Raw genomic sequence first — 57,671 nt, forward strand, 5'->3', positions numbered from 1 at the left:
CGTTTGCTTCCTTCAGATCCCACCTCACGGTGGACACCCTTGCATAGGCTAACGGTTCTCGCTCGACTGAGCCCGTAGAGGACTTTCACCTCCTAGAACAACGCCATGCTCGGCGCACCATAAAAAATCCCCGACATCATGTCGAGGATTTTCTTATCTATGGAGTCAACAGACTCCATAGAACCATAGGGCCGCTTTAACCCCACAGAACCATTATCTTACTCGCTGAAACGCTCGATCTTCATACCAAGGGCGCTGAACTTATCTTCAATGTGCTCGTAACCACGATCGATGTGGTAGATACGATCAACGATAGTTTCGCCTTTGGCAATGCTGCCGGCAATCACCAGGCTGGCAGACGCACGCAGATCGGTTGCCATCACCTGGGCACCACTCAGGCCGTCGGTGTCACCACAGATCACAGTATTGCCTTCGATTTCAGCATGAGCGCCCATACGGATCAGCTCAGGAATGTGCATGAAACGGTTTTCGAAAATCGTCTCGGTGATGATACCTGTGCCCTTGGCAACTAGGTTGAGCAACGAGAACTGGGCCTGCATATCTGTCGGGAAGCCCGGGTGCGGAGCCGTGCGAATATTCACCGCCTTCAATTCACGGCCGGTCATATCCAGGCTGATCCAGTCTTCACCGGTTTCAATCTTGGCTCCGGCTTCTTCCAGCTTGGCCAACGCCGCTTCCAGCAAAGACGGGCGGGTGTGACGACACATGATCTTACCGCCAGAAACCGCAGCCGCTACCAGGAACGTGCCGGTTTCGATGCGATCCGCCACAACTTCATGGTAACCACCACCCAAGCGTTCGACACCCTCGATAGTAATGGTATCGGTACCGGCACCGGTGATCTTGGCACCCAGCGTATTAAGGAAATCCGCGGTATCGACAATTTCCGGCTCGCGGGCCGCATTCTCGATCACGGTAGTGCCTTCCGCCAACGTTGCCGCCGACATAATGGTCACAGTTGCACCAACACTGACCTTGTCCATCACGATGTGGGCACCTTTAAGGCGACCGTCAACCGTCGCTTTAACGTAACCTTCTTCCAGCGTGATTTCTGCGCCGAGCTGCTCAAGGCCGTGGATATGCAAATCCACAGGGCGAGCACCAATTGCACAGCCGCCCGGCAGAGACACCTGTCCCTGTCCAAAACGCGCCACCAGCGGACCCAGCGCCCAGATCGAGGCGCGCATGGTTTTCACCAAGTCATACGGCGCGCAGAACTCATTGACCGGACCGGCATCAACATGGACCGAACCGTTGCGGGATACCTTGGCACCCAGTCGGCTCAGCAGCTCCATCGTGGTATCGATATCGCGTAGCTTTGGTACATTCGCCACTTCTACCGGCTCTTCGGCCAATAGAGCTGCGAACAAAATTGGCAATGCTGCATTCTTAGCACCAGAAATGGAGACTTCGCCACTCAGTGGGCCACCGCCCTGGATTCGAAACTTCTGCATCATTAACCTCTTAAGACAGGGACATCAATTTTTTGTCACGTGCCCACTCTTCAGGCGTGTACGTTTTGATGCTCAGCGCATGAATTTCATTCGCTGCGATCTGCCCCATCAGCGGACCGTAAATAGCCTGCTGCTTCTTAACACGGTTCATACCCTCGAACATGGCACCAACAGCGATCACTTCGTAGTGACTGCCGTCGCCCTTGACAATCACTTCGTCAAGTTCCAAGGCATTTTCCAGAATATTCTTAATTTCAGAGATTTCCACAAGCTATCCTCTTTCGCGACTCACTCGATGCAAGCCGCTAACATTGATTCAACGTGACTCAGACGTAGCAGCGTGACAAGCTGCTCTGGCACATTCAATATTTTCAGCTCAGCCCCATTTTGGCTCAGCTGTTGGTATATGTGCAGCAACATCACCATACCGGCAGAGTCGATCCGCCCGACCGCAGACAGATCCAGCTGCACTTTGCTATCCTTCGGCATCCATTCATGGCGTTGCTGCCAAAAAGCTGGAACTGTGTCACGTTCCAATGCCCCTGACAAGCAGTAAAGCCCATTTTCCTGAGCTTGCCACTCAATCTTTTGCTTAGTCATTGTTTTCTGACTCACGACGGATCGGCTTGGCCGCCAATCGTTTCAGATCCTGCGTCACGGCATCAACCCCCTGGCTGCGCAGCTGGCCGTTCCACTCGCTTTGCTTGGTCGAGATCATACTGACCCCTTCGGCCACCATATCGAACCCCTGCCACTCACCGGTTTTCTTGTTCTTGCGCAATGTGAAGTCCAGGCGGATCGGCGGTCGCTTGGTATCGACAATATCTACCCGAACAGAAATCACACTGCGATCGGCCGGGATCGGCTTTGGCGGCTCGATTTCAATATCCTGATCCGTGTACTGGGTCAGTACCTGGGCGTAGGAAGCAACCAAGTAGTCCGTGAACGCCGCCACAAAGTCATTGCGCTGCTGCGGCGTCGTGCTTTTCAGGTGGGGCCCCAGTACCTTGTAAGCCGCATAGCGGGTATTGATGTAGGGCAGCAGCTCCTGCTGCACCACCCGGCGCAAATGTTCAGGATTCTGCTGGATCACGCCCTGCTCCGACTTCAGCCGGGCAAAAGTCTTCTGTGAAACCTGATCCATCATGGTATAGGGATTGGTCTTGTCGACCACAGCGGCCTGCGCCATCAGCGGCAGGCAGACAACCATCATCATTACATAACGAAACCATTTCATAATCGTGCTCTCTTAATTACTGTCACCGCCGATGCTGTACAGCACCTGGCCAATCATATCTTCCAGTACCAGTGCGGACCGGGTCTCTTCGATCAAGTCACCATCACCGAGCATCTCGATATCCTCATCGATAAACCCCGGAGAGATCCCGAGGTACTGCTCACCTAGCAGTCCTGAGGTCAGAATGGCCGCCGAGCTGGTCTCTGGGAAGTAACCGTATTTCTTCTCGATAGACAGAGTGACCACCGGGACATAGGTCTCGGTATCCAGATTAATATTGGTTATTTTTCCAACCGTGACTCCACCGACCTTGATCGGCGAGCGCACTTTCAAGCCGCCGATATTGTCAAAATGCGCCTTGAGGGTGTATGTCTCCGCGCCACCCAAATTCTGGACATCGGCAACCTTAAAGATCAAGACCAGCAGGGCAGCAAAACCAGCCAATACGAAGCTGCCTACCCACAATTCTAGTTTTTTCGTTTGCTGCATCAGTTTTTTCCTGTTGTATTACCGCGTTGCGGCTGTATCAGTTGCCGAACATCAAGGCGGTGAGGACGAAATCCAGCCCCAGTACTGCCAATGACGAATTCACTACGGTACGTGTCGTTGCACGGCTGATCCCTTCCGAGGTCGGCACCGCATCGTATCCATTGAAGACCGCAATCCATGTGACGGTAATGGCAAACACCACCGACTTGATAATGCTGTTACCAATGTCATAGCCAAGGTCAACCGAAGACTGCATCACCGACCAGAAGCTGCCGTAATCAATCCCTTTCCAGTCAACCCCCACCAACTGGCCTCCCCAAATGCCTACGGCGCAGAACAGCATCGTCAGCAGCGGCATCGAAATAACGCCGGCCCAGAAGCGCGGCGCAATCACCTGGCGCAGGGGATCGACAGCCATCATCTCCATGCTCGACAGCTGCTCGGTGGTTTTCATCAGGCCAATTTCGGCAGTCAGCGCCGAGCCAGCCCGTCCGGCAAACAGCAAAGCGGTCACCACAGGCCCTAGCTCTCGTAACAAAGACAAGGCAACCATCTGGCCAAGACTGGTTTCAGCCCCGAAGTCCACCAGCACAATATAGCCTTGCAGGCTCAGCACCATCCCGATAAACAGGCCGGAGACCAAAATAATCGCTACCGACAGCACGCCAACCGAATACAGCTGACGCAGCAACAACGGGAACATCCTGCCGGGCTGTGGCCGACTGACCAGCGCGCCGTAAAGCACCAGCGTCGCCCGGCCCATGGTCTGGAACATATCCAGTGCCCGCCGGCCCTGACGGGAAACATACTCAGTGATCATGCGTGTTGCTCCTTGCCATCATCCGCAAACAACTCCTGCTCAATGGGCTGGGCGGGGTAGCGGAACGGCACCGGCCCATCGGCGTGGCCATCTATAAACTGACGAATACGCGGATCAGGGTTTGCCAGTAACTCCTCCGGCGTGCCCTGACCGATGACTTGGCTACCGGAAAGTATATAAACATGATCGGCAATACTCATCACCTCGGGCACATCATGGGAAACAATCACCGACGTGATACCGAGCGCCTGATTAAGATCGCGGATCAGTTTTACCAGCACGCCCATGGTGATCGGGTCTTGGCCAACAAAAGGTTCATCATACAAGATGAGCTCAGGATCAAGGGCTATCGCCCTTGCCAGGGCAGCCCGTCGGGCCATCCCCCCAGAGAGTTCGCTCGGCATTAACTGAGCGGCACCGCGCAACCCCACGGCCTCAAGCTTGAGCAAGACCAAAGTACGCAACAAATCGTCCGGTAATTCAGTATGTTCTCGCAGCGGAAACGCAATATTGTCAAATACCGTCATATCCGTGAACAGCGCCCCGGATTGGAACAACATGCTCATTTTCTTACGGGCCTGATACAACTCATTGCGGCCAAGGGCAGGAATATTCCAGTCTTCGAACCAGATCTCACCGCAATCCGGTACAATCTGCCCCCCGATCAGCCGCAACAAGGTGGTCTTACCGATCCCCGACGGCCCCATAATGGCCGTCACTTTGCCCTTGGGCACATCCAGCGAAACATCATCAAAGATTTTTCGCTCACCACGGGAGAAGGTCATATGCCGGATGGATACCAGCGCCTCTGTCTGCTCCATAGTTACCTTATCTGGCAGTCCTGCCTGTCCGATAGCCGGCCTGTTAACATAACAAGCGACATTATATGAATAGAATTAATTAGTTATCTTTATGCCTTTGATGATAGGTAGATTATGCAACCAACTCAAGAGATGAACTGTAAGAAGTCTGTGATTTCTCGGCCCTCACGCTGTCGGCCCATTGCTCTCTTCGATTATGGCCGTTGGCCGGGCTTGGCCCGGTACCTTTTTCACATGACGCCAACATCATAAAAAACCACCGGTATTAATCAATTTCTCACGCCTTTTGCTTTCTTTTTGATGGCCGAACCGTCAAAATTAGTCTCTTAAATTTATCACCCCAATTGGATTGCTGTCCCTCTTACGGCATGCAGCAGTGATCCAATCCAGCACATTTATACAAAAAAGGGATAACAATGCTCGAAGCCATCGTGTTTCTCTGTATCGGCCTGACTTTACTGGTATGGAGCGCAGATCGACTTGTTTATGGCGCTGCGGCGCTTGCGAAAAATCTTGGGGTCACCCCGCTGGTCATCGGTATGACCATCCTTGCCATGGGCTCTTCTGCCCCCGAAATGATGGTATCGGCGACGGCGGCCCTGGACGGCAAGACAGACACCGCGGTCGGAAATGTGCTGGGCTCGAACATTGCCAATATTGCCCTGATCCTCGGTATTACCGCGCTGATAAAGCCATTATCTATCAGTTCGGATATTATCCGCCGCGAACTGCCACTGATGATGGGAGTGACACTGATTGCCGGAGTACTGCTGTGGGACAGCCACCTTGGATTCCTGGAAGGGGTCCTGCTGGTGGTGCTGTTTGTGGCCTTCTTGCTCGCGATGCTGAAAATCAGCCGCAATGCCAAAGCGACCGGCGGCGACCCGCTGGTTGAAGAGCAGGAGTCCGAAATCCCTGACGGCGTCAGCAACCCGAAAGCCGTTATGTGGACCTTGGTGGGCTTGGTACTGCTGCCTTATGCGGCCAGCATGCTGGTTGATTCTGCCGTGACCATCGCAAAGTACTTCGGCATGAGCGATCTGGTGATCGGCCTGACGATTATCGCCATCGGTACCAGCCTGCCGGAGCTGGCGGCCTCGATTGCCAGCCTGTTCAAAGGCGAAGATGACATGGCCGTCGGCAACATTATCGGCTCCAACGTCTTCAATATCCTGGCCGTCATGGGGATCCCCGGCCTGCTTAACCCATCAACCCTGAGCCCGTTGGCAATGGGCCGCGACTACTACGTGATGTTGGGCGTATCCATCATGCTGGTTCTAATGGCGCTTGGAAAACGTCGCCGAATCAACCGCGTAGAAGGCTTCATCCTGCTGGCGACCTTTATCGCCTATCAAGGTTATCTGTTTTATAATCTAGCGGCCTAACGGAGAGGAATATTATGTCTACAGCGTTTGATTATTGCGAAATCGGCCGTAAAGTTATTGAAATTGAAGCAGAAGCACTAAAAGGACTGACCCATTTTATCAATGGCAGTTTTACCCAGGCCTGCCAGCTTATCAATGAGTGCCACGGCAAGGTCATCATCATGGGGATGGGAAAATCGGGCCACATTGGCAATAAGATAGCCGCGACCCTGGCCAGTACCGGAACCCCGGCCTTTTTCGTCCACCCCGGCGAAGCCAGCCACGGCGACCTGGGCATGATTGAAAAGGGCGATGTGGTGCTTGCGATCTCCAATTCCGGCGAGGCCTCGGAAATCCTGACCCTGCTGCCGGTGATCAAGCGCTTGGGCATTCCGCTGATCAGCATGACCGGCAAGCCGGAATCAAGCATGGCGAAACTGTCGCAGATCCACTTGCAGATCACCGTCAACCAAGAAGCCTGTCCGCTGAACCTGGCACCAACATCCAGCACCACCGCCACCCTGGCGATGGGCGATGCCCTGGCGATCGCACTGATGGAAGCCCGCGGCTTTACCGCGGATGACTTCGCCCTCTCCCACCCGGGCGGTGCATTGGGCCGTAAGCTACTGCTCCGCATCAGCGACATCATGCACACTGGCGACCGCCTGCCGGTCGTAGGCGAGCAGGCACTCATCAAGGACGCCCTGCTGGAAGTCTCTCGCAAAGGCTTGGGAATGACGGCTATCATTGATAATGATCAGCAACTGCTTGGTATCTTTACCGATGGTGATCTCCGCCGCCTGCTGGATAACCATGTTGATATCCACACCACGAGCATTGGCGAGGTGATGACCCGTAACCCGGCAACCATCAGTGCTGACGTGCTGGCCGCTGAAGGCCTGAAATTAATGGAAGATCGCAAAATCAGCGGGCTTCTGGTCACCGACAACGGCATGCTGGTCGGTGCACTCAACATGCACGATCTACTGAAAGCGGGAGTAATGTAATGCAAATCGAGACCCTCTACGGCCCTGTCAGCCAAGCCGTATTTTCCCGCGCCCGTACCATCCAGCTGCTGATCTGTGATGTCGACGGCGTCTTTTCCGACGGCCGTATCTACATGGGTAACGACGGCGAGGAGTTGAAAACCTTCCATACCCGTGACGGTTACGGGATCAAGTCCCTGATGGCTGCGGGGGTCGACGTCGCAATCATCACCGGCCGCAAGTCAGCCATTGTCGAAAACCGCATGGCCGCACTGGGTATCAAGCATGTCTATCAAGGGCAGGACAACAAACTGGCCGCCTACCAAGATATCCTTGCCAATCTTGGCATTTCACCAGAGCACACCGCCTATATCGGCGATGATCTGATTGACTGGCCGGTAATGGAAAAAATTGGCCTGTCCGTCTGTGTCGCCGACGGCCACCCGCTGCTGGCCCAACGCGCGGACTTTGTCACCCGCATCCAGGGCGGGTACGGTGCAGTGCGCGAAGTCTGTGATCTGATCCTTGAAGCCCGTGGAGAATTAGACAAACATAAAGGCTTAAGTATATGACCTTACAGCGGCTACTCTATGCACTGCTAATTGCTATCTGTGCATGGACAGGCTATTACCTGCTGGAAAAGCACTGGGCGGACGATGTCCAGATCGCACCGGACGCCGAAAAACCGATCTTTACCGGTAAGTCGGTGATCAATACGGCCTACAATGAATCGGGACAGCGCAGCTACCAGATCGATGCGGCGCATCTCGAGCATTTTAGCCAGAGCGGCAACACCGACTTTGTCGAACCGGTCTTGTGGGTATACAAAAACGGCAGTGAAACCGAATGGCGGATCAGCTCCAATGAAGCACGGCTGGATAAAAACCATATCCTGCAAATGACCGGCAATGTCCGTATCTTCAACCTGCTGCCCGAGTCTGCCGTTCGCGTCATTCAAACCGATACCCTGCGCCTGAACTTGGTCAGCAAAGACTTCGACACACCGGATCATGTCATTATTACCGGTGATGCTTTCCAAAACGAAGGGACAGGCATGAAAGGCAACATGGACCGTAACATCGCCACCTTATTGAATAATGTAAAAGGTAGATATGAAGCGCTATAAATTAACGACCCTGCTCTGCCTGTGCCTGAGCACCGCCAGCTGGGCACTGAGTAATGACACCGAGCAGCCTATCTATATCGACTCAGACAACCAGGAGTTGGATATTCAGCAGAATATCGTGACCTTCACCGGCAACGTCATCCTGCGCCAAGGCAGCATCGACATCCGAGCCGATAAAGTCGTGGTCACCCGCCCAGGCGGCCAGGAAGGCAGAGAGACCATTGATGCCTATGGCAACCCGGCGACATTCCACCAGATCATGGACGACGGCAAGCCAATCGACGGCTCAGCCAAGAAAATGCGCTATGAAACGGCTACCGAGTTCCTCAAGATGACCGAGGACGCCGTGCTGGTTCAGGAAGGCAGCGAAATCAAAGGTAACGTGATCAGCTACCGCATCGACCAGCAGAAACTGGTTGCCGAAAGCGGCAAGAAGCAGCGCGTCACCACGATCCTCCAGCCTAACCAGCTGAACAACGACAAGAAGTAACCACGCTATGGCAATCTTAAAAGCACAACACCTGGCCAAGAGCTATAACGGCCGCAAAGTGGTTTCTGATGTCAGCCTGCAGGTTGAGTCGGGCAAAATCGTCGGCTTGCTGGGCCCTAACGGTGCCGGCAAGACAACCTCTTTCTACATGATTGTCGGCCTAGTCGCCCGTGATGAAGGTACCATCACCATCGATGACACCGATATCAGCCTTCAGCCGATGCACAACCGCTCGCGCATGGGGATCGGCTACCTGCCGCAGGAAGCATCGATTTTCCGCAAGCTTTCCGTCCACGATAACCTGATGGCCGTGCTGCAGACCCGCAAAGAGCTGTCCCGGCTTGAACGCCAGGAAAAACTGGAAGAATTGTTGGATGAATTCAACATACAGCACATTCGTAACAGCTTAGGTATGGCACTATCGGGGGGGGAAAGACGCCGAGTAGAAATTGCCCGGGCACTGGCCGCCAACCCGAAATTCATCCTGTTGGATGAGCCTTTTGCGGGCGTTGACCCTATATCCGTGATCGATATCAAGAAAATCATTGAACATTTGCGCGATCGTGGGCTGGGCGTACTGATCACCGATCATAATGTAAGGGAAACGCTGGATGTATGTGAGCAAGCCTACATCGTCAGTCAAGGGCATCTGATTGCCCATGGTACGCCAACAGAAGTGCTCAATGATGAACATGTAAAACGAGTCTATCTGGGTGACCAGTTCCGTCTATAGTTAATTTATAGATACGTCATGGAAGCCAATATGGCAGCAGAGGATTCGGACGACATTTTGGGTATTAGGCAGCAAAAAACAGCGATAAAAATAAGGTACATACAATAATATGAAAACCTCGCTCCAGCTTAAACTTGGTCAACAATTGGCAATGACGCCACAGCTACAGCAAGCGATTCGCTTGTTGCAGCTATCTACCCTGGATTTGCAACAGGAAATCCAAGAGGCACTGGATGCAAACCCATTACTCGAGCTGGAAGATGCCACCCAAGACGCAGCCAATGGCGCAGAAGACGGTACCGCAGTAGCCGAGACAACTGACAGCAGCAGTGATGATGGCCTGTCAGAGGCGAGCGACAGTGACGCGTTTGATACATCTGACGTGATTGAGCAGCAAGAAATGCCGGAAGACCTCCCAGTGGACACTACCTGGGACGATGTCTACAGCGCCAGCACCGGCAACACCGGTATTGCGTTGGATGACGACATGCCGGTGTACCAGGGGGAAACCACCGAAAGCCTGCAAGACTACCTGATGTGGCAGGTCGAGTTGACCCCGTTCAGCGAGACCGACCGCACCATCGCAACCGCCATCATTGATGCCATCGACGAGAAAGGCTATCTCACCTGCTCGGCCGAAGAGATTCTCGACAGCCTGGGGGATGACGAAGTCGAGCTCGACGAAGTCGAAGCCGTCCTCAAACGGGTGCAGCAATTTGACCCGCTCGGTGTTGCATCGCGTAACCTGCAGGAATGCCTGATGCTGCAGCTGGCGACATTCCAGCCGGACACCCCTTGGCTCGCCGAAGCCCGGATGCTGCTGACTGATTATATCGATCTGCTTGCCAACCGCGACTACCGCCAGCTGATGCGCGACACCAAGCTTAAAGAGCCTGAGCTCAAGCAAGTCATGCAACTGATCCATGGTTTGGACCCGCGCCCGGGCAACCGGGTCATGGCTTCCGAGACCGAATATGTCGTGCCGGACGTCTCTGTCTTCAAGGATCACGGCAAGTGGGTGGTCACGATCAATCCAGACAGCGTGCCGCGGATCCGAGTCAATGAGCAATATGCCGCGCTAAGCAAAAATACCCGCAACTCGGCCGACAGCCAGTTCATCCGTACCCATTTACAAGATGCCAAGTGGCTGATCAAGAGCTTAGAGAGCCGCAACGAAACTTTACTGAAAGTCGCCCGCTGTATTGTCGAGCACCAACAGGACTTCTTTGAATATGGCGAGGAAGCCATGAAGCCGATGGTGCTAAACGACATCGCCCTGGCGGTCGATATGCATGAATCGACTATCTCCCGCGTGACAACGCAAAAGTACATGCACACACCGCGCGGGATTTTTGAACTGAAATACTTCTTCTCCAGTCACGTCAGCACCGATAACGGTGGCGAGTGTTCATCCACCGCTATCCGGGCCCTGGTGAAAAAGCTGGTTGCCGCCGAAAACCAGGCCAAACCGCTGAGTGACAGCAAAATCGCGACATTACTGGCGGAACAAGGGATCATGGTGGCAAGACGGACCATTGCCAAATACCGTGAATCACTGGGTATTCCGCCGTCCAATCAGAGAAAACGTCTGCTCTAACAGACGCAACAAGAAGGAAGATGTCTATGCAAATCAATCTCACTGGCCACCATGTTGAAATCACCCCATCCATGCGTGAGTACGTGGAGACGAAGTTCAATAAGCTAGAGCGGTTTTTCGATAAAATCAATAATGTCCATGTCATCCTAAACGTTGAAAAACTGCAGCAAGTTGCTGAAGCAACTCTGCACATTAACGCTGGAGAAATCCACGCAAAAGCGGATTCTGAAAATATGTATGCCGCTATTGATGCATTAACTGATAAACTGGTGCGTCAACTTAACAAACACAAAGATAAGCTCAACAGCCACTGAATCATGCAACTGAGTAATGTATTGAGCCTGGACTGCACGAAAAGTGCAGTCCCTTGCTCCAGTAAGAAACGTGCCTTGGAAATCATCAGCGAAGTCGCTGCCAAGCACCTTGACCAAAATCCGCAGCCGCTGTTCGAGTGCATGCTCAACCGTGAGAAAATGGGCAGTACCGGGATCGGTAACGGCATCGCTATTCCTCACGGCCGGATCAGCAGCAGCGACCACGCCATTGCCGTTTTGATCCAGTGCCAGGATCCTATCCAGTTTGATGCCATCGACAACCAACCGGTCGATCTTCTCTTTGCCTTGCTGGTGCCCGATGAACAGTGCCAAGAGCACCTCAAAACCTTATCGAGCATGGCTGAAAAGCTCAGCAACAAACAGGTTTGTAAGCAGCTACGCACTGCAAAAAGTGACGAAGAGCTTTATCAAATACTTACCTGTGATTCATAATGACCTCCACACCCTCTCTGAATGTTAAGGACTGCCAGTCATGATGCTAATGGTCGTAAGCGGACGCTCGGGTTCAGGTAAATCCATTGCCCTGCGGGTATTGGAGGATCTAGGCTATTACTGTGTTGATAACCTACCGGTCAACCTGCTCCCCCAATTCATCAAGACCCAGCAGGGAAACCAGCAAAATATCGCCGTCAGTATCGATGTGCGTAACATGCCGGAAGATCCCGAGGAGATCAGCCACACCCTGGATACCCTCGGTGACGACGTCGATGTCAATGTGATCTACCTGGATGCCGACGACAAAACCCTGGTCAAACGCTATAGCGAAACCCGACGCCTGCATCCGCTTTCCCGCCATGGCATGACCCTCGAACAAGCGATACTGTCAGAAAGCACCCAGCTCTCCAGCCTTAAGGCCCGGGCCGATCTGGTCATCGATACCACCACCAAGTCCATTCACGATCTGAGTGAGACCGTTCGCTCCCGGGTACTCGGCCGCGACTCGCGCGAGCTGATCATGGTGTTCGAGTCCTTCGGCTTCAAGCACGGCCTGCCGAACGATGCCGACTACGTGTTTGATGTCCGCTTCCTGCCCAATCCACACTGGATTCCGGAACTCAAGCCATTGACCGGCTTGGATCAGGAAGTCAAAGACTACCTCGCGGGCCATGCCGAGGTCAGCCAGCTGATCTACCAAATTCGTAACTTCATCGAAACCTGGCTACCAATGCTGGAGAAGAACAACCGCAGCTACCTAACCGTGGCCATTGGCTGTACCGGCGGCCAGCACCGCTCGGTCTACATTACCCAGCAGTTGGCCGAGTACTTCCGCTACGAAGGGCACCAGGTCCAGGTGAGACACCGCACGCTGGAAAGCAAATCATGACCGTGTTCTCGCGTGAGCTGTTTATCAAAAACCGCCTGGGCCTGCATGCCCGGGCAGCGATCAAATTGGTTGAGCTAGCACAAAGTTTCGAGTCCATTATCACCATCAGCAACGGTGAAAAAAGCGCAACAGCAGACAGTGTCATGGGGCTATTGATGCTCGAGTCAGCCCAAGGACAACAGGTGCAGGTCTGCGCCGACGGTAACGATGCCGAGCAAGCCATCAATGCGGTCAGCGACCTGATCGAAGCCGGCTTTGACGAAGAAAGCTAACTTCTGAAGCGGCCTTGCCCCTGCCCGTGCGCCAGCGGGCAGACAATTCCATCAATAATTCATCATTCCTCTCACATCTGGTGAGACAACACCCCAACGATTGCGTTAAAATTCAATTTATTGCGCTGTTATACCATCCAGTCATCCACCACGAATAATCCGGATTCACTGAGGTATTTCGCATCTGAGTCATTTGGGGTACTGCAAACAATGGCCGATGTCATCGATCAAGATCAAACTCATCAAACGCTGCAAGAAGTCAACCAGGCGCTTGAAAACGGCATGTTTGTCCATGTCCGCCGTATGCTCCAGGATATGGAGCCGGAAGATATTGCCCACTTACTAGAGGCCTCTCCACCCAAAGAGCGCCAGGTGCTATGGCAACTGACCGATCCCGAAGAGCAAGGCGAGATCCTCGACGAGCTGTCGGAAGACGTCAAAGACGGCATTGTGGCCCAGATGGCACCGGATAAACTGGCAGCCGTTACCGAAGGCATGGAGACCGATGATGTCGCCTACGTCCTGCGTAGCCTGCCAGACAGCAAGTACCAAGAAGTGCTGGCCCAGATGGATGCCACCGATCGGCACCGGGTCGAAAAGGCGCTGGCCTATCCGGAAGAAACCGCTGGCGGGATCATGAGCACCGACTTCATCACCATCCGCGGTGATGTGACTGCCGACGTGGTACTGCGCTACCTGCGCATGAAAGGCGAGCTACCGGAAGCCACTGATGCCTTGTACGTGGTCGATCAGAACGAAATGCTGATCGGCCACCTGTCTCTCGCCACCCTGATCACCACCCAGCCGGATACCGAAATCCATGATGTGATGGACGATGCCGACGAGGCTATCCCGGTCGATATGGATGACGGTGAAGTGGCCAACCTGTTCGAACGCCGTAACTGGCTGTCGGCCCCTGTCGTCGATGCCGACAACCAGCTCGTCGGCCGTATCACCATCGATGACGTGGTTGATATTATCCGTGAAGAGGCCGAGCACTCAATGATGAGTATGGCCGGTATGGATGACGACGAGGACACCTTTGCGCCAGTGGTCAAATCGGCCAAGCGGCGCAGTATCTGGCTCGGCGTCAACGTGCTGGCTGCACTGGCGGCCGCATCGGTTTCCAACCTGTTCGAAGACACACTTGAGCAGATGGCCGCGATTGCCATCCTGATGACCATCGTTCCCTCGATGGGTGGTGTCGCCGGTAACCAGACCGTCGCCCTGGTGATCCGCGGTTTGGCCGTAGGCCATATCGGGGACACCAACACCCGTTGGCTACTAAGCAAGGAAGCCCGCGTCGGTCTGCTCAACGGTATCCTCTGGGCCGCCATCATTGGTGGCGTGGTCGTACTGTGGAAAGGCAACCTGCTGCTCGGTGCCATTATCGCCGGAGCCATGCTGACCAACCTGCTGGTCGCCGGTATTGCCGGGGTGTGTATTCCGATCCTGCTCAAGAAAATGGACATCGACCCGGCTCTGGCGGGCGGGATGGCCCTGACCACCATCACCGATATCGTCGGCCTGTCGGTGTTCCTCGGCTTAGCGACCCTCTTTCTTGTCTAAACAGTTTCTGTAGCGGTTAAGTCCAAAAGACACACATAAAAAAGCGAGAGCAGCAATGCTCTCGCTTTTCTGTATCTGGTCATCGGCTATAGGCCAGAGGCTCTAGGTTGGCGCTCTTGCCCATAGCCACATACCGTGGGCCTATTCGCCCGCTATCTTCATACTATCAAGCAGCATCGAGCCGGTCTGGATCTGGCTGCGGGTCTCGGTGTCGGTGCCGAGCGCCACGATGTTCTGCATCATGTCCTTGAGGTTACCGGCAATGGTGATTTCGCTGACCGGGTACTGGATTTCGCCGTTTTCGACCCAGAAACCGGCCGCGCCACGGGAGTAGTCCCCGGTGACGATGTTGACGCCCTGCCCCATGAGCTCGGTTACCAACAGGCCACGGTCCATCTTCTTGAGCATCTGCTCGAAGCTTTCGCCAGTCGAGTTAACCAGCCAGTTATGGATCCCTCCGGCATGGCCGGTTGGCTGGCGGCCCAGTTTACGAGCCGCATAGCTGGTCATCAGGTAGGTTTGCAGTCGGCCGTCCTGGATGATCTCCAAATCTCGAGTGGCCAGCCCTTCGCTATCGAATGGCGTACTGGCCATGCCGCGCAGGATATGGGGGCGCTCGCTGATGTTGAGCCACTCAGGGAAGATCTGCTCACCCAGCTTATCAAGCAGGAAAGACGACTTGCGGTACAGGTTCGAGCCGCTGATCCCCATCACCAAGTGACCGAATAGACCAGTGGCGATATCGGCCGCAAACATCACCGGGGCTTCACGGGTTGACAGCTTCTGCGGATCGACCCGGCCAGCAGTGCGTTCGGCCGCGTGCTGGCCGACCTTCTCCGGCGTCCACAAATCGCAAACTCGGCGCGCAGTGGTATAGCTGTAATCCCGCTCCATCTCACCGTTCTTGCCTTCGGCGATTACGCAGCAACTGGTGCTGTGGCGGCTCGAGGCATAGCTGGCCAGCATACCGTGGCTGTTACCGTAAACGCGGATACCGTAGTGGCTATCGTAGCTGGCACCGTCACTCTGCTTGATCCTAGGGTCAAACTCCAGCGCGGCCTGCTCGGCTCGGGCAGCGATCTCTGCCGCATGATCCGGCTCCGGCTCATCCGGATGGAACAGATCCAAATCAGGAATATCCTTAGCCATCAGCTCCGCCGGGCCTGGACCGGCATACGGGTCTTCGGAAGTATAACGGGCGATATCCAGTGCTGCGGCAACCGTCTGGGCAATGGCCTGCTCGCTCAAATCGGAGGTCGACGCACTCCCTTTGCGCTGGCCACGGTATACGGTGATCCCAAGGGCTCCGTCGCTGTTGAACTCAACGTTCTCAACGTCACACATCCGGGTCGATACGCTGATCCCTGTGGTTTTATTAATGGCAACTTCCGCTGCATCCGCTTGCTGGCCAGCTAATTCTAGTGCCTTGGCCACAGCGGCTTCTAATTCCACACGCTGCTGAGCAACCTGTTCTCTCACGTCCATACTTATCGTCTCGAAAATGGCCCTTCCCTCAGGAGTGCCTGTCGGCTTGAAGGGTAAGCCAATGAAATTGGTATTACTATTAGGATAACACTGCCTCGGTGGAATTTGCGCCCCAAATCGCGATTTAACTGGTAAAATAAAACCCAAATGCAAAAGTCATGAGCCAGTTATGAGCCGTAAAAACCAAAAAGCCCCATGGGAACCGGAAGAAGAAATCATCTGGGTTAGTAAATCCGAGATGAAACGCGACATGGAAGCCCTGCAAAAGTTAGGTGAACAGCTTGTTGACCTAAAACCCAATGCTCTCGCAAAGATACCTCTCGATGAAGAGATGCTGGAAGCGATCAAAGACGCCCAGCGCTTTAGCAAAGAAGCGCGCCGCCGTCAGCTGCAGCGCATCGGTAAGCTAATGCGCCAGGTCGACGTCGAGCCAATTCAGGCCGCGCTAGATAAGCTGAACAACAAGCACAACCAAGCCACTGCCGAGCTGAAGAAGCTGGAGCAAAAACGCGAGAAGCTAATCGAAAACGGCGACAGCATGATCAATGCCATTATGGTTGATCACCCTGACGCTGACCGCCAGCGCCTGCGCCAGCTGGTTCGCCAGGCCAACAAAGAAAAGGCCCAGAACAAGCCAGCCAAAGCCTACCGCGAAATCTTCCAGTACCTCAAAGAGCTGTACCTGGAAGACTAAAACCAGACACCCCATTTTATGCTTGGGGCAAGGGGATAACAAAGTGACAGATAAAAAAGCCAGCTGACGCTGGCTTTTCTTTTACTGGGTGCCGCCGACGGTCATCGACTCGATTTTCAAGGTCGGCTGGCCAACACCAACCGGGACACTCTGGCCGGCTTTGCCGCACACACCGACACCACGGTCGATGTCCAGGTCATTACCGACCATCGATACCTGCTGCATTGCCTCGATACCGCTGCCAATTAAGGTTGCACCTTTGATGGGACGGGTGATCTTGCCGTTTTCAATCAAGTAAGCTTCCGATGCCGAGAACACAAACTTACCAGAGGTGATATCGACCTGACCACCACCGAAGTTCGGCGCATAAACACCTTGCTTAACGCTGGCAATGATCTCTTCCGGCGAATGCTCTCCCGGCAGCATATAGGTATTGGTCATGCGCGGCATCGGCAAGTGGGCATAGGACTCACGGCGGCCGTTACCTGTTGGTGCTACGCCCATCAAGCGCGCATTGAGCTTATCCTGCATATACCCCTTGAGCTTGCCCCCCTCGACCAGCACGTTGTACTGACCCGGAGTCCCTTCATCATCAATATTGAGCGAGCCTCGGCGATCCTTGAGGGTGCCGTCATCGACAATGGTACACAAGCTGGAGGTCACCTGCTGCCCCAGTTGGCCCGAGAACATCGACGAGCCCTTGCGGTTGAAGTCGCCTTCCAGGCCATGGCCCACGGCTTCGTGCAGCAAAACACCTGGCCAGCCGGCCCCCAGCACGACCGGCATGGCGCCAGCCGGTGCCTCATCGGCATCAATATTGATCAGCGCCTGACGAATTGCCTCGTCGGCATAATTCAGGGCGACGGATTTACCGTTGCCTTCCTCGGTCCGGAAATATTCGTAACCATAGCGGCCGCCACCACCGGCACTGCCGTGCTCGCGCTTGTCACCTTTTTCGATCAGCACACTGATAGAAAGGCGAACCAGCGGGCGGATATCTGCCGCATAAGTGCCGTCCAGAGCGGCAACCAGCACCTGCTCATAGACACCATTGATGCTCACCGAGACTTCCTTAACCAGCGGCTCTTTGGTGCGGATATAGCGGTCGATTTCCTCCAGCAGGGCGATCTTCTGGTGCTTGTCGAAGCTGTCCAGCGGATTAACCGGTGCATAGATCCCTTGCCCGCCGATCGCAGGTGCGAACGCCTTAACCTTGCCGTTGCCACCGCTGCGAGTGATCCCCCGGGCCGCCTTGGCAGATTGCTGCAAGGCGAGCTGGTTGATTTGATCAGAATAAGCGAAGCCTGTCTTCTCGCCAGACACCGCCCTGACACCAACACCACGGTCAATGTTAAAAGAGCCATCCTTAATGATGCTGTCTTCAAGCACCAGAGACTCATGCCAGCATGACTGGAAATAGATGTCGGCATAATCCACATCGCGTGCCGCCACTAGCCCCAGTACCTGATTTAGCTCTTCACGTCCTAACCCTGACTGGGCCAGCATTGTGTTTTCTACAGTTTCCAGCGTCATTTAATTTGCTCTTATATTCATTGCCAGCCGGCCCCTCTGCCGGTCAGCCTTCACGTTGCTGAACACTAAATCTTGCGTGATCAACAAGTGGCATGTTTGTTCTGATCGCCTTGCTCAAATCAAGGTCGACATCGGCCACCATCACCCCGGTGCCCTGTTGCTGGCAAGCAACAACCTGCCCCCAGGGATCGACAATCATCGAATGGCCCCAGGTCTCCCGCTGCTCATTGTGCTCTCCCCACTGTGCGGCAGCAACCATCCAACACTGGGTTTCCACCGCGCGGGCACGCAGCAGCAACTCCCAGTGCGCCTTACCGGTCACTTTGGTAAAAGCAGCAGGAACCACAATAATGTCTGCACCCTGCTCACGCAACGCAGCATAAAGTTGCGGGAACCTGACATCATAGCAGATAGATAAACCAATGTTGCCAAATGGCGTGGAGATCACCTTGGTTTCGCGACCGGCGCGGAAGGTGTCAGATTCACGATAGCTGTGATGGGCATCATCAATTTCCACATCAAACATATGCAGCTTATCGTAATGGCCCTGAAGCTGGCCCTGATCATCGAACAGCAAGGCGGTAGTGGTAATCGCTCCATCAAGCTGACGGATAGGCATCGAGCCAATCAATACCCAGATCCCCAATTGCCGGGCCAAAGCAGCCACCTCGGCCTGCATCGGGCCCTCACCCAGCGGCTCAGCATGGGCAAGGTAATCCTCGCGGGAGCCAAATACCAGGCAGTTTTCCGGTGTGACAACCAGTTTGGCCCCCTGCAGCTGCAGCCCCTTAAGTTTCAGCTTCAGGTGTTTGAGGTTGGTTTGAGGATCCGCGCCCGAAGTCATTTGTACAATACCGAATTTAGCCATCTGCATTCTCCCTTTGCTGCCGCTATCAAGCTACCTGTCTCGGTAGCTTGGCGGGTATTGTTGTTATTTTGCTTCCTTATCTTTGCCTTTTAGCATCTCTGAAACATTGTACTCGCCAGTAAAGCGCGACTGCTCGGTCACCACCGGCGCGTCAATCGGCCCTTTCACCACATAGTTAACTTGGGTAAAGACATCCAGAACCGGTGAGAGTGCTGTTGAGATAGCAAAGACATAAATAGCGGTTTGAGGTGCCACCGCAAACGCGGTAAGCACTGGAATTCCTGATGTAAAATCAGGAATGAATCTCACCCTCGCATCCACTGTCTCATTGACAAGATTAGCACTTCCGCGAATAAACATGTCACCCGCAAGTGCCTGCATCTTAATATTGTCGGTCTCAAACTGGCCATTTTCAATTCGCCCGCTCCCCCGGATATAGTTGAAAGCCAGGCCCTCGTCGAAAATCCCCGAGAAGTCGAGCTGCATCCGGCGGATCAGCGAATCAATGCTGAACAAGCCCAGCAGGCGACCGGCACCACCGATATCACTGATGATCCCCTGCCCGGTTTCCGACTTCAGCTCGCCGGTTAAGGTTTCACGGTGCATGGACCAAGGCGCACCTTGCCACTGAATAGAAGCGTAGGTGCTGAATTTTGCCCCCTGGATCCCGCCAGTAATCCCAAAGCGCCCCATCAGATCCGAACTGTTCTGGCCATCAATATCAAATGCAATCTGGGTCTCGCTGCGATCGCCATCAAGGCTCCAGTGGCCATCAAGATTCAGCGACGTGGCCCCAGAGTCGACCGTGAAGTTTCTCAGCTCCAGCATATTGCCCTCACGGCGCAGCTTGCCGGACACCTCACCGAGACTGTAGCCCTGCAACCAAGCATCGTGCAGCACCAGATCGATTTCCGGCATATTTGCCATCATACTGCGATCAAAATCGGTCGCCGCCGGCACATCGCGCTGGGGCCGGTACTTTTCCTTCGGCTCGGCACCGCCAACTTGCGGCAAGTTCAAGTGGAAACTATCGATAGTCAAATCCAACGGCAGCCCTTGCGGCCAACGCGCTTGGCCTTTTGCCTCCCGGCTGTCGAGATGAAAACGCCAGATATCGGCCAGCCGATCGGCCGAAAAGTCGACCCGATTCCAGTCCAATGACGCCAATTTCAGCTGGCGAACCTTGGCTTCAATCCGAGTGGGAACAGGAATATCCGGTTTGACAGACACACCGCCAGCTGCCGCCTCGGCTTCGACCTTGTCATGTACCGCCGAAATCAGCTCAACCCAGCGGTCGCCATCGACCTGGTCGGCCACAATATCCAAGCCATGCTCACCATGTTTGAGCGGCAGTAAGGCGGTGGGACCAATCGCCATTTGGCTAGCATCGATTTTGAGCTTTTCCTCTGCCAGATTAATCTTGGCTTGATACGCCACCCCAGGCAGGGACGCCTTACCGACCAGAGCTTGCCCGTTGCCGGTGACATCCAGCTTGAACACCTCCGGGCTACCGGCAGCCAGAGCTAGCGGATAAGGCAGCGTGCTCACAGCCTGGGCCAGGGCCGCCTCAATACCAACTTGATATTCAAAGCCGGTATCATTGAGATCAACCCCGACAGTACCCTGCCAACGGCTTCGGCCCGTTACGTCAGCCAGCAATGGGTCCTGCACCTGCTGCTGCAAGGTCTCGACCTGCCAGTCACCATCAAGCGCGACATCGACCCGGTAGCCATCGGCCACACTGTTGCCGGTAAAGCCCACATTCACCGGTTGCGCCAATAGCTTCGCCGTGATTTGCTCCGCCGAGACCTTATCATCATCGAAACTGATAATTCCGCTAGCCCCTTCAAGGAAGAGCGGCGGCGCATCCAAGCGTACCTGGTTGTCCGTCAACTCGGCGCTGCCCCACGCCCTAACATCACTGCCATCAAAAGGAATATCGAGCTTGAACCGAGAGGTCACCGGGCCACCGACCTGCACCGTCGTCAGCGCCGCCCCCACCGAGTCCACCAGCGGGGTCGCCAGCATGTAGTCCCGTACCTGCTCGCCATCCGCCGCCACATCGACCGTCAATTTCAGGTGCCCGTCTCCGCTCAGCTCGGCATCGCCAGTCACTCTAGAGGCCGTCGCCCCCATAGTCTTGGCATGCGTGGCATCGAGGTACATAAAGTCATTTTCAAACAACAGATCAAGCTTGAGATCAGTCAGCTCAGGCCAGGCGGTATCGAAACTGAATTTACCATTGCGCAATGGTACAAATGCCTGGAATACCCCGTCATGGTTGCCATAGGGGAAATCGGCCAGCTCGCCGTACCACAGCAACTGGGCCGATTTGGCCTGACCACCGCGGATCGCCGCCGACAAGTAGTCGGTCAAACTGCGGCCCAGCGCCAAAGTCGGCAGGTAGCGCCAGGTTTCGCCGGCATTATTCAGGCTGGCTTCACCATAGAATGACAGCCAAGACGGGGCATCGGCCGGGAAGTCCAGCCGGAACTGGCCGTCCACCTTGAGGTGTGGCGTCGCCACATCAATTTTGTCGCTCCACAAACGCCAGCCATCATCCCCAACCTGCCAGTAAGCGGTCACATCCGCAGCTTTGATTTTGAGCGGTGCCTGGAAGACTTCGCCGTACGGCAGTTCATCATCTTGCAGGTTCACTATGGCACGGCCACCCTGGGTGTCACCGGCCACAACCGCATCCAGTTTGTGGATCCCCGGCAGCAATTCCCACTGCTTCAGGCCAAGCTGGCTAACACGGAAAGAAAACTGCGGCGCATTGCCCGCGCTGCTAGCCACACGGATATCGCTGATCTGGCCAGAAGGCTGCAACGTCGATAATACCTCCACCAGCTCACTGTCATCGGGTAAGAAAGTGACAAACGGCTGCAGGTTCTCGAGAGAAAGGTTACTCGCAGCCAGGATCCAGTCATCAGGCAGCCAGCGAGCTGCGATATCAAAGGCTGGCCAAGGAGTACCATCGGTCTCCAATACCATCTGATCACTGTCGATACGCCAGCCCGGCTCGCCGTTCTCATTTTCCAGCGGCTGCAGCTTCACCAAGCCCTGCCTCACCCGGAACTGGTGCTTGTCTTCGCCGAGCTGCCAGCGCAAGAAGCTATCATCAAACTTAGCCAGGCTCTGCTGTAGGGCACCGTTCGACAGGGTCAGCCAGATCTCGGCATTGAGGTTACTGCCGCTGATATTGGCATCGGTCAGGTGCTGCTTGTTAAGCCATGGCGTTACCGACAGATTGCGCGCCTGCAGGTAGATGTCACCGGACATCTTGGCCCATGACTGGTTATCGGAAAGGTTAGCAATCACTTGCATTTGGCTGAAATGGGTATCGGCAATACTGACAATCCCTTCCGCCCGGCGCTGGCGGTTATGGGTATCCCACTTCAGCTCCTTGATGTCGACCGTCAGCTTCTCATCGGCCGGTGACATCAGAGTGATATCGGAATTGCGGACCGAGAACTGGCCCAGCTGGACAAACAGCAACTCCTCAATCCGCTCGATGGTCGCCATTTGGCTGCGCTCTGAGCTGGCGCTATCGTCGCTCCCGCTGCCCGATAGACGGGTGAGATCCAGGCTCAGCTCATCAATGCGGATATCCTGGAAGACCGGGCGGAGACTCAGTACCGATCCCAGCATATCGAGCTGCATCGAGACATCGCCCACCTTGACCAGCGACTCGGGAGCCCCCGGCAGGTTAACCTTCACCCCTTGCAGCACCAATGACGGGCCAAAGTTGCGCCAGTGCCCCTCAACCAACTCAACCTCGAGATCCATATCAATCTGCGCCGAGGCCCATTGGCGGATAGGTTCACGGTAATCATTGAGCTGGGGAAGATAAAATCGCAGACCGCTAATCGCAACAGCGGCCAGTACCAACACTGTCAGTACCAGCCACATCAATCCACGCGCCAGCCGAACTGGAACTGTTGTCACTCTGTATTGCTCCGCTTACATCATCACGACGTCAAACTGTTCTTGAACGTACAGCGGCTCCGCTTTGATTTTCACCTGCTTGCCAATGAACACTTCCAGCTCGGCAAGGGCATGGTACTCATCGCCGGCGAGGGCTTCGGCCACAGCCGGAGACACATAGACGACAAACCGATCGGCATCGTAGGCACGGTTGACCCGGGTAATTTCACGCAGAATTTCATAGCAGACACTTTCCACCGTTTTCACGGTGCCGCGCCCTTCACAGGTCGGACAGGTGTCACACAAGACGTGCTCGATACTCTCGCGGGTACGCTTACGGGTCATTTCGACCAGGCCCAGCTGGGTGAAGCCGTTAATATTGGTCTTAACCCTATCGTAGGACAAGGCCTGCTCCAACGCCATCAATACCCGGCGACGGTGATCGTCGTGGGCCATATCGATAAAGTCGATAATGATGATCCCGCCTAGGTTGCGCAGGCGAAGCTGGCGGGCAATGGCCTTGGTCGCTTCGATATTGGTGTTGAAGATCGTCTCTTCAAGGTTACGGCGACCGACAAAGGCACCAGTGTTGATATCGACCGTGGTCATCGCTTCGGTTTGGTCGATGATCAGGTAACCGCCTGATTTCAGTTCTACCTTGCGGTCCAGCGAGCGCTGGATTTCATTTTCGGTATCGAACAAATCAAAAATCGGCTGCTCGCCGGCATAGTAATCCAGCTTATCGCTCAGTTCAGGTACAAACTCATCGGTAAACTCCTTGAGCTTCTCGTAGCCCAAACGGGAGTCAACCTGGATACAGTCAAGTTCGGTACCGACAAAGTCACGCAAGATACGCTGCGCCAGGCCAAGCTCACCATAGAGCATGGATTTCGGCTTGTATTTAGCGCGACGTTCGAGCACTTTGCGCCACAAATGCTTGAGGAATGCGGCATCCTGCGCCATTTCTTCATCCGTTGCCCCTTCGGCGGCGGTACGGATAATGAAGCCGCCCAGATCGTCGCAGTACTCGTTAACGACGGCTTTCAGGCGCTCACGCTCCTCTTCGCTTTCGATACGCTGCGAAACGCCGACATGGCTCGCCCCCGGCATAAATACCAAGTAGCGGGATGGCAAGGTGACATCAGTGGTCAGGCGTGCGCCCTTGGTACCCAATGGGTCTTTGACCACCTGCACCACCAGATCCTGGCCCTGGCGGACCAGTTCTGAAATGTCACGAACCTGAAACTGCTGTTTTTCGTTTTCCGCCACACACTCGGTATGCGGAACAATATCCGACGCGTGCAGGAATGCGGCTTTTTCAAGGCCGATATCGACAAAAGCCGCCTGCATCCCCGGCAGGACGCGGCTGACGCGCCCCTTGTAAATATTGCCGACAATCCCCCGCTTGGATTCACGTTCGATATGAACTTCCTGCAAGGTCCCGGACTCGATCATGGCGACTCGCGTTTCACTCGGGGTTACGTTAATTAGCAGCTCAGTGCTCATGGTTGCCTCTAAATTGATAAATCTAAAAAGTCTTGAACCATGATGTCGGTTTCCACCAAAGGTAACCCCACCACAGCATAATAACTGCCATCGATACGCTCGACGAACTTGCCGCCAATCCCCTGAATGCCGTAGCTCCCTGCTTTGTCCTGCGGCTCACCACTGTGCCAGTAGTCTTCGATTTCTTTATCTGACAGCGTCTTGAACCACACGTCGGTCACCACCAGACGTGTTTCCCGGCGCGCTTCGCTGGCCACGGTCACTGCCGTCATCACCTGATGGCGCGTGCCGGAAAGCAGGCGCAGCATCTGCTGGGCATCGTCAAAATCCTTGGGCTTTTCCAAGATACGATCACCCGCCACCACGATGGTGTCGGCCCCCAGTACGGGTGCCTTGCCGCCGACCTCCGCGACTCCGGCCAAAGCCTTGTCCACCGACAGGCGCTGGACATAGTCGGCGGGCGTTTCACCGGCCTGGTGCTGCTCTTCAACATCCACCACGACCCGCTCAAACTGGTAGCCAAGCTGGGTCAGAAGTTCTTTACGGCGCGGAGAGCCAGAGGCCAAATACAGTTGCGGTGTCGACATGATATCATTCATTTGGTTTTGTGTGATAAATCAATGTGATCCATTCGAAGCACGTTCGATGTGTTTGGTTACACCCTAGCACCGAACGGATCCCATTGGGAAACTAATTTAACGAATTGAGAGCTTGCGACGCATCCGTCGCAACAGCAGGAATAACCATGGCCATAACAAGAAGTTAAGTAGCACGGCCCACAACCTCTCCGGATCAAAAGTGATCACCGAAACCAGGTATTCGGCCCAGAACTCAACCAGCTTACCGCCCAATGTCAGCAGCCCCACCAGCAGAGCCTGCTGCCATAATGATAGATTACGCAGCACCTGGAAGTTCAGCGCAACAATATAGCAAAGCACTGCCATCATCAGCCCCCTGACCCCAAGGGTCGAGCCGAGCATCAGATCCCACAGCAAACCGAGGATCAATGCCGTCCCGACGTTCACCCGGTGCGGCAAGGCCAAGACCCAGTAAAACGCGACCAAGACAACCCATGACGGGCGGAATGGTTCCAGCTCCCCCGGCCAAGGGGCAGCCTGCAGGATCAGCGCAATCAGAAACGACAGCCAAATCCAAATTCGGCCGTTAGCGCGACTATTTGCCACTATTGAACTCTCCCTCAGTCAAGGTTTCACGCGGGGTCGGCCATACCAGCAGCAGGTAGCGCAGACGGTCGAACTGTACCGTCGGCCTTGCTTTGATTTGAGCAAACGGGCGCTTGTTATCAAACGAGAACTCCGTGACGTTGGCCACCGGATAGCCCTCCGGATAACGGCCACCCAACCCCGAACTCACCAGCAAGTCGCCCACTTCGATATCGGTACTGCTTGGCACATGCTCCAGCTGAATTTGGTCAATCTGGCCACTGCCCGAGGCAATCACCCGGATATCATTGCGCACAACCTGCACCGGGATCGCATGGGACGGGTCAATCAGCAGCAGCACCCGGCTGTTGTGAGCCCCGACGTACGAGACCTGACCGACAATCCCCTTTTCGTTGATCACCGGCTGGCCCTCATAGACACCGTCTACCCGCCCCTTGTCGATCATCACCTGGTGGCTGTACGGATCGGAGTCGACCGCCATCACCTCGGCAATCAGCTTCTTTTCATCACGGACAAACGGCGAGCCCAGCAGCTCACGCAGGCGCTGGTTTTCCTGTTTCAGCTGCTCGAGCAGCAAGACATCGCTCTGCTGAACCAGCAGTTCACGTTGCAAGGCTTTGTTTTCTGCCAGCAGACGCCGGTGCGAGCTGAACTGTCCGGATACACCGCCAAGCAAGTCACGCGGCAGATTAGCCGCATATTGCAACGGGGAAATAGCCGAGTTGAGCAGGTAACGGACGTTGGCAAAGGCGTCAAGACGACTGTCGGCCAGCATCAGGCCAACCGACAGTAAAATGGCAAGAAACAGGCGCAGTTGCAGGGAAGGCCCCCTGCCAAAGATAGGTTTCATGTAACACTATAACCTGTTTGTCGATATGCCCGGGCGGGCATTATTCTTCGCTGAATAGATCGCCACCGTGCATGTCGATCATTTCCAGTGCCTTGCCGCCGCCACGGGCCACACACGTTAGTGGCTCTTCGGCCACAACCACTGGAATACCGGTCTCTTCGGTCAGTAGACGGTCTAGGTCACGCAGCAGTGCACCACCACCGGTCAGTACCATACCGCGCTCGGAGATGTCCGACGCCAGCTCTGGCGGACACTGCTCTAGTGCTACCATCACGGCCGATACGATACCTGTCAACGGCTCTTGCAGCGCTTCGAGGATTTCGTTGGAGTTCAGGGTGAAGCTGCGAGGCACACCTTCAGCTAGGTTGCGGCCGCGAACTTCAATCTCACGCACTTCGTCACCCGGGTAAGCCGAGCCGATTTCATGCTTGATGCGCTCAGCGGTCGCTTCACCGATCAGGCTGCCGTAGTTACGACGCACGTAGTTGATGATGGCTTCGTCGAAACGGTCACCACCGATACGTACTGATGATGAGTACACCACACCGTTTAGCGAGATAACCGCCACTTCAGTGGTACCGCCACCGATATCGATCACCATCGAACCGGTTGCTTCAGAAACTGGCATGCCTGCACCGATTGCTGCCGCCATTGGCTCGTCAATCAAGTACACTTCGCGCGCGCCTGCACCCTGTGCAGATTCACGGATAGCACGGCGCTCAACCTGAGTCGAGCCGCAAGGTACCGCAACTAGAACTCGTGGGCTTGGACGCAGCAGGCTGTTGTCATGCACCTGCTTGATAAAATGCTGCAGCATTTTCTCAGTAACGTAAAAGTCCGCGATAACACCGTCTTTCATCGGACGGATTGCCGCGATATTACCCGGAGTACGGCCCAGCATCTGCTTGGCGTCGTGACCGACAGCGGCCACACTCTTGGTTGCTCCGGCACGATCCTGGCGGATCGCTACTACTGATGGTTCATCCAGTACGATGCCCTGTCCTTTGACGTAAATAAGGGTATTGGCTGTACCCAAGTCAATAGACAGGTCATTAGAAAACATGCCACGAAGTTTTTTAAACATAGTCTTCGGCTAATCCTGCAAGCTCACAAATTCGTTAAATTGCGCTAAATGTATCAAGGGGGGCGGATCGAGACAAGGCAAGGATTGTCAAACCTGCCACAGATCGGCATTTTATTTAATCGAGCATTGTATTAATGCCCTTTTCACCGCGATAAAGCACCCGATCGTTGCCGCGGTAGGCTCCGAAGGTCACTGTCGAGTGCGGACTCTCGTCACCTTTACCACGCCAGTCGAAGGCCAACCACGGCTGATAATTACTGTTGCCCGCTGACGGTCCAACCTCACAGCGGATCTCTGGCTCATTATCTATCGCTTTTGGCTTATCGCTAACCACTTTCTGCCAAAAACGCACCTGCTCACGGTAGATCACAGCACTGCCGTCGTTATCCTTCACGTCGGTGGGCACTGCAACGAACTCGCCGGAGCGAGTCTCCCCTGATTGTACATTTCCTGATCCCTGAGTGTACGAGGTGCTTGTCACGTCAGTGTCAGACTGGGAAAGAATTTGTTTGCACGACAGATTTCCATCGAAAGCGGCACGACTGTCTTGTTTGTTGGTGACAAAGTCCACACCATCCCAGTACTCAACTCGAAGCGGGATAGACAGTTCACTATCAAAACGGCCGGCGACATCATCCAGCACCATGCGGCCATAGCGGGTATGGAAAGCAGCAAACTCCATCATCCCCCTCGAGTCGGCATCGCGACACCCATCCTGCACCAAATCACAAGGAACCAGCACCCTGTCCACATCGATTGCCGGGTAGCCGATACGCTCAGCCATCCCCGCACTCAACGCTTCACGCATAATGCCCAGTGCAACATCATAAGGGCCATCCGGCTCGGTGGTTAGCGCCTTATCTTGTGAAGCGGCACTTTTGACCTCCCGCTTAAAGACCAGATCAAACCAATTAACCGTGGTATAGGCCCCCTTCCAGCTCTTCTGCCAAGCGTTAGGCAAACCGCCCCAGTCAATGCGCCCACCCAAATCATTCGCTAACCCCGGCTCAACCGCTGTATCTATTGCCGCGATCGCCAGGCCAACTTGCTTGGCCGGCGCAAAAAAGCCGTAGTTATGGGTTGGAGCCCCTTTTTCATTTTGTGCCTCGACCTTGAAGCGGGCTGACATTGGCTGGTTCATGTAGACAAACGACTGGCCGTCTGGGTATTGTTTGCCACTCTCTGCCGATACGATGGCAAATCGATGCGGATAGAAACGGCCAACCGGGCGGTAGCCCACATTCATTGCCATCCCCAGGTACTCGCCTTGGGTCGATGCCCGTAGCTCAATACTGCCTACCTCATCCCATTTGGCACTAAAGTCGCTGTTTTTTATCGCTTGGTTACTTAGCGGGACACTGGTCAGGGTACCGCTGACGGCCCCCGCCTCGGTCGGTGAGTGCGGCTTGATACCTTCCCCAGTCGGAATGGAAAGCGCCACCGAGGCTTGTGGTGCATCACTGGCATAGAAGCCGGGCGTGACCGCCCGGCTGCACATATTGCTGCTATCGACCATTGAGGTCGCATTGCCATTGCCATCAATATTCTCAGCATCACCGGCAAGCCAAATGACAGGTTTTGCCTTAACATTGAACATCTCGCCAGCAGAAACAAAGGCATCACCACGATAAGCCGTGCCGTTTGCCGACTCGATTAAATGCTCACCCGCATTGCACGAGGCAAAGGTATACGGTCGAGACCAGACTGACTGTGTCCCCTCGAGGCGGGTCCAGTTGCCGATATTCGATCGGGTCAACATCCTGCTTTGCGGCAGAATCTCGCAGCCCTGCTCCAAGGTGCAGTTAGGATCATGGACAGTCAGCGCAGTCTTGCCCGCATCAAAATAACGCAGCTGGGCATCGGCAACGCCCCTATCAAACGTCAGCTCCACCTGCTGTTGCTGCCATTGAGAGTGCTCCGGCGCTTTAAGTTGCAGCAGATGACTGTTGGTACTTGTCATCCCCAGGCTTGGCGAGATATAGGTCGTAGCGAATTTCAATGTACGCTTGCCGTGATAGCCGACCGCCACATCACTATTGCTATCATCGCGGCACGATTTTGCCTTAATCGTAATACTGGCAGGTTTACCGGCCACGACGGGGATACGACCACCATTAATGTCAAACCGGAAAGGCACGAAGCCTAGCGATGAAAAGGCCGGTTCGGCATCGTCATCGACAATCACACCGGTCACCTCAACTTTGCCGACAAAATCACTTTTAAGCCATAGTTTGACCTTACCCGCAACAGGAGATGCAATATAAGGCAAGCTGGCATCCGTTCCCGCGCCAGTTCCATTGCTGTTGCTAAACCACTGTGCCTGGCCCGAACGGCTCAAGTTGGTTGTAATTCTTAGCTGGCCATCAAAGTCGGTTGCAACCCCGCCACTGTCCATGACAGTAAACTCGACCTCCTGAAGATCACAGGTAAGAGATAGGTCAGTTGTCGGTGTTACTGTCAGCGTATAATTGGGAGAGCCTCCACCACATTGCAGTTCAGGGCGACCACGAACACTATTTCTCCACCCCGATATCGCCACACTGTGAGAAGCGATACCGCCGGCGACTTCATTATCACTACCCGCAATGTCAAAGCCGATGCTTTGGACAAGGTTGCCATCAGCCCCGACATAGTTAACGCCTTCAATATAGAAGTAAGCATAAATCAGTGAGTTATTGACCCCACCATTGAGGTAAATCGCCGAGTTATTACCATGGCCGATAAAGAGTAAGTTCTCGCTGGTTCCACCGACTCCTGCCGGTGCATTAATATAGAAATCCCCGCTGGAAAATCGCATTGTTTTGTAATGGACAATCGCTTTGCCTTTAACCTCCAAGCGTGCCCCGGCACCCAGAAAGTCGATATTTTCGAACCAGTATTCACCTTCATTCAGTGTAAGGCTCGCCCCCGTACCAATGCTTATGTTCTGGTAATTATTGTCACGGAATAGTTCACAGTTCGCCGTACAATTTAATGAACCAGAAACAACCTGAAACGGCTCGAGTTGAGGCGGGTAGTCATCAAACACTTTTTGTGGGTCTGCTTTACATAGCGCGGCACTGCCATCGGGATTTATACAGCTTTCGCCGCCTTGGTAAGCAAGATAAGCAAACCAGTTTTTCTTGTTTCCACTCAACTGCGGAGATTTCAGATAGACATTACTGCCGGTGCCCGGGGTAATATTCAACGCACCATGGGGCACCCCGGTCGGATAAGCATTAGATACCAACTCTTGTGGCACATATTTACAGATATCAAGTTCAATATCCTGCTGGGGAAGCTCAAAAGCAAAGAAGCCAATATCTTCCGCGGTGCGATGCTTTCGGCTATCCAAAGTGTCTTCATCAAAGACAAAGCTGAAGTCAGTTGGTGTTAGCTCGCAACGGCGGATCCAACCACCATCACCGCCATTTCGCGTCTGCTTCATACCCACAACACCCGGCTGCCCGACGTACTGATTAGCAAAAGGGATCCGCAAGTTCTGGCAAGACTGCGCGAGGGTTCCGGCCTGGCGTAAATTGTGTTTAAGACCAAACTCAAACTTCATGCCGGAGCTTGTCACTCCCGTCCCTTCGCTACTTGCTAAAAAAGCAATCCGTCGTTTATTCGATGGCTCGTCAGTGCCACGTCCCAGCTCCAGAGCTAAATCCAAATCTTGTCTAGTAACACCTTTAATTGCCGATGTTGAAAAAATATCATCTCGGTTTAGCGCTTGCTGCTGGGTCAAAACCACAGGATTAGAGATAGTCGTCCCGCCCCAGTCGGAAAATTTTATTCCTCGCTCCCAACCCCGCCCATTGCCAGAAGCCGCCTGGTATTCAGTCGTATCAACATAGCCGGCAATCACTTCCTTGCCATAAAAACTAGCTCGGCCTGGCTCCATGATTAAATAACTAATCCGGCTCATTTGTTCGGCAGGCCCCATACCAGCGGGAGAGATCTGCTCGATCACCACTTTTCCTTGCAACAAATCGACCGATTTCACGGCCATTGTTGCCGGGGGATCATTATCTGGCGAACCCTGCTCGATGGTCGGCATCAAAAACACCAATGGTTTAATGGTGTATTCACTAGCATTGTTAATTGGAATTTCACATTCACTGGATGTGCAATTTTGCACACCAAACTGGAACTTGGCATCTAGGCTATACTCTGGCTCAACATCAGGAACCTGTGCATCACAGTCAAGTTCCATCTGGATAGAGGAGACCGTAATAGCCCCTTGTTTTAAAAAGTAAACCTCCTTGCTTTCTTCTTTTCGCCAGCCATTGATACCATCATTTACATAATATGTAAGCAGGCCATAACCATGGCTATCAGGAGCAAAGTCCAAAACGACATCATACGTACCCGATGTCTCCATATAGTGATCGATAATCTTGTTATAACTACTAAAAGAGCGGTTATTGGTCCAAATATATTGCAGCTCTTTCTCTTTATTACCATGGCTATGGGTAGATTTTACATACGAAAAACCGGTCTGTTGCGAGAAAGGGTTATCGATATGAAAGCCAATGGTAAATCCGTGATTTGTATTTTCCGGGCATGACATCGCCGCCAGCGTATTTAGCGAATAAAACAAAGTGACCAATATAAAAATAATGTTTTTCATTGTTTTAAATCCTTCGCCCACACTTCTTGGGTACGGGTCGTTGTAAACTGCCCTGTGCCGCAGGTTGCGGTACTTTCTAGTTGGTATTTCTTCGCTGGCTTGCCGCTGTCTTTGAAGGCATAGCTTTTACAGACAACCTGCAATGCCTGGCACGAGAACAGCTCGGCTTCCTGGTTGAAATTGTAAGTTTGGTCACAGGCCAGGGGCTCCGATGCCGCCTTCCCGAGCGGAAACAGTTTACTCAATACGATTTCATTGCCGGAATGGGCGGCATACCAGGCACGGGTCGAGAACACTTCACGGGCGGTGGTATCCTGCCCGGACCAGTCAATACGGATCATGGCGGCGGCAAAAGCCCCCATCACGGTAATAATAAACAGCGATACCACCAACGCGCTGCCGCGCTGCCTGCTATAGAACATTGATCACCTGCACTGTGTGTTCGTAGCGAAAGTGCTCACCCGTCCGGCCATCTTGAAAAGCCAAATTAATATGCACCATACTATTGTTTTCCAAGCCCTTGCCATTGACGGCCACATCAAACCCCGAGACCTGCTCGGCAATAACCACACTGGAATTACCAGACTTTCGCCTCAGCACATTGGCCTCCAGGCAGAACGATACCGGCTGGCCGTATACATAAGCCCGATTCGCAGGCGAGCGATTCTCAAGCGGAGCCGAGACATTGACCAAGACCGTCCCGCTTCCTGCCGCTCCGGCATCAACACTGCGGATTTTATAAGGTTGCAGGGCATACTCTGCAGCATTCCCGAGTCCAACCGCCAACGCTAACTGGTCGCTGCTCTCGACCGCCTGCCACTCTGACTCCGAGCCAATAGTAGGCACTAACTCAACATTTGTGGTCCGCGTATTGCCAAGGGTAAAACCGGCCAGGTGAATCGGATAAAAACTAACGCAGCGCCCTGTCGGTGCCACACTGAACTGAGAGCTGGTCACCAGGCTGTTGGGGGCTGCATGGCGAATTTCGCGGGTCATCTTTTCCAAGGCAAAACGGGCCTGGGACTGAACCCGGTCACGGCTAACGGTGCTGACATAGCCCTCCGCCCCCAGCTGCAGATAGCTGCCGATAGCCAACGAAATAATGCCGAGGATCACCAAGGCAATGACCATCTCCATCAGCGAGAAGCCTTGGCTCATCTTCATTGCGGTGCGCTTAACCATCAGTAATTACTCCGGTAAGCGACAAAATCGTACTTGCCGTAACGGCCGGTATCGACTTCGACCACAACACGCTTGTGCTGATGGGGAAAAGGCGTCTCCTCCGGATACGCCGTATCGAAGCGAGAGTCGTAACTCACTGCAACGCTGACCGTCATATTGTTATAAGTGCCGCTCTGTGCCACCTGATCACCCACGAGGTTCTCTATCGCCCCGCGCCATGGCAACCGGTTGTGGTTATAGCGCTCATGGCAAAGAGACAAGTCCCCCCAGCAGCCATGGAAATCATCGACATCATTGGCAATCGCCACCACCAGGCCTTTTCCGGCTGGCAGCGAACTGCCGGGAAGCACATAGTCGAAGTACTCACTCTCTTTGTCTATCGGCCATACGCCATTCTCGTTGGGCTCACTGCAGGTATAAGTTTTCTCCTCATGGGTTTCGCCGCAGCGCACCACACTATCGCCAAACGGGTCCGAATATTCATCAAACTGGCGCGAGAGGATTTCATTGAGAAAGGCATTGCCGATCGCCGCCGCGCGTGTCTGGTAATACGGCGTGGCCGAACGCTCGACCTGCGGGAACAGGAAACTGGTCAGGGTCACCATGGCAATCCCCAGGATCACTATGGTGATAACCCCTTCAATCAGGGTAAAACCGCTCTGATTACCAAGTGTGAGGAGCGTATGGGAAGTGCGAGGACGGCTAATCTTAAAGCGTGCAGTCATTGATATACCCCTCGCTGTTGATACACAGGCTCGCCTGCTCGCCATTGCGTGACGTCATCGTCACCCGACAGCTCGATGCGGTGCAGATACGCTGCAGTTGCTGGTTGTTGACCACCGACGGACGCCCGAGCATGTCAAAATAAATCGCGGCAGAGGGCTGATGGTTGGCACCATCGAAATAGATGAAATTGACCCTGTCGTTCTCAGCCGTCAGCTTGCGGGTCGAGTGGCTATTGCTGGCACACCCCTGACTACCAAATTCGGCCGGGTTAACCACCAGGGCCAGACAGGTATTTGGCGTTGTTGGGTCGACGGGGCTGTTCATCCCCACCAGTTGGATCTGGCGGGCAATGGCAATGGCTTGGTCGCGGGCCAGCACCGCATCGAAGCCGCTGCGGCCGAACAGGCGCGAGGCCGCCGTCACGCTGATAATCCCAATCAGCACGATAACAATGATGAGCTCGATAAGCGTAAAGCCGGCGCTTTTTCGGTAATCGTGTCGGGGCATCAATCACCCGGAAGGTTGTAATGGTCTCTATTTATTCAGGGCGATAACCGTGACCATCGCCCTGAATAAATAGCGCTCCGGGGAGCGCTATAAAAAATTAACCATTTTGGCCTTGATCAGGCTGAGGGGCAGTTGCAGGAGCAGTGCCTTTACATCCGTTACCACCAATAACTTCAGCTTTAGCAGGAACAATCTGATTGTCAGAATCCAACTTAGACTGAGTATATTTAACAAAGCAACCAGCATCTTTACGATCTTTAAAGGTAAATGCAATTTCACCTTCATTTAGGGCATTAACAGTTACAGCAGTATTTTTATCCCCTGTGATAAATACCCAATCTTCAGATACAAATGCTTCAGCAATGCCGTTCTCACTTGCTGTCGGGTAACCATAAGCAACCTCAATATTTTCAACTTTATCGGTTGGGTTAGGTTGTGCTTCAAGACCTAAAATTGCAGATTTTCCGTATACAATACCAGCAGCGCCATCCACAGCACCCTTAAGTCCTTGTAGTGCAGACGCTCGTGCATCATCCTGCAGGTTCAAAAAGCGCGGGGCCGCTGTTACAGCCAGGATGCCCAAAATAACGATCACAACGACCATTTCAATTAGCGTAAAACCGCCTTGACGTTTCATATTATTTCTCCAAATACAAATTATTATTGAATGTTGACGACAACAGAGCCTTCTTTAGGCGTATAGGTAAATGAGTGTGCCGACGTTATCTGAGCAACACCATTTGCATTATTTGTTACTGACGCAAGCTGGAAGTAGGTACAGGCTGAATTATTGCCGTTGTTATCCTTACGCGCTGCGTACTGGTACTTACCGTTCAGGACATCACCAGAATCAATCTCTGCCACCTGAGGCGGGTTTTGCATCAGCTGCTCAAACAGCACCTTGCATTCGGTATTATCCAAACCGCCAATGGAGGCTGAGTTGTCCTGACCGTAATGGATCGGGTAACCCACACGAACATCACTTTGCTCAGCGGTCAGCATGAACGTCGAGCCGTCGTAGCTCACGCTATTCACTTTGGCGTTATTCACAATGGCAGAAGGGCGGCCGTTCGCCTCCCACTGGGCACGCGCTGAAAGAACGGCTGTTGCATAACCACCCGCCACACCTTCAATCGACGCTTTCTTCGCTTCATCCGTGACGTTCAAAAATCGCGGCAGGGCAGCAACAGCAAGCAGGCCGACCACGATGATGACAATCACCAACTCCACCAATGAAAAACCGGCTTGTTTTTTCATCTTTACTCACTCTTTTTTTGTTTTTGTCAATTCGACGGCAGCACTATTCGGGCAGCGTCAAAAAACCGTTAGTGTGTATTGTCTCATTTTCATAAAATAATGCTAGCCATTTTCCGTCAGTAATTTGGAAATAACACGAATTATAATGCGCTGATCGCACTTCTTTTTTATCAACAAGGCTCACGTAATCGACAGGCACCTGTCTTGATGACAGCAAATTCCACATTTTTGCACAATCAACGTGCTGATCTCGGATAATTATCGGCCAACCTTTATGGGTAAACGAGTATTCGATCCCATTGGTTTGAGAGTGGCTGGGCTTATTTTCCAGCTCCCACTGCTGGCGCAACGACGCGGCACTACGGCTCATGGTCTGCGCCAATAATTTGACCCTAGTGCGTTCAGCCTGATCATTGACCTTGTGCCATTGCACCAACAACACCCAGATCATCAGGAAAATGACGCCGCCCCAGAGAAACCAGCGCATATGACCGAAGTGTTTGATGCTAGACACCGCGCGCAACATCCAGCAGGCTCCACATTGGCAGGAAGATCCCCAGCGCCAATACCAGCACCATAATCGCAACAATAAACAGCAAGATAGGCTCGATACGGGCCGTCAGCGTCTTGAGGTCATAATCCACTTCACGGTCGTAGAAATCCGAGACTTCAAGCAGCAAGTCGTCGACCTGGCCGGTCTCTTCACCCACCGCGATCATCTGCAGCACCAAGGGGGTAAACACCCCGGACTGGCGCGCCATCGCGGCAATGCTGCTACCGCTCTCGATACCGTTTTTCATCTCGATGAGACGGTTTTCAAGGTAGTGGTTGCCCAGCGATTCCGCCGCCATCTGGATCGCCTGATTGAGCGGCACGCCTGCGCGTATCATTAGTGAGAAAGTGCGTGAAAAGCGCGATAACTGGGCACGATTGACAATATCGCCCACAATCGGCACTTTTAACCGGAATTTATCCCATCTTTCGCCACCCGCTGGGGTTTGGCGCCATATCTTCAAACCAATCCAAGTCACCACCATCACCCCCAGCATCAGAGGCCAGTAATGGACGAAGAAATTCGAGGTTGCGATCAGGATCCGGGTCGGCAGCGGCAACTCTACCCCGAAGCGGCTGAACATCGAGGCAAACTGCGGGATCACCTTGATATTCAGTACCGACATCGCCAGGGTGATAGCGATCAGAACAAAAGTGGGATAGCGCATCGCCGACTTGATCCGGCGGCGGGTTTCCATCTCCTGCTCGAAATACTGCGCCAGCTGGAGCAGCGTTTCATCCAGCCGACCGGTGTTTTCACCGACACTGATCATCGACACGAACAGCTCGGAGAACACCCGCGGGTGGGCCTGCATTGCCACCGACAGCGCCTTACCGTTGGTCAGCTCCACCACCACGGCATCCAGGGTTTCGCGCATCAAGGGGTGGCTGGCACTCTGGCCCAAACCACGTACCGCACGCAGCAAAGGCACACCGGCTTTGGTCAGGCTATAAAGCTGACGGCAGAAAATCACCAGCACCTCGAGCGGGATCCGGCTTTTGAACAGGCGGTCAATATCCAGCCCGGCCGATTTGGCTTTACCCTCACGAATTTCCAGCGGAATAATGCCTTGGCGCATCAAGATATCTGCCGCGGCATCTTGCGAAGCGGCTTCCAGCTGCCCCCGCTTCATGTCACCCTGGGCACTGCGGCCGCGGTAATTAAAAATTGCCATCTCTCGTACCTGCTAGCCGTTAGACCACATAACTATTGTGCTCATCACCCTCACCGAGCAGCAGCACTTCATCCAGGCTGGTAACCCCTTCCAGCGCCAGCTCCATCGCCGACTCGATCAGCGGCTTATACCCCGGCGACTGGCGGGCGATCTGGCTAAAATGTACGGCATCACCGGCACGCAAGGCATCCATCATATCCGGGCGCATTTCCAATAGCTCAAACACCCCGATACGGCCACGGTAGCCGGTAAAGTTACAGGTCTGGCAGCCCCGTCCCTTGCGGAAGGTCGTCTCGGTCAAATGGGGGAACCGCGCCATCAACCACTGCTGCTTGTCGGCCTCGAGCTCATGATCTGTCGCACAGTCTTTACAGACCCGGCGTACCAGGCGCTGGGCCAATACCGCCCGCACCGCACTGGCAACCAGGTAGCCAGGTGCTTCCATGTCGATCATTCGCAGGGCACTGTCTACGGCATCGTTGGTATGCAGGGTGGACAGCACCAGGTGGCCAGTCAGGGCCGAGCGCAGGCCGATCTCCACCGTTTCCTGATCGCGCATCTCGCCCACCAGGATGATATCGGGATCCTGGCGCAGGAAGGTGCGCAGGATCGACGAGAAGTTCAGGCCTATCTTGCTGTTGACCTGAACCTGGTTGACCCGCGGCAAGCGGTATTCCACCGGATCTTCCGCGGTGATCAGCTTCTTGCCCGGCTGGTTGAGCTCACTCAGCGCGCCATACAAGGTGGTGGTTTTCCCCGAGCCGGTCGGGCCGGTAACCAGGATCATCCCGTGCGGCCGGCGCAACTGGCGGCGGAAGCGCAGCAAGATATCTTCGGGCATACCAATCTGCTCAAGGCTCAAGATCCCCGCCGACTGGTTGAGCAGACGCATCACCACGGATTCACCGTGCTGCACCGGCATGGTCGATAGACGTACATCGACCGACTGGCCGCGCACCGACATATTGAAGCGACCGTCTTGCGGCAGGCGCTTCTCGGAAATATCCAGGCTGCCCATCAGCTTCAGGCGCAGCACCAATGCCGATGCGACACCAGATTCCTTGAGCAGGGTTTCGTGCAGCACCCCATCGATACGCTGGCGGATCCGCAACACATCGCTGTCCGGCTCGATATGGATATCCGATGCCCCCACCTGAATTGCATCTTCAAACAGCGAATTGATCAGCTTAACAACGGTGACTTCGTCATTGTCGTTGTCCTCCAAGCCAAACGCGTATTCCGAGTGGTGCTGGTGCTCGGCCTGCAGCTGCTCGGCAAAGGAGACAATTTCCTGGGTACGGCGGTAATAGCGGTCAAATGCCGTGATCAGCTGGCGCTCCGAGGCAATCACCAACTCGATCCGGTACTGTGCCAGCTGGTCGTAAACCGCTTCCTGAGAGGCCAGATCCGCCGGATCACTCATCGCCACCCGGACCATGCCGTCCTGTTCGCTGAGCACCAATGCTCGCAGGCGGCGCGCATGGACTTCGGCCAGCAGGGCCACCGCATTGGTATCTATCGTCAGGCGGTTGAGATCGACCAGCGGAATATCAAGCTGGCGGGAGAGGAACTGCAGCATTTTCTGCTCGCTCAGGAACCCCATGCTGATCAGGGTATCCCCCAGCTTGCGGCCGGTTGACTGCTGGTTGTCCAGCGCCTGTTCCAGCATATCCTGCGAGACGATGCCCTCTTCAATCAACAGGTCGCCAAGGCGTTTACGTAGTCGAAGTGCCATAATTACCCCTTGCTATTGGCCAGCACGGCCAGGCGTTGGCGAATAAACTGTTGCGTCTCACCGGAGATCTGCCCCATCCGCAATGCCTGCTGGTAGGCCTCTTCGGCTTCGGCCAAGTCCTGGTTACGCTCCAAGGCCACCCCTAGCCCCAGCCACCAGCGGCCATCATAAGGCTCGGCTTTGACTAGGTTGTGGTAACTGCTCAGGGCCAAGTCATTTTGGTTAAGCTGCTGGGCCAAGGCACCGCGCATCGCCAAATAATCGCTATGGGCATAACTTGGCAACTGGCTCAGTACGTTCAGTGCCGCCTGCTGCTGTGACTCGTTAACCAGCAGCTTGGCCATGGTCAGGCGCAGATCTGGCTGGCCGGCATCCAGCGACAAGCCTTGCTGCAGCGTCGCCATCGCGCGGCGGGTTTCTCCCCGGCCGTAATACAGTGCCGCCAGTTTCTGGCGTGCCGTGATCCACTCAGGGTTGTATTTCACCGTCGTTTCCAAAAAGCTGATCGCCTTGCGGCTATCGCCCTGCTTGAGGGCCTTTTCAGCTTTCCTGTATTCAATCTGGGCCAGCTGACCGGCATCGAGCTCGACCGTTTCAATCATCAGGCTCTCTTCGCCATCGGTTATTTCCATGTCGCCACTGCGATGGATGTCATCAGCATGGCTCAATGTCGTTACCGGCTCAGGTGTCGCAGGCTCTGAAACAACAGGCTTTGCTGCTGGCGCTTTCTGAACCGAAGCCTTAGGTGCAGGGGCTTTCGGGGCAGCAGCTTTAGGCGCTTTAACCTCAGCCACTGGCGCTTGTGTCACTACCGTTTGCTGTTGTGCGGGCTGAGGAGCGGCTTTCACAGACTCTTTCTCAACCGGCTTCTTCGCAGGCTCTTGCGGCAAGACCGTTTGTTCAACCTCTGTCATATTAGCGACAGGTTGCGGCTCGGCCGTCACCTTTTCAGCTTTATCCACCATGGCTTCTGCGATAACCGGAGGCTCTGCAGCAATGGGCTCTGAAGCAGCTTCTGCCGGCGCGACCGGGTTGACCGCCATGACTACCTCGCCGACCGCATTGTCGCTGGACCACAACTGCCAGCCACCTATACCCATGGCGATGCCAAGGCCCAGCACGCCCAGTGTCGCCCAAGGCTTGAGGCTTGCTTGCTTGACCGGCTTAATCGCTGCCGGCTTGATTTCACTGCGACTGAAGCCTCTTTGTTGCTGGCCCTGCTGACGGCTTAGCGCGCTCAGTTTTTTATTCAATTCACTCATAGATTATTGCCATCCCCATAGTACCGGGTAGGTCCATCTTGGCTGGCGCGCGCCCAAGGTGTCGCGGATTGCCACGAGTACCTCTTCACGCCCAGCCATCAATTTGTCTTCACTGTATGCGGCAATTAACGCCTTGTGACACAGCTGGTTAATTAGTCGGGGGATACCGCCACTGGCCTGCCATATCGCCTTGCCCTGCGGCAGGGCAAACAGCTCGTGCTGGATACCGGCAGTCTGCAGGCGGTGTTCGATATAGGCCAGGGTCTCGGCCAGATTGAGAGGCCTTAATTCGCTACGGAACGTGATCCGCTGGCGGAACTGGCGCAGCTCATGCCTGGCGAGCTGCCGGTCGAGCTCAGGCTGCCCCAGCAGTACAATGTGCAGCAGCTTTTCCTGCTCGGTTTCCAAGTTGCCCAGCAGCCGAATGGCCTCCAGGGCATCATCCGGCAGAGCCTGTGCCTCATCGATCAATACCACAACGGTTTTCCCCGCCGCTTTGCGTGCCAGCAGAGCTTGCTGCAGCCGGTCGGCCAGCAGGCTATTGTCACCTTCGCTTGCCAGCCCCAACTCACGGGACAAGGCAATGCGCAATGCCGGGCCGCTCTCGGCTGGCGTCGGCAAATAAGCCAGCTCAAAGTGCGCAGGCAACTGGTTGATCAGCATTCGACATACCAAGGTTTTACCCGTGCCCACTTCTCCGGTGATCTGGATGATCCCCTCGCCCATCCCCAGCGCCGCCAAGGTGGTATCGATAGCCTCCAGGTGCGGTGGCAAGGCATGGAAAAAATGGGTATTGGGTGTCAGGCCGAAAGGCGCTGACACCATGCCGAAATGCTCGAGGTACACGGCTTAGCCCTCTTCGGGGAACCACTCGTTGAGCAGGGCGCGGGAGCGTTCCACTTCCTGCTGCCAGGTCTGTTCGCCGACGACCGTAGGCTTGAGCAAGATCACCAGCTCGGTCTTGACCTGCAGCTTGTTGACGTTACGGAACAGGTGCCCCAGCATCGGGATATCCCCCAGCAGCGGCACTTTCGACACCTGGTCGGTGGTCGCCGATTTCATCAACCCGCCGATCACCACCACATCACCAGAGCGGGCGTGGATCACCGAGTCCGACTCGCGGATAGAGCTCTTGGCCAGCGGCAGCTGGTAGGTACCGAAGGTATCCCCCAGGGCAATATCGCGGATCTCGGTTTCAACATCGATAACCGCTGGGTGGACGTGGAGCAAGACACTGCCCTCATCGCCGATCTGCGGGGTCACATCCAAAGAGATCCCTGAGAAGAACGGTGTCAGCTCGATATCCGGCGAGGCGGTTCCGCCATCACTGTTGACCTCGCCGCCGGAAATGTCGGTCACGAAGTACTGATCGCTACCTACTTTGATCACCGCTTTCTGGTTGTTGGCCGCCGTCACCCTCGGGCTGGACAGCACGTTCAGATCGCCCTGGGTATCGAGGAAGCTCAGTACCGCATCGAAGTTCCCGTCCGAAATAGTTATATTGGTCTGCCCACCCAGTAGCGCAGCAATCGGGTCGGCCCCCGGCAGGGTCGGGATAGTGCCGTTGGAAATATTGCCGCGGCCGAAGACAATTTCTGTACCGCCAATGGTCTTGGTGATATTGCTCCAGTTGATCCCCTGCTGGTAGCCATCACTCAGGGCCACTTCCATGATCTTGGCTTCCAGCACAACCTGGCGCTTAAGGCGCTGCTGGGAAACACCGAGAAACTCTTTGACTTCGCGCAACTCGTTCGGGTAGGCACGGACCGAGATCAAGCTCGCCTGTGGCGAAACCACAATGCTCCGTCCCTGGCCGCTGCCAATCATCGCCTGCACGGCTTTTTCCAGCTGGGCCCAGAAATCACTTTCCGAGACAGTTTCGATCGTCGTACCGCCCGTGGTGGTGGTTGAGCTGTTATTGTTGTTGCTGTTGTTTTTATTGCTGCTGTTGCCAGTGTTGTTTTGAGAACTGCCGGAATTGCCTGAATTACTGTTGGTAATTGAGCCGGTGGTCAACGAGGTCAGAGAAACACCGCGGCGCTGTAGCTGGAGGTAGTCGACAGGGATCACCTCGGTACGCAAGGTGGCCGGGAAAACCTGGATAATGTTACCCTTGCGGGTTGTGTTATAGCCGTAAATATCGGAGACCACAGACAGCACTTCGTCCAGCGTGACATCGCGCAGGGTCAGGGAGATACGGCCCTGCACATCCGGGTGGATAACCATATTGAACGGCGTGCCTTTCACCAGGCTTCCGAAGAATGCCTTGGCTTCAACATTGCGGGCATTAACCCGAAAGCGCTTTTCAAGCACTGACTGGCTCGCATAATCCATCCCGTCGAGGCCCGGCATCAAATCATTGCTGACCGCCGGCGGCAGATCCATCAATGGTCTACTGTTCGCTTCGTTGGCGGCCTGGTTAAGGGCACCTTTGACCTCCACCGGGTCTCGGTGTCCCATATTGGTCGAGCATCCTGCCAGGGAAGCCATGACTACGGCTACTATTAATCCACGCATGTTTACCACTTCTTGTTCTACTCTGACTTTATGTTATCGGCGAACATTTCCAGCCGCCATTGCCGCCCACCCCGCTGCAAGATGACGTAATCATCCGTCACCTGACTGAGGGTATAACCGCTTATTCGCCCGCCGGTCCCGACAGACACACTGTTAAGAATCGCCCGGCATGCCTGACCATCCTGATCGCAAAAGATCCCCTGCAACTGCGGCAGGCGTGCCCGTGACGGGCTTGTCTTGACCGCCGGCGCCTGCCAGCCCAATGGCGCAGTCGGATCCTGCGCAGCCTGTGCCAGCGGTATCAACAGCCATACCACGACCACCATTGCTAATCTAACCACCAATAAAGTCCTCGCTTACTCCGAGTGTGTAGACTTCCAGCTGGATATCGGCCCAAGGGTAGTTATCCACCCGGTAATCCAAGCTCCGCCAGTAGTACTGGACTGGCAGCGCTTCGAGCTGTTCGAGGTAGCGGATCAAATCAAAGTACCGTCCACGCAATGTCAACCGCACCGGGTGGATGTAATACCCCTGGTCTTCCCCGCCGACCAGCTGTACCGGCGGCAAAGACTCCAACGACAGCAACTTTAGCTGGCGCGAATGCTGGAGCACTTTCTCCATCAAAGCCGACATCTGTACCGGCGTAACCAAACTCGATACCCGCCCATCGAGCTGGGCGTCCATATCTGCATTCTGCAACTCCAGCAAGGTGATCCGCTCATCGATATCGGCGTCAGGATCCCCCTTGAGCTTGCGCTCCATCACCAACTGTTGGTTCGTGGTGTTAAGCAGGGCATTCTTCACCGACTGCAGCTGCCCCGAGGCGGCCTCAACCGCTTTCACCTGGGGCTCAATCACCACGATAAAGCCGACGAACAACAGGGCAATCCAGCCCGACAGGGCGATCAACCACTTCTCTCGTTGGGTCAGCAGGGCAAATTTGTCACACAGCGTCTGCCAGTGGTTCATTGGGCGACTCCTTGCGTGACAGCAGGTGCTGCAGGCTGATTGCGCTCAGCCAGCAGCTTGAAGGTCACGATATTCTGTTTGTTACGGCCAAGCGTCATCAGCTTGAAGCGGCGATCCGACAGCGACGGATACTGCCTGAATTCCTGCAACCAAGCCGGAACGGCATCCGGGGTTCGTGCCAGACCTTCAAGATTGAGCTGAGGCCCTTTTACCCTCAGGTGCTGGACCGAGATATCACCACTGGCAGCCGCCGACAACTGCTGCATCATGCCGGCATATCCCACCTGCAAGCTACTATCATGCAGGGCGATAGCCTCCAGGGCAGCCCGCTTCTCGGCGAGGTGTTGCTCCAGGCCGTTAGCCACATCGACCTTGATCTGGCTCGGCAAGTGCTTGGCCAGGGCAGCCTTAGTCCGCTCAAGCTCGGCGGATTTTTGCTGCAGGCGCTGCTGCTCTGCCGCCAGCTCTTGCTGTTGCTGGTAGCTCTGCCAGCTGAACCAACCTGCCAACGCCGCCAATACCACAGTGATCGCCACCCAGCTCATTACGACATTGGGGAGGGTCAACAACTCAAGCTTTGGCTTTAGGGCATCGCTGTAGAAATTAATCCCGACCTGCTCGGGCTCTATTACCGCACAGTAGGCAACACGCACGGCGTTGCTGGCCAAAGAAGGATGCGAAGGGGTAACGGGTTCAACCTTGACGTTGAGGCGCTGGCTCAAGGCTTGAGCTAACTCACTGTCGTCATCGTCATCACAGGAAATCAGCAGCTGGGTGATCGGGGCATCACGCAGCTGGGCACTGAGGAAGTCCAGCGACCGCTGCAGCTCCAATGCCAATCCATCGAGCTGCAAACCTTTTTCCAGCGACTGGGCATCGTCACTAGCCAACAACGGCACGCTGAAGCCGCGAAGCTGGCGCTGGAAGCACAGCACCTGCTGTTTGAAAGCCGACAACTGCAGGTTGGCTTTCCCCCGGCGGTGCAGAACAAGCTGGCTTCGCTCAAACGCGGTCAGCTGTCCCCATACCACTTCTTCGGCGGACACCGACAACAGCTCGCACCCCGCCTCCCGGCAGGCCTTGTCCAGCTGCTCAATTTGCTTTTTCTGGGTCGAAAATGCCTGCAGGCGCTCTTTCAGCGGCGCGACAAAACCATCGGCCACCAGCTCCATCGGTGACTCGTTGACCAGCTCTTTGACCAAAAAGGGCAAGGCCGTCGGATACTCTTCCCGCGGCAGCTCGGGCTTGTCGATCAACATACTCTGATACAGGCCATGCCCTAGCACCAGGCGCAACTCCGCCCCTTTCAGCTGGTGCTTGTCAATCAAGGTGCGAATCGCCCCCGGCCAGCCGTTCAGCCCTGATACCGGCAGCTCATCCGTCACCCATGATTTATTTTCCTGGTACACCAAAGCCACGGTATCGGCGAATAATGCCATTCCCGCCACCGGAGAATGTGTCTTCTTCCTTAGCAATTTCTTTATTATCATTTCAGGCTACTTGGTTTAAACAGGCTTACTTTCAGGGGGTATCGCAGGAATTCACTGTCCTTGACAATAAGTGTCAATATTTTGACCATTATAATGATAATTCCCTTAATGAATAGTGATTTTTTGCTCTACCCTGTGTTTTTTCCAAACAATTTCCGTGGGTTATTATTATTGTCAGCATCATTTTCTGCTGAATTTTCAGGCGAGAAGTAACGCCCTTGACCGCCATTTATCCCTAACTGCTTGAGAACTTGCCACTCATTGGCATTTTCGACCCCAACAGCAATCACCTTGACGTCGGAATCAGCGCAGGCACCCAACATGCTTCTGACAAATAGCTGGTTTTCCTGGCGTAGATTGATCTCGCGAACCAAGCTACGGTGCAGCTTGATGTAATCGGCGCGGATATCCTTGATATAGTGGGTACTGACAATGGTTCTGCCCGCCTGATCAACCACCAGGCTGCAGCCAAGGCCAACCAGCATCCGGGTCACCGGACGCATTGCATCCAGGTGCTTGACCAGCCCCCCTTCGGCAATTTCGAAGGACAATCGGTTGAGCACAGTGCGCGGGGTCTGCAGCAGTTCGTCCCGCAGCCATTTGACAAAGCTCTTCTCCAACAAGGCCTCTACGCTGAGATTGACCGAAATCGACTCGGTCACCGGCTCGCTCTTGAGCATGTGCAGTGCCTTGGTCACCACAATTTTATCCATCCGGGCACTGAAACCGACTTGCTCGACAGCGGTGAGGAAACGCGACGCTTTGATCAGCATACCGTTCTCATCCCTGATGCGGGACAGCAACTCACGGTGTAGCGGGCTACCATCTACCAACTGCACCGACTGTTGATACAAGGCCGGGCCGCCATTGCTGAACACGGCATCGAGCAAGGTCCGCCAGCGCACACTGCCCCTGGCGTCTTCAAACTGCTGATCTTTCTTAAAGGCATACCAGCTGTTGGAGCCCTGCAACTGGGCACTGCGCAGTGCCATATCTGCTTCGTCCATGATCCGGCCGCGGCGCTCGCCACTGGCACAGAAGGTTACCCCGATATGGCACCAATTGTCGGGCTCCAGCGGCGCTGGCGGCGACAGGCGATCCAAGGCATTCATCAGCGTATTGCTAAACTGCTTGACCTCCTTGGCCGACTGCTGCGGCAGCAGAATGGCAAACTCCGCATCGAAATAGCGCGACAGCACCGTATCCGGGTAACGCTGGATAAGGTTCGATAAAATCCCGCCGACATCCTGGATCAGCTCATCGGCCTCGGCTTTGCCCTTGTCAGCCAGCAACTCTTCCCAATCGGTGATCCGGATCAGAATGACTGCGCCGTGGGTTTCCTGATCCTGCAGCATCGACTGCAAGCGGCTATCGAACAACACCCGGTTGGCCGCCCCAGTCAGCTGATCGAGGAAGGTATGGGTTCGAATAAAAGTGTCAAAACGGCTGCGCTCCTGCCGGGCATCCTTGAGCTCGGCGATCATCTTGTCGAGGGCCAAGCTGGCAGTGGCAGGCCACTCCTGCTCATCGCCCACGGCATTTTCATCCACCCTGCCGGCCAGGATCAGCCGACCACGATGTTCGAGCAGCTCCGAGCCGTACAGCTGGCGACGCAGCCAGTCCATCCCCCAAACCAACCCCATGATGATGATCGCCACGGCCAGGCTTATCGACGACATCGCGCCTAACGAGTAGGTAAACTCGGTATATGGCGGGATCGATTTCATGGTAACCGTGAAACCGGGATTGTGTTCGAGCTCGTAGCGGCTCTGATGGAGGATGTTCGGGTCAGTCAACGGCTGTAGCCCCTGAAAAGCGTACACCACCCCTGCCTCACTGCCGACTTCCAGCTCCACCACATTACTGGCTTTGAGCAACTTTGGCAGCCAACGCGAAATCGCCTGCGAGCCTTGAGGATCAGCCAGCTCCTGATCGATGACCCCAACGACCCCCTCCAGATAGTGGGTCAGGTAGTCCTGCCCCAACTTGCGAAAACTTACCGCCCCGCCAATAAAAATGACGAAAATGGCACAGATAACAATTAATGTGACAAAGGCAACTAGACGGTTGGTTAACCGCATCCCTGAAGCTTTTCTCATAAGCAGCCAAAAAAACTCAAATAGTCAAACAGATACTTAGCCAGATCAAACACCAGAAAGGCCAAGGCATGGGCGTACACTAAAAGCAAAAATACCATTGTATTGATCATGCTGTCAGTGCCAAAGTCGACAAATTAACAATTTTGTAAACCCTTGTTAGGACATAAACCGTCTGAACCGGAAGGAAACTCATGGTAATGTAAGAAAATATGCAACTTCGCCTGCCACCAGCGCAATAGGGTTATTAGCAACATGGATTGGATCACCTGCACCAAAAGCTTTGTTACCGTTGTCGACCAGGGCTCACTGGCCCAGGCCGCCACCAAACTCAACACCTCCAGCTCAGCCCTGTCCAAGCGTTTGGCCTGGCTGGAAAAACAGCTGGGCGTGCAACTGCTCAAACGTACCACCCGCAGCCTGACCATGACCGATGCCGGCCGCCTCTTCTATCAGCGCAGCGCACGCTTGCTGGATGACTGGCACCAGATGCTGGCAGAGACTACCTCGACCTATGGTGACGTCAGCGGGGTATTGCGGATCGGTGCGCCGCTGGCGGTTGGCAGTCGCCTGCTGGTGAACTACCTGGCGGAGTTCATCGAGGTGTATCCCAATATCCAGGTCGAGCTGCATACCATTACCCCGGGCCAGCTCCCGGATCTCAACCTGGATGTCTTTATCAGCAAGGAGCTCACCGATTTCAATTCATCGAGCTATATCGCCACCAAGCTGTTCAACTTCCGCCATGGTTTCTATGCCGCCCCGTCTTACCTGGAAGGAAAACCGCTGATCGACAGCCCTGAGCAACTGACACAACATAACTGCCTGATGTTCGGCACTCATGGCCACGAGCAAGAGCACGTGTTCGAAAATGAAGTCAGGGTGCGTCTCAAGGGCAACTTCACCACCCAGAATCCGGAAGCACTGGTCGCCGCCGCCGTGGCCGGAATGGGGATCATCTTGGCGGGAGAGAATACCGTCAAGCGCGAACTCAGCAAGGGCTTGCTGGTACCGGTGTTACCCGAACTCAGACAACCCGTGAGTTCAGCCTACGCCTACTACCCCAAACTCGACTACAACCATGTCAAAACCAAGCTGTTCATTGATTTTATCAAGGCCAAGTCCAACCCAGCCCACAGCTAGCAGACAATAAAAAGCCCCGCATCGGCGAGGCTTAATCATTTGGGTCAGCGACCTATCAACACAGCAAGTGCTTAAAATGGGATGTCGTCGTCGAAATCCATTGGCGGCTCGTTGTACTGAGGCTGAGGAGCGGCCTGCTGCTGTGGAGCCTGTTGCTGTTGCTGCGGAGCAAAGTTCTGCTGAGGCGCTGCTGCTGGCTGCTGAGGCTGACCCCAACCACCTTGCTGCTGTTGGCCACCCATTGGTGCGCCCATACCCTGGCCACCGCCCTGACGGCCGCCAAGCATCTGCATAACACCGTTGAAGCCCTGAACCACAACTTCGGTCGTGTAGCGGTCCTGACCGTTTTGGTCTTGCCACTTACGCGTCTGCAGTTGGCCTTCGATGTATACCTGAGAGCCCTTGCGCAGGTACTCACCAGCGACTTCAGCTAGCTTGCCGAACAGCGCCACACGGTGCCATTCAGTTTTCTCGCGCTGCTCACCAGTGTTCTTGTCACGCCAGCTTTCAGAGGTGGCAATGGTAATATTTGCTACTGCACCACCACTTGGCATGTAACGGATTTCCGGATCATTACCCAAGTTACCGACTAGGATAACTTTGTTTACGCCACGACTGGCCATAGTTCACTCCGATCTCATTATCGACGCTGGGAAAAGCCAGCTGCCGTTATTGAAAGTTTATACTTAATCGCGCAGTCTATCATGCTTCACCCCTGATCGAACAGGGCTGAATCCGAGTAAAATACAGCAAATGCCAGCACGAATAAGCGACACAGAATGGTGCTATTATAACCAGCTCACTGTGTTTTTATACAGCTTTTTCTTTCAAGGCCCTGAGCCCTGTGCAATAATGCCGCAGTCATAAATTAGTCAATAAAGCTCATCGATATGGATAACATTGAAGTCAGGGGTGCCCGTACCCATAACCTCAAGAACATTTCCCTCACGCTGCCTCGGGATCAGCTGATTGTTATCACCGGCCTGTCGGGATCGGGAAAGTCATCCCTGGCTTTCGACACCCTGTATGCCGAAGGGCAGCGCCGCTACGTCGAATCGCTGTCGGCCTACGCCCGCCAGTTCCTGTCACTGATGGAAAAGCCGGATGTCGACCATATCGAGGGGCTATCCCCGGCGATTTCCATCGAGCAGAAGTCGACCTCGCACAACCCGCGCTCTACGGTCGGGACCATTACCGAGGTGTACGATTACCTGCGTTTGCTCTACGCCCGTGTCGGTGAGCCACGCTGTCCGACCCACCATGTAGAGCTCGCCGCCCAAACCGTCAGCCAAATGGTCGACAAGGTGCTCGAGCTGCCGGAAGGCAGCAAAATGATGCTGCTGGCACCTATCGTCAAAGAGCGCAAGGGCGAACACGTCAAGACCCTGGCCAACCTCGCCGCCCAAGGCTATATCCGCGCCCGTATCGATGGCGAGGTGTGTGATCTGTCCGATCCACCAACGCTGGAACTGCATAAAAAGCACACCATCGAAGTGGTAGTCGATCGCTTCAAGGTCCGCGATGATCTGCAGCAGCGCTTGGCAGAATCTTTCGAAACCGCCCTCGAGCTGTCCGGTGGTAACGTGGTTGTCAGCCCGATGACCGACGGCGAGCATGAAGAGATCGTATTCTCGGCCAACTTTGCCTGCCCGCACTGTGGCTACAGCATGCAGGAGCTTGAGCCTCGTCTATTCTCCTTCAACAACCCGGCCGGTGCCTGTGGGACCTGTGACGGCTTGGGGGTGCAGCAGTTTTTTGACCCTGAACGGGTGGTGCAAAATGGCGAGCTGAGCCTGGCCGGCGGCGCGATCCGCGGCTGGGACAAGCGCAACTTCTACTATTTCCAGATGCTCAAGTCGCTGGCCGAGCATTATGATTTTGATGTCGAGGCCCCGTTCGACAGCCTGCCGAAGAAGGTCCAGAACGTGATCCTCAATGGTTCGGGCAGCACCAATATCGAGTTCAAATACATCAACGACCGGGGGGATATCACGGTCCGCCGCCATCCGTTCGAGGGGATCCTCAACAACATGGAGCGCCGCTACCGCGAAACCGAATCCAACTCGGTACGCGAAGATTTGATCAAATTCGTCTCGACCAAACCGTGCAGCAGCTGTAACGGCTCCCGCCTGCGCCTCGAGGCCCGCAATGTCTTTATCGCCGATACTACGTTGCCAACCGTGAGCGAGATGAGTATCAGCGAGGCAATGGACTTCTTCCAACAGCTGGCGCTGACCGGACAGAAAGCCAAGATTGCCGAAAAGGTCCTCAAGGAAATCAATGACAGGTTGAGCTTCCTGGTCAATGTCGGCCTCAATTACCTCAACCTGTCGCGCAGTGCCGAAACCCTGTCGGGCGGTGAAGCCCAGCGGATCCGCCTGGCCAGCCAGATCGGTGCCGGCCTGGTGGGCGTGATGTATGTGCTGGACGAGCCGTCAATCGGCCTCCACCAGCGAGATAACGAACGCCTGCTCAAGACCCTGACCCACCTGCGCGATCTCGGCAACACCGTGATTGTGGTCGAGCACGACGAGGACGCCATCCGCACCGCTGACCATGTGATTGATATTGGCCCTGGTGCCGGTGTCCACGGCGGCAATGTGATTGCCGAGGGCAAGCTGGCTGATATCGTCGCCAACGACAACTCACTAACCGGCCAATACCTCAGCGGCAAGAAATGCATTGCGGTTCCGGAGCAGCGCGTGGCCATGGATCCGGAGCGAACTGTCAAGCTGCTGGGTGCGACCGGCAACAACCTGAAAAATGTCGACGTCGAGCTCCCTGTCGGCCTGCTGACCTGTATTACTGGGGTATCGGGCTCGGGCAAGTCAACCTTGATCAACGACACCTTCTTCCAGATCGCCCACCACCAGCTCAACGGGGCGACATCGGGCCAGGCTGCGCCATACCGTGAAATACAGGATCTCGAGCACTTCGACAAGGTCATTGATATCGACCAGAGCCCGATTGGCCGTACGCCACGCTCTAACCCGGCGACCTATACCGGGATCTTTACCCCTATCCGTGAATTGTTTGCCGGCACCCAGGAGTCGCGTTCGCGCGGTTACAAACCGGGGCGCTTCAGTTTCAACGTCAAGGGTGGCCGCTGTGAGGCGTGCCAGGGCGACGGGGTTATCAAGGTAGAGATGCACTTCCTGCCGGATGTCTATGTGCCGTGTGATGCCTGTAAGGGCAAGCGCTACAACCGCGAAACACTGGAAGTCCGCTACAAGGGCAAAACCATCGACGAGGTGCTGGAGCTGACGGTCGAAGATGCCCGCGAATTTTTCGATGCGGTACCGGCTATAGCGAGAAAACTGCAGACTCTGATCGATGTCGGCCTGTCGTACATCCGCCTGGGCCAGGCTGCCACCACCCTATCGGGCGGTGAAGCCCAGCGGGTCAAACTGGCCCGAGAACTGTCCAAGCGCGACACCGGCAAGACCCTGTACATCCTGGATGAGCCGACCACTGGCCTGCATTTCCACGATATTCAGCAGTTGCTCAATGTCCTGCACCGCTTGCGTGACCACGGCAATACCATTGTGGTGATCGAGCATAACCTCGATGTGATCAAAACCGCTGACTGGATCATCGACCTCGGTCCCGAGGGCGGTAGCGGTGGCGGTGAAATCATTGCAACCGGTACCCCGGAGCAAGTGGCGCAGATCGCAGGTTCGCACACTGCACGCTTCCTCAAGCCTTTGCTGCCAGAGTGAACGCCAGTACAATAGCTCTGGCAACCTAACCGACGACGAGAAACCGGGCTTACCTTCAAGCCCGGTTTTGTTTGATTCAGACAGTGAGATCCAGCGTAACCACCATGACAGTGTTATATGTAAAAGGCACCAACCTTGCCGAGAAAGGGATCAGCAAGCCGATGATAAAGCCCTTCTTGGTGTCACTCGGGATCCTGTTCCTGTTGGCGATGCATTACTTTCAGCATAATCCCGGCGGCTCCGGACTGGAGCTCTCGTTCAATGCCATGAGCTGGATCCCGTTCAGCTTCGCTATTGCCTTCGGCCTGCTGGAAATCTGCCGCCAACGGATATGGCGCTATTCGCGGCTGACCATTGTCCTGACGATATGCTGCGTCCTGCTCACCCTGCCCATGTTCTACCCCAACGCGGACATCGGCCAGAGCTTGCCACGGCTGCTGGGCCTGTGGGCTGGTTTGCTGTTTTTTGTCGGCTTGCAGCAATTCTCCTTCAACCACAAGCAGCGCCAGCGCATGCTGTGGTTTGTCCTTGCTGCGGTATGGCTTCAAGCCATCCTCGGCTGGGTGCAGTTCATGCTACTGGAGCCGGGTAACCCGATGGGCTACGACACGTTGGCCAACCGGCCTTACGGGATTTTCCAGCAGCCCAATGTCATGGCTAGCTTTTTGGCTACCGGCTTAGTGCTGTCCGGCTACCTTCTTGCCCGTATTCCCATGTACCGGGGCAAGTGGAGCTGGCAGCAATGTTTCTTACTACTGACCCCTGTCATTACCCTGCCATTACTGGTGGTGCTAAGCTCCCGCACCGGCTGGCTCGGAGCCACCGTCGGTACCCTGCTGCTGCTCCCATACCTGCGCCACTTTGCCGCCAAAGCCCAGTGGCGGATGTGGCTGCTGATGATTACGCTCGGGCTTAGCCTGTCATGGCATATCAATAGCACCACGGGGTGGTCGCCTCAGGAGAACCGCCTGAGCTTGGTCAGTGCCCGAGCCATGCATATCCCGCAAGCGGTTAATATGTTCCTCAGCCAGCCCTTAACCGGCTACGGCTACGGCACCTTTGAGGTGAGCTACATTACCCAGACGGCGAAATGGCACCATGACAACCCGGACAACCCGGCAGGCATGGCCGCCCTCACCCACCCGCATAATGAGCTGGCACTCTGGGCTGCAGAAGGTGGTATCATTCCACTCCTTGCCCTGTTGGCAGCAGCGGCCGCGGTGTTCCTCAAAATCAAGAAAGCCCGGGAAGGGACACAGCTGGCTCTGATCGGACTGTTTTTCCCGCTGGTCTTGCATAGCCAGCTGGAGTACCCGTTCTACCACTCTCTGGTCCACTGGGTGATCTTCATCTTGTTGATTTACTGGGTCGATAACCTGACGGCCAAGTACTACAAGCAAAACATGCGCTACATCCTATCGATCCGGGCACTGGTACTGACGCTGCCACTCATCACCACCGGTTTTATGGCGACAACCCTCTACTCCGGCGCCCAGCTGACCCAGTACGAAACCAGCCGCCCCGCCAATGTTGACTATCTGTTGCGGGTCAATAACCCTTGGGCATGGCAGAACCGGTTTGAGTGGGATTTGCATCTTACCCAATTGCAGCTTGGGGTCGCCAGCGACAACCCCACCCTAATCCAGGAGTACATCAACTGGGCCCAGCAAAAGGCCAAGCGATGGCCACGTCCTGAGCTGTACCAAAATCTGGTCACGGCTTATTACCAGCTGGGGCAACACAACCGGGCGGAGCAAATCCTGGATGAGGCCCAGTACCTTTATCCTGGCCGTACCTTTTCATCTCCTGACGCTGCGTCTCCACAGTCGGACAAGCCGGAAATGCCCTGATGCCCAACAAAAAATGGCTACCTCGCGGTAGCCATTTCTCCATGCCGTCACCGAAGGTCGGTTATTTCAGCGTGGTCTCCAGTGCACGTAGGCACAGCGCGACATTTTCACTGCGGGCGGCATACCCCATCAAACCAATACGCCACGCCTTGCCAGCCAGCGCACCAAGTCCGGCACCAATTTCCAGGTTGTAGCGCTCCAACAGGGTTTTCCTCACCTCGGCATCATCAATACCGTCAGGAATATAGACCGCATTAAGCTGTGGCAGTCGATGCGCCTCATCAACCACGAATTCAATGCCCAACTGCTCCAGCCCTTCACGCAGCTCCAGGTGGATATCCTTATGGCGCTGCCAGGCATTCTCCAAGCCCTCGTTTTGCAACAGCACCAAGGCTTCATGCAACGCATACAGGCTGTTTACCGGTGCGGTATGGTGATAGCTTCGCTTGCCTTCACCGCTCCAGTACCCCAGCACCAAGCTCTGGTCGAGGAACCAGCTTTGAACCGGTGCCTGGCGGCTCTGGATCTTAGCCACGGCCTTCTCAGAAAAGGTTAACGGCGACAGCCCCGGGACACAGGACAAACATTTCTGGCTACCGGAGTACACCGCATCCAGCTGCCATTCGTCCACCAGCAGGGGCACGCCCCCCAGTGATGTGACGGCATCGACAATGGTCAGGCAGTCATGGGCTCTGGCCAGCTTGGCAATTGCCTCAGCATCACTCAATGCCCCGGTCGAGGTCTCGGCATGGACAAAGGCCACGATCTTCGCATCGGGGTGGCTCTCGAGTGCTTGGGCTACCAAGGCAGGATCAACAGGTTCACCCCAGTTGTTATCGACCATGACCGCCACGCCACCGCAGCGCTCGACATTCTCGCGCATCCGATCGCCAAATACACCGTTGCGGCAGACTATCACCTTGTCACCCGGCTCAACCAAGTTGACAAAACAGGCCTCCATACCGGCACTGCCCGGCGCCGATACGGCAATGGTGAAGGTATTTTGCGTCTGGAAAGCATATTGCAGCAATTGCTTGAGCTCATCCATCATGCCGATAAACAATGGGTCTAGGTGACCAATGGTCGGACGGCTCAGAGCCTGCAGCACCTGAGGGTAGATATCCGATGGACCCGGCCCCATCAGAGTGCGCTGTGGTGGATAGAAGCTGCCAATCGTCATTGTTGTTTTCCTCCCTGGCGGTAAGCGTGACTGTAGATCAGTTATTGTAAGGTACTGATTGACTATATCAGCTATATGCTAATTATGCTTATACCAAATCACCATGACCTCGGGCAGATAGCGCCCACTCCTGTTCGTGACAACTTTTTGCAAATTTTATGCATAATTTACCTCTATCTAATTGACAAAAGACCAGGAAATCCGGTTCAATATAGAACGTTTTTTGTTCATCCTGAGAAATAGCTTTCTCAGGGGCAGACAGAAGAGGAGCGTTACCCAGGTATCTAGGTTGCGGGGCCCCACCCCGAAGCAGTCTGGAGAGGGGGAGTAACGCCGAGATACGGCATGACAGGGGGCATGGCGTATCGGCTACGAAGGTTGAATCCTTCTGGCTGTCATCTATTCACTATGGTAATGGATAGATGGGGAGCTTCTGGTTGTTGTACCGGTTTACATCTTACCTTTTTGCTCTCCTGACTTTTTTGTCGGGACTACCATCCCGAGCCCCCTGATAAATACGTATATACTCTTTATTACTGGGAGACTCGCCGTGAGCTTTGTCGAAAATAACTTTACTGTTCCTCCTCCGATTACTGTAGCGAAATTTGGCGGTACCAGCGTAGCCGATCATGCCGCCATGAGCCGAAGTGCCACGATCATCAAGGAAAATGCTGCTGCCAAAGTAGTTTTGATCAGTGCCTGTTCCGGCGTCACCAACCTGCTAGTTGAACTTGCAAACGGAATTGCCGATAACGAGCAGCGCTCCCTACGGCTACAAAAACTGACCTCTATCCACCAGAACATTATCGACAAGCTGGCCCAGCCAGACACTGTCACTGGCCACATAGAACAACTCATCAATAACGTGGCAGGCCTCGCCGAGCAAGCCGCGGAGTCACCATCGACCAAGCTGACCGATCAGTTGGTTGCCCATGGTGAACTATTGTCGACGCACTTATTTACCCAAATTCTCAACGAAATGGGGGCGACAGCCCAGCGTTTCGATATTCGCTCTGTCATGCGTACCGACAGCCAGTACGGCAAAGCCATCCCGGACATTGATACCATCCGCCAACTGGCCGACTCACAGCTCCAGCCTCTGCTGGAAGGCGATACCATTATAGTTTCTCAAGGCTTCATTGGCTCAAACAGCGACGGGGAAACGACCACCCTTGGCCGCGGTGGCAGCGATTACAGTGCCGCCCTAGTTGCAGAAGCCATCAGCGCAGAAACTCTGGAGATCTGGACGGATGTACCGGGCATGTATACAACAGACCCGCGCATCACCGCTAATGCCAAGCCAATCAGCGAAATCAGCTTTAGCGAAGCATCAGAGATGGCAAACTTCGGAGCCAAGATCCTCCACCCGTCGACTCTGCTGCCGGCTGTCCGCCAACAGATCCCGGTCTTTATCGGTTCATCGAAAGCCCCTGAGCAAGGTGGTACCTGGATCCGCCAGCAGGTCAGCGAGCCGCCGAAATTCCGGGCGCTGGCACTGCGCTGCAACCAGACCCTGGTCACCCTGACCAGCCTGAATATGTTCCATGCCTACGGCTTCCTGTCCGAAGTGTTCCGTATTCTGGCCGAACACAAAATCTCGGTTGATTTGATCACCACTTCGGAAGTCAGTGTTTCACTGACCCTCGACCAAACCGATACCGGTGGTGGTGCCCCTAGCCTGCCAGCCGCAGCGATGGAGCAACTGAGCCAGCTTTGCCGCGTGGAAGTCGAGCAAGATCTGTGTTTAGTTGCCCTCATTGGCAACCAGCTCGGCGATGCCCCGGGTGCCGCAACCCAAGTATTCAGCCGTCTGGAGCAATACAGCCCGCGCATGATCTGCTTCGGTGCCAGTACCCACAACTTGTGCTTCCTGGTCAAAACCAAAGAGTCGCGTGACGTGGTCAAGGTCTTGCACCAAGGGCTGTTCGAG

At 54.8% G+C, this 57,671-nt stretch carries 52 protein-coding genes and 1 riboswitch (1 of these 53 running past the window's edge); of the genes, 17 read left to right on the forward strand and 35 right to left on the reverse strand.

The annotated features are described in order from the left end of the window. Positions 1-218 precede the first annotated feature (218 nt). From murA to mlaF, 7 genes are read right to left on the reverse strand one after another with little or no spacing between them, the layout of a single operon-like run. The gene (murA, locus tag C9J03_RS21920; protein WP_039464651.1) at positions 219-1,475 is read right to left on the reverse strand and encodes a UDP-N-acetylglucosamine 1-carboxyvinyltransferase; all 1,257 of its coding nucleotides are present in this window, start codon (positions 1,473-1,475) and stop codon (positions 219-221) included. Between the two features lie 10 nt (positions 1,476-1,485). After that, positions 1,486-1,743, reverse strand: a complete 258-nt coding sequence (gene ibaG / locus C9J03_RS21925) for a BolA family iron metabolism protein IbaG (RefSeq protein ID WP_039464654.1) — start codon at positions 1,741-1,743, stop codon at positions 1,486-1,488. A gap of 20 nt (positions 1,744-1,763) precedes the next feature. Next, a complete protein-coding gene (locus tag C9J03_RS21930) occupies positions 1,764-2,075 on the reverse strand; it encodes an STAS domain-containing protein (protein ID WP_044622428.1) in 312 nt (103 codons plus the stop codon). Further along, the gene (gene mlaC / locus C9J03_RS21935; RefSeq protein ID WP_044622427.1) at positions 2,068-2,712 is read right to left on the reverse strand and encodes a phospholipid-binding protein MlaC; all 645 of its coding nucleotides are present in this window, start codon (positions 2,710-2,712) and stop codon (positions 2,068-2,070) included. The genes C9J03_RS21930 and mlaC overlap by 8 nt, the downstream gene beginning before the upstream one ends. A gap of 12 nt (positions 2,713-2,724) precedes the next feature. Further along, a complete protein-coding gene (gene mlaD, locus C9J03_RS21940; RefSeq protein WP_044622426.1) occupies positions 2,725-3,201 on the reverse strand; it encodes an outer membrane lipid asymmetry maintenance protein MlaD in 477 nt (158 codons plus the stop codon). Positions 3,202-3,238: 37 nt separating this feature from the next. After that, positions 3,239-4,021, reverse strand: coding sequence for a lipid asymmetry maintenance ABC transporter permease subunit MlaE (mlaE, locus tag C9J03_RS21945; protein WP_044622425.1), 783 nt, complete (start codon positions 4,019-4,021; stop codon positions 3,239-3,241). Continuing rightward, entirely contained in the window at positions 4,018-4,842 is an 825-nt protein-coding gene (gene mlaF, locus C9J03_RS21950; RefSeq protein ID WP_044622424.1) for a phospholipid ABC transporter ATP-binding protein MlaF, read from the reverse strand. The genes mlaE and mlaF overlap by 4 nt, the downstream gene beginning before the upstream one ends. A 416-nt stretch (positions 4,843-5,258) precedes the next feature. Between mlaF and C9J03_RS21955 the strand changes: the two genes are divergently transcribed. From C9J03_RS21955 to mgtE, 12 genes are all read left to right on the forward strand, one after another. Further along, positions 5,259-6,227, forward strand: coding sequence for a calcium/sodium antiporter (locus tag C9J03_RS21955; RefSeq protein ID WP_044622423.1), 969 nt, complete (start codon positions 5,259-5,261; stop codon positions 6,225-6,227). Positions 6,228-6,241: 14 nt separating this feature from the next. Continuing rightward, positions 6,242-7,213, forward strand: coding sequence for a KpsF/GutQ family sugar-phosphate isomerase (locus C9J03_RS21960; RefSeq protein ID WP_039464668.1), 972 nt, complete (start codon positions 6,242-6,244; stop codon positions 7,211-7,213). Then, positions 7,213-7,764: a 3-deoxy-manno-octulosonate-8-phosphatase KdsC gene (gene kdsC, locus C9J03_RS21965; protein WP_039464671.1), complete on the forward strand. Its 552-nt coding sequence runs from the start codon at positions 7,213-7,215 to the stop codon at positions 7,762-7,764. Before C9J03_RS21960 ends, kdsC begins: the two co-directional genes overlap by 1 nt. Beyond that, positions 7,761-8,318, forward strand: coding sequence for an LPS export ABC transporter periplasmic protein LptC (gene lptC, locus C9J03_RS21970; RefSeq protein WP_039464674.1), 558 nt, complete (start codon positions 7,761-7,763; stop codon positions 8,316-8,318). Before kdsC ends, lptC begins: the two co-directional genes overlap by 4 nt. After that, a complete protein-coding gene (gene lptA, locus C9J03_RS21975; protein ID WP_039464676.1) occupies positions 8,305-8,808 on the forward strand; it encodes a lipopolysaccharide transport periplasmic protein LptA in 504 nt (167 codons plus the stop codon). Before lptC ends, lptA begins: the two co-directional genes overlap by 14 nt. A gap of 7 nt (positions 8,809-8,815) precedes the next feature. Further along, positions 8,816-9,541, forward strand: coding sequence for an LPS export ABC transporter ATP-binding protein (lptB, locus tag C9J03_RS21980; RefSeq protein ID WP_039464678.1), 726 nt, complete (start codon positions 8,816-8,818; stop codon positions 9,539-9,541). 109 nt (positions 9,542-9,650) lie between these two features. Then, positions 9,651-11,138 (forward strand): RNA polymerase factor sigma-54, encoded by a 1,488-nt coding sequence (locus C9J03_RS21985; RefSeq protein ID WP_044622422.1) that lies wholly within the window; start codon positions 9,651-9,653, stop codon positions 11,136-11,138. Between the two features lie 26 nt (positions 11,139-11,164). Beyond that, positions 11,165-11,452: a ribosome hibernation promoting factor gene (gene hpf, locus C9J03_RS21990; RefSeq protein ID WP_039464684.1), complete on the forward strand. Its 288-nt coding sequence runs from the start codon at positions 11,165-11,167 to the stop codon at positions 11,450-11,452. A gap of 3 nt (positions 11,453-11,455) precedes the next feature. Continuing rightward, the gene (gene ptsN / locus C9J03_RS21995; protein ID WP_039464687.1) at positions 11,456-11,905 is read left to right on the forward strand and encodes a PTS IIA-like nitrogen regulatory protein PtsN; all 450 of its coding nucleotides are present in this window, start codon (positions 11,456-11,458) and stop codon (positions 11,903-11,905) included. A gap of 40 nt (positions 11,906-11,945) precedes the next feature. Further along, positions 11,946-12,797, forward strand: a complete 852-nt coding sequence (rapZ, locus tag C9J03_RS22000) for an RNase adapter RapZ (RefSeq protein WP_044622421.1) — start codon at positions 11,946-11,948, stop codon at positions 12,795-12,797. After that, a complete protein-coding gene (locus C9J03_RS22005) occupies positions 12,794-13,069 on the forward strand; it encodes an HPr family phosphocarrier protein (protein ID WP_039464695.1) in 276 nt (91 codons plus the stop codon). Before rapZ ends, C9J03_RS22005 begins: the two co-directional genes overlap by 4 nt. A gap of 210 nt (positions 13,070-13,279) precedes the next feature. After that, positions 13,280-14,638, forward strand: a complete 1,359-nt coding sequence (gene mgtE, locus C9J03_RS22010; RefSeq protein WP_039464698.1) for a magnesium transporter — start codon at positions 13,280-13,282, stop codon at positions 14,636-14,638. 141 nt (positions 14,639-14,779) lie between these two features. Here the strand turns inward: mgtE and pmbA are convergent, their stop codons facing one another. Further along, a complete protein-coding gene (gene pmbA, locus C9J03_RS22015) occupies positions 14,780-16,123 on the reverse strand; it encodes a metalloprotease PmbA (RefSeq protein WP_044622420.1) in 1,344 nt (447 codons plus the stop codon). A gap of 169 nt (positions 16,124-16,292) precedes the next feature. Here pmbA and yjgA point away from each other — a divergent pair, with 169 nt between their 5' ends. Continuing rightward, a complete protein-coding gene (gene yjgA, locus C9J03_RS22020; protein WP_039464704.1) occupies positions 16,293-16,817 on the forward strand; it encodes a ribosome biogenesis factor YjgA in 525 nt (174 codons plus the stop codon). 81 nt (positions 16,818-16,898) lie between these two features. Here yjgA and tldD read toward each other — a convergent pair whose 3' ends face one another. The 25 genes from tldD to csrD all read right to left on the reverse strand — a co-directional run bounded on the left by tldD (position 16,899) and on the right by csrD (position 47,852). Then, complete coding sequence (tldD, locus tag C9J03_RS22025; RefSeq protein ID WP_044622419.1) at positions 16,899-18,350, reverse strand: metalloprotease TldD; 1,452 nt, start codon at positions 18,348-18,350, stop codon at positions 16,899-16,901. 43 nt (positions 18,351-18,393) lie between these two features. Then, the gene (locus tag C9J03_RS22030) at positions 18,394-19,218 is read right to left on the reverse strand and encodes a carbon-nitrogen hydrolase family protein (protein ID WP_044624360.1); all 825 of its coding nucleotides are present in this window, start codon (positions 19,216-19,218) and stop codon (positions 18,394-18,396) included. A gap of 63 nt (positions 19,219-19,281) precedes the next feature. Continuing rightward, entirely contained in the window at positions 19,282-23,166 is a 3,885-nt protein-coding gene (locus C9J03_RS22035) for a YhdP family protein (protein WP_044622418.1), read from the reverse strand. Positions 23,167-23,181: 15 nt separating this feature from the next. Further along, positions 23,182-24,651, reverse strand: coding sequence for a ribonuclease G (gene rng, locus C9J03_RS22040; protein ID WP_039464716.1), 1,470 nt, complete (start codon positions 24,649-24,651; stop codon positions 23,182-23,184). A gap of 8 nt (positions 24,652-24,659) precedes the next feature. After that, complete coding sequence (locus C9J03_RS22045) at positions 24,660-25,238, reverse strand: Maf family protein (RefSeq protein WP_044624359.1); 579 nt, start codon at positions 25,236-25,238, stop codon at positions 24,660-24,662. Positions 25,239-25,346: 108 nt separating this feature from the next. Continuing rightward, the gene (mreD, locus tag C9J03_RS22050) at positions 25,347-25,835 is read right to left on the reverse strand and encodes a rod shape-determining protein MreD (RefSeq protein WP_039464718.1); all 489 of its coding nucleotides are present in this window, start codon (positions 25,833-25,835) and stop codon (positions 25,347-25,349) included. Beyond that, positions 25,825-26,685, reverse strand: coding sequence for a rod shape-determining protein MreC (gene mreC / locus C9J03_RS22055; protein ID WP_044622417.1), 861 nt, complete (start codon positions 26,683-26,685; stop codon positions 25,825-25,827). The genes mreD and mreC overlap by 11 nt, the downstream gene beginning before the upstream one ends. 40 nt (positions 26,686-26,725) lie before the next feature. After that, on the reverse strand, positions 26,726-27,769 hold the full coding sequence (mreB, locus tag C9J03_RS22060; protein WP_039464726.1) for a rod shape-determining protein MreB: 1,044 nt from the start codon (positions 27,767-27,769) through the stop codon (positions 26,726-26,728). 115 nt (positions 27,770-27,884) lie between these two features. Continuing rightward, the gene (locus C9J03_RS22065; protein WP_044622416.1) at positions 27,885-32,381 is read right to left on the reverse strand and encodes a DUF6701 domain-containing protein; all 4,497 of its coding nucleotides are present in this window, start codon (positions 32,379-32,381) and stop codon (positions 27,885-27,887) included. Beyond that, entirely contained in the window at positions 32,378-32,803 is a 426-nt protein-coding gene (locus C9J03_RS22070) for a hypothetical protein (protein WP_044622415.1), read from the reverse strand. Before C9J03_RS22070 ends, C9J03_RS22065 begins: the two co-directional genes overlap by 4 nt. Further along, entirely contained in the window at positions 32,793-33,563 is a 771-nt protein-coding gene (locus C9J03_RS22075) for a PilW family protein (protein WP_052260822.1), read from the reverse strand. The genes C9J03_RS22070 and C9J03_RS22075 overlap by 11 nt, the downstream gene beginning before the upstream one ends. Further along, a complete protein-coding gene (locus C9J03_RS22080; RefSeq protein ID WP_052829713.1) occupies positions 33,563-34,288 on the reverse strand; it encodes a type IV pilus modification PilV family protein in 726 nt (241 codons plus the stop codon). The genes C9J03_RS22075 and C9J03_RS22080 overlap by 1 nt, the downstream gene beginning before the upstream one ends. After that, the gene (locus C9J03_RS22085; RefSeq protein ID WP_044622414.1) at positions 34,272-34,796 is read right to left on the reverse strand and encodes a prepilin-type N-terminal cleavage/methylation domain-containing protein; all 525 of its coding nucleotides are present in this window, start codon (positions 34,794-34,796) and stop codon (positions 34,272-34,274) included. Before C9J03_RS22085 ends, C9J03_RS22080 begins: the two co-directional genes overlap by 17 nt. A gap of 97 nt (positions 34,797-34,893) precedes the next feature. Further along, positions 34,894-35,433 (reverse strand): type II secretion system protein, encoded by a 540-nt coding sequence (locus tag C9J03_RS22090; RefSeq protein ID WP_044622413.1) that lies wholly within the window; start codon positions 35,431-35,433, stop codon positions 34,894-34,896. 23 nt (positions 35,434-35,456) lie between these two features. Continuing rightward, complete coding sequence (locus C9J03_RS22095) at positions 35,457-36,053, reverse strand: prepilin-type N-terminal cleavage/methylation domain-containing protein (RefSeq protein WP_044622412.1); 597 nt, start codon at positions 36,051-36,053, stop codon at positions 35,457-35,459. A gap of 43 nt (positions 36,054-36,096) precedes the next feature. Then, positions 36,097-36,579 (reverse strand): hypothetical protein, encoded by a 483-nt coding sequence (locus C9J03_RS22100; RefSeq protein ID WP_044622411.1) that lies wholly within the window; start codon positions 36,577-36,579, stop codon positions 36,097-36,099. Then, positions 36,560-37,780, reverse strand: a complete 1,221-nt coding sequence (locus C9J03_RS22105) for a type II secretion system F family protein (protein WP_044622410.1) — start codon at positions 37,778-37,780, stop codon at positions 36,560-36,562. The genes C9J03_RS22100 and C9J03_RS22105 overlap by 20 nt, the downstream gene beginning before the upstream one ends. Positions 37,781-37,799: 19 nt before the next feature. Beyond that, positions 37,800-39,515: a GspE/PulE family protein gene (locus C9J03_RS22110; RefSeq protein ID WP_044622409.1), complete on the reverse strand. Its 1,716-nt coding sequence runs from the start codon at positions 39,513-39,515 to the stop codon at positions 37,800-37,802. 2 nt (positions 39,516-39,517) lie between these two features. Further along, complete coding sequence (locus tag C9J03_RS22115) at positions 39,518-40,777, reverse strand: tetratricopeptide repeat protein (protein ID WP_044622408.1); 1,260 nt, start codon at positions 40,775-40,777, stop codon at positions 39,518-39,520. Between the two features lie 3 nt (positions 40,778-40,780). Further along, positions 40,781-41,623 (reverse strand): ExeA family protein, encoded by an 843-nt coding sequence (locus C9J03_RS22120; RefSeq protein ID WP_044622407.1) that lies wholly within the window; start codon positions 41,621-41,623, stop codon positions 40,781-40,783. Between the two features lie 3 nt (positions 41,624-41,626). Further along, complete coding sequence (gene mshL / locus C9J03_RS22125; RefSeq protein ID WP_044622406.1) at positions 41,627-43,294, reverse strand: pilus (MSHA type) biogenesis protein MshL; 1,668 nt, start codon at positions 43,292-43,294, stop codon at positions 41,627-41,629. A 17-nt stretch (positions 43,295-43,311) separates the two neighbouring features. Continuing rightward, positions 43,312-43,635: an MSHA biogenesis protein MshK gene (locus tag C9J03_RS22130; protein ID WP_044622405.1), complete on the reverse strand. Its 324-nt coding sequence runs from the start codon at positions 43,633-43,635 to the stop codon at positions 43,312-43,314. Continuing rightward, a complete protein-coding gene (gspM, locus tag C9J03_RS22135; RefSeq protein WP_039464759.1) occupies positions 43,628-44,263 on the reverse strand; it encodes a type II secretion system protein GspM in 636 nt (211 codons plus the stop codon). The genes C9J03_RS22130 and gspM overlap by 8 nt, the downstream gene beginning before the upstream one ends. Next, the gene (locus C9J03_RS22140) at positions 44,260-45,702 is read right to left on the reverse strand and encodes a PilN domain-containing protein (RefSeq protein ID WP_231580702.1); all 1,443 of its coding nucleotides are present in this window, start codon (positions 45,700-45,702) and stop codon (positions 44,260-44,262) included. The genes gspM and C9J03_RS22140 overlap by 4 nt, the downstream gene beginning before the upstream one ends. A 179-nt stretch (positions 45,703-45,881) precedes the next feature. Next, positions 45,882-47,852: an RNase E specificity factor CsrD gene (gene csrD / locus C9J03_RS22145; protein WP_044622403.1), complete on the reverse strand. Its 1,971-nt coding sequence runs from the start codon at positions 47,850-47,852 to the stop codon at positions 45,882-45,884. A 252-nt stretch (positions 47,853-48,104) separates the two neighbouring features. Here csrD and C9J03_RS22150 point away from each other — a divergent pair, with 252 nt between their 5' ends. Then, on the forward strand, positions 48,105-48,992 hold the full coding sequence (locus C9J03_RS22150) for a LysR family transcriptional regulator (protein WP_044622402.1): 888 nt from the start codon (positions 48,105-48,107) through the stop codon (positions 48,990-48,992). 71 nt (positions 48,993-49,063) lie between these two features. Here the strand turns inward: C9J03_RS22150 and C9J03_RS22155 are convergent, their stop codons facing one another. Further along, entirely contained in the window at positions 49,064-49,615 is a 552-nt protein-coding gene (locus C9J03_RS22155) for a single-stranded DNA-binding protein (RefSeq protein ID WP_039464765.1), read from the reverse strand. A gap of 267 nt (positions 49,616-49,882) precedes the next feature. Between C9J03_RS22155 and uvrA the strand changes: the two genes are divergently transcribed. Both uvrA and C9J03_RS22165 read left to right on the forward strand, forming a co-directional pair. Then, on the forward strand, positions 49,883-52,711 hold the full coding sequence (gene uvrA, locus C9J03_RS22160) for an excinuclease ABC subunit UvrA (protein ID WP_044622401.1): 2,829 nt from the start codon (positions 49,883-49,885) through the stop codon (positions 52,709-52,711). Between the two features lie 104 nt (positions 52,712-52,815). Beyond that, positions 52,816-54,561 carry a PglL family O-oligosaccharyltransferase gene (locus C9J03_RS22165; protein ID WP_044622400.1) on the forward strand — a complete coding sequence of 582 codons (1,746 nt, stop codon included), beginning with the start codon at positions 52,816-52,818 and terminating at the stop codon, positions 54,559-54,561. Positions 54,562-54,622: 61 nt separating this feature from the next. Here the strand turns inward: C9J03_RS22165 and C9J03_RS22170 are convergent, their stop codons facing one another. Further along, entirely contained in the window at positions 54,623-55,741 is a 1,119-nt protein-coding gene (locus C9J03_RS22170) for a pyridoxal-phosphate-dependent aminotransferase family protein (protein ID WP_044622399.1), read from the reverse strand. A 254-nt stretch (positions 55,742-55,995) separates the two neighbouring features. Beyond that, positions 55,996-56,182, forward strand: a riboswitch (Lysine riboswitch). A 109-nt stretch (positions 56,183-56,291) separates the two neighbouring features. Between C9J03_RS22170 and lysC the strand changes: the two genes are divergently transcribed. Continuing rightward, positions 56,292-57,671: the 5' portion of a lysine-sensitive aspartokinase 3 gene (gene lysC, locus C9J03_RS22175; protein ID WP_044622398.1), read on the forward strand. Its footprint extends 3 nt past the window's final position; the window shows 1,380 of its 1,383 coding nt (coding positions 1-1,380); the start codon lies at positions 56,292-56,294; the stop codon falls past the right edge of the window.

It is taken from the genome of Photobacterium gaetbulicola (genome assembly GCF_003025515.1).
Classification (GTDB): Bacteria; Pseudomonadota; Gammaproteobacteria; order Enterobacterales; family Vibrionaceae; genus Photobacterium; species Photobacterium gaetbulicola.

Bases quoted from the DNA above. Each gene is read 5' to 3' on its own strand.
- mlaC (WP_044622427.1), bottom strand. From the start codon at position 2,712: ATGAAATGGTTTCGTTATGTAATGATGATGGTTGTCTGCCTGCCGCTG.
- C9J03_RS22030 (WP_044624360.1), bottom strand. From the start codon at position 19,218: ATGGCTAAATTCGGTATTGTACAAATGACTTCGGGCGCGGATCCTCAA.
- csrD (WP_044622403.1), bottom strand. From the start codon at position 47,852: ATGAGAAAAGCTTCAGGGATGCGGTTAACCAACCGTCTAGTTGCCTTT.
- C9J03_RS22070 (WP_044622415.1), bottom strand. From the start codon at position 32,803: ATGTTCTATAGCAGGCAGCGCGGCAGCGCGTTGGTGGTATCGCTGTTT.
- mgtE (WP_039464698.1), top strand. From the start codon at position 13,280: ATGGCCGATGTCATCGATCAAGATCAAACTCATCAAACGCTGCAAGAA.
- C9J03_RS22100 (WP_044622411.1), bottom strand. From the start codon at position 36,579: ATGTTGCGCGCGGTGTCTAGCATCAAACACTTCGGTCATATGCGCTGG.
- mlaD (WP_044622426.1), bottom strand. From the start codon at position 3,201: ATGCAGCAAACGAAAAAACTAGAATTGTGGGTAGGCAGCTTCGTATTG.
- C9J03_RS22165 (WP_044622400.1), top strand. From the start codon at position 52,816: ATGACAGTGTTATATGTAAAAGGCACCAACCTTGCCGAGAAAGGGATC.
- C9J03_RS22095 (WP_044622412.1), bottom strand. From the start codon at position 36,053: ATGAAAAAACAAGCCGGTTTTTCATTGGTGGAGTTGGTGATTGTCATC.
- uvrA (WP_044622401.1), top strand. From the start codon at position 49,883: ATGGATAACATTGAAGTCAGGGGTGCCCGTACCCATAACCTCAAGAAC.
- C9J03_RS21985 (WP_044622422.1), top strand. From the start codon at position 9,651: ATGAAAACCTCGCTCCAGCTTAAACTTGGTCAACAATTGGCAATGACG.
- C9J03_RS22155 (WP_039464765.1), bottom strand. From the start codon at position 49,615: ATGGCCAGTCGTGGCGTAAACAAAGTTATCCTAGTCGGTAACTTGGGT.
- rapZ (WP_044622421.1), top strand. From the start codon at position 11,946: ATGATGCTAATGGTCGTAAGCGGACGCTCGGGTTCAGGTAAATCCATT.
- mlaF (WP_044622424.1), bottom strand. From the start codon at position 4,842: ATGGAGCAGACAGAGGCGCTGGTATCCATCCGGCATATGACCTTCTCC.
- hpf (WP_039464684.1), top strand. From the start codon at position 11,165: ATGCAAATCAATCTCACTGGCCACCATGTTGAAATCACCCCATCCATG.
- mlaE (WP_044622425.1), bottom strand. From the start codon at position 4,021: ATGATCACTGAGTATGTTTCCCGTCAGGGCCGGCGGGCACTGGATATG.
- C9J03_RS22075 (WP_052260822.1), bottom strand. From the start codon at position 33,563: ATGGTTAAGCGCACCGCAATGAAGATGAGCCAAGGCTTCTCGCTGATG.
- C9J03_RS22115 (WP_044622408.1), bottom strand. From the start codon at position 40,777: ATGAGTGAATTGAATAAAAAACTGAGCGCGCTAAGCCGTCAGCAGGGC.
- mreC (WP_044622417.1), bottom strand. From the start codon at position 26,685: ATGAAACCTATCTTTGGCAGGGGGCCTTCCCTGCAACTGCGCCTGTTT.
- C9J03_RS22065 (WP_044622416.1), bottom strand. From the start codon at position 32,381: ATGAAAAACATTATTTTTATATTGGTCACTTTGTTTTATTCGCTAAAT.
- C9J03_RS22045 (WP_044624359.1), bottom strand. From the start codon at position 25,238: ATGTCGACACCGCAACTGTATTTGGCCTCTGGCTCTCCGCGCCGTAAA.
- lptC (WP_039464674.1), top strand. From the start codon at position 7,761: ATGACCTTACAGCGGCTACTCTATGCACTGCTAATTGCTATCTGTGCA.
- C9J03_RS22085 (WP_044622414.1), bottom strand. From the start codon at position 34,796: ATGCCCCGACACGATTACCGAAAAAGCGCCGGCTTTACGCTTATCGAG.
- C9J03_RS22105 (WP_044622410.1), bottom strand. From the start codon at position 37,780: ATGGCAATTTTTAATTACCGCGGCCGCAGTGCCCAGGGTGACATGAAG.
- mshL (WP_044622406.1), bottom strand. From the start codon at position 43,294: ATGCGTGGATTAATAGTAGCCGTAGTCATGGCTTCCCTGGCAGGATGC.
- C9J03_RS21960 (WP_039464668.1), top strand. From the start codon at position 6,242: ATGTCTACAGCGTTTGATTATTGCGAAATCGGCCGTAAAGTTATTGAA.
- C9J03_RS22080 (WP_052829713.1), bottom strand. From the start codon at position 34,288: ATGACTGCACGCTTTAAGATTAGCCGTCCTCGCACTTCCCATACGCTC.
- C9J03_RS22090 (WP_044622413.1), bottom strand. From the start codon at position 35,433: ATGAAACGTCAAGGCGGTTTTACGCTAATTGAAATGGTCGTTGTGATC.
- C9J03_RS21930 (WP_044622428.1), bottom strand. From the start codon at position 2,075: ATGACTAAGCAAAAGATTGAGTGGCAAGCTCAGGAAAATGGGCTTTAC.
- pmbA (WP_044622420.1), bottom strand. From the start codon at position 16,123: ATGGACGTGAGAGAACAGGTTGCTCAGCAGCGTGTGGAATTAGAAGCC.
- C9J03_RS22140 (WP_231580702.1), bottom strand. From the start codon at position 45,702: ATGGCATTATTCGCCGATACCGTGGCTTTGGTGTACCAGGAAAATAAA.
- mreB (WP_039464726.1), bottom strand. From the start codon at position 27,769: ATGTTTAAAAAACTTCGTGGCATGTTTTCTAATGACCTGTCTATTGAC.
- ptsN (WP_039464687.1), top strand. From the start codon at position 11,456: ATGCAACTGAGTAATGTATTGAGCCTGGACTGCACGAAAAGTGCAGTC.
- rng (WP_039464716.1), bottom strand. From the start codon at position 24,651: ATGAGCACTGAGCTGCTAATTAACGTAACCCCGAGTGAAACGCGAGTC.
- C9J03_RS22170 (WP_044622399.1), bottom strand. From the start codon at position 55,741: ATGACGATTGGCAGCTTCTATCCACCACAGCGCACTCTGATGGGGCCG.
- yjgA (WP_039464704.1), top strand. From the start codon at position 16,293: ATGAGCCGTAAAAACCAAAAAGCCCCATGGGAACCGGAAGAAGAAATC.
- tldD (WP_044622419.1), bottom strand. From the start codon at position 18,350: ATGACGCTGGAAACTGTAGAAAACACAATGCTGGCCCAGTCAGGGTTA.
- kdsC (WP_039464671.1), top strand. From the start codon at position 7,213: ATGCAAATCGAGACCCTCTACGGCCCTGTCAGCCAAGCCGTATTTTCC.
- lptB (WP_039464678.1), top strand. From the start codon at position 8,816: ATGGCAATCTTAAAAGCACAACACCTGGCCAAGAGCTATAACGGCCGC.
- gspM (WP_039464759.1), bottom strand. From the start codon at position 44,263: ATGAACCACTGGCAGACGCTGTGTGACAAATTTGCCCTGCTGACCCAA.
- C9J03_RS21955 (WP_044622423.1), top strand. From the start codon at position 5,259: ATGCTCGAAGCCATCGTGTTTCTCTGTATCGGCCTGACTTTACTGGTA.
- C9J03_RS22110 (WP_044622409.1), bottom strand. From the start codon at position 39,515: ATGGCACTTCGACTACGTAAACGCCTTGGCGACCTGTTGATTGAAGAG.
- murA (WP_039464651.1), bottom strand. From the start codon at position 1,475: ATGCAGAAGTTTCGAATCCAGGGCGGTGGCCCACTGAGTGGCGAAGTC.
- C9J03_RS22150 (WP_044622402.1), top strand. From the start codon at position 48,105: ATGGATTGGATCACCTGCACCAAAAGCTTTGTTACCGTTGTCGACCAG.
- C9J03_RS22005 (WP_039464695.1), top strand. From the start codon at position 12,794: ATGACCGTGTTCTCGCGTGAGCTGTTTATCAAAAACCGCCTGGGCCTG.
- lptA (WP_039464676.1), top strand. From the start codon at position 8,305: ATGAAGCGCTATAAATTAACGACCCTGCTCTGCCTGTGCCTGAGCACC.